44 protein-coding genes and 4 pseudogenes (1 of these 48 running past the window's edge) are annotated in these 57,671 nt (G+C 40.0%); 40 read left to right on the top strand and 8 right to left on the bottom strand.

Features of this window, described 5'->3' with window-relative positions:
- From LI091_RS10715 to LI091_RS10690, 6 genes are all read left to right on the top strand, one after another.
- Nucleotides 1-3,870 carry the 3' portion of an MSCRAMM family protein gene (locus tag LI091_RS10715; protein ID WP_173733848.1) on the top strand. The gene continues 1,053 nt to the left of window position 1, outside the view, so only the last 3,870 of its 4,923 coding nucleotides appear in the window; the start codon falls outside the window, past its left edge; its stop codon occupies nt 3,868-3,870.
- A gap of 14 nt (nt 3,871-3,884) precedes the next feature.
- A complete protein-coding gene (locus LI091_RS10710) occupies nt 3,885-6,584 on the top strand; it encodes a Cna B-type domain-containing protein (RefSeq protein ID WP_173733847.1) in 2,700 nt (899 codons plus the stop codon).
- Between the two features lie 523 nt (nt 6,585-7,107).
- Nucleotides 7,108-8,400 (top strand): DUF7601 domain-containing protein, encoded by a 1,293-nt coding sequence (locus tag LI091_RS10705; protein ID WP_173733846.1) that lies wholly within the window; start codon nt 7,108-7,110, stop codon nt 8,398-8,400.
- A gap of 83 nt (nt 8,401-8,483) precedes the next feature.
- A complete protein-coding gene (gene lepB / locus LI091_RS10700; RefSeq protein ID WP_173733845.1) occupies nt 8,484-9,053 on the top strand; it encodes a signal peptidase I in 570 nt (189 codons plus the stop codon).
- Nucleotides 9,053-9,772 carry a class B sortase gene (gene srtB, locus LI091_RS10695; RefSeq protein WP_173733844.1) on the top strand — a complete coding sequence of 240 codons (720 nt, stop codon included), beginning with the start codon at nt 9,053-9,055 and terminating at the stop codon, nt 9,770-9,772. Before lepB ends, srtB begins: the two co-directional genes overlap by 1 nt.
- 65 nt (nt 9,773-9,837) lie before the next feature.
- Complete coding sequence (locus tag LI091_RS10690; protein ID WP_173733843.1) at nt 9,838-10,464, top strand: Spy0128 family protein; 627 nt, start codon at nt 9,838-9,840, stop codon at nt 10,462-10,464.
- A gap of 497 nt (nt 10,465-10,961) precedes the next feature.
- Here the strand turns inward: LI091_RS10690 and LI091_RS10685 are convergent, their stop codons facing one another.
- The gene (locus tag LI091_RS10685) at nt 10,962-12,434 is read right to left on the bottom strand and encodes a hypothetical protein (RefSeq protein WP_173733842.1); all 1,473 of its coding nucleotides are present in this window, start codon (nt 12,432-12,434) and stop codon (nt 10,962-10,964) included.
- A gap of 125 nt (nt 12,435-12,559) precedes the next feature.
- On the opposite strand from LI091_RS10685, the gene LI091_RS10680 reads away from it, so the two are divergent.
- From LI091_RS10680 to LI091_RS10665, 4 genes are all read left to right on the top strand, one after another.
- Nucleotides 12,560-13,147 carry a hypothetical protein gene (locus LI091_RS10680; RefSeq protein ID WP_173733841.1) on the top strand — a complete coding sequence of 196 codons (588 nt, stop codon included), beginning with the start codon at nt 12,560-12,562 and terminating at the stop codon, nt 13,145-13,147.
- A gap of 14 nt (nt 13,148-13,161) precedes the next feature.
- Nucleotides 13,162-13,662 (top strand): hypothetical protein, encoded by a 501-nt coding sequence (locus LI091_RS10675; RefSeq protein WP_173733840.1) that lies wholly within the window; start codon nt 13,162-13,164, stop codon nt 13,660-13,662.
- A 167-nt stretch (nt 13,663-13,829) separates the two neighbouring features.
- Nucleotides 13,830-16,217: a preprotein translocase subunit SecA gene (gene secA, locus LI091_RS10670; RefSeq protein WP_265191159.1), complete on the top strand. Its 2,388-nt coding sequence runs from the start codon at nt 13,830-13,832 to the stop codon at nt 16,215-16,217.
- A gap of 133 nt (nt 16,218-16,350) precedes the next feature.
- Entirely contained in the window at nt 16,351-17,298 is a 948-nt protein-coding gene (locus tag LI091_RS10665; RefSeq protein WP_173733838.1) for a DNA/RNA non-specific endonuclease, read from the top strand.
- 63 nt (nt 17,299-17,361) lie between these two features.
- On the opposite strand, the gene LI091_RS10660 is transcribed toward LI091_RS10665, so the two are convergent.
- Nucleotides 17,362-17,994 carry a hypothetical protein gene (locus LI091_RS10660; protein ID WP_173733837.1) on the bottom strand — a complete coding sequence of 211 codons (633 nt, stop codon included), beginning with the start codon at nt 17,992-17,994 and terminating at the stop codon, nt 17,362-17,364.
- A gap of 242 nt (nt 17,995-18,236) precedes the next feature.
- Here LI091_RS10660 and LI091_RS10655 point away from each other — a divergent pair, with 242 nt between their 5' ends.
- Nucleotides 18,237-18,407 (top strand): hypothetical protein, encoded by a 171-nt coding sequence (locus LI091_RS10655; protein ID WP_158526450.1) that lies wholly within the window; start codon nt 18,237-18,239, stop codon nt 18,405-18,407.
- Nucleotides 18,408-18,483: 76 nt separating this feature from the next.
- On the opposite strand, the gene LI091_RS10650 is transcribed toward LI091_RS10655, so the two are convergent.
- Nucleotides 18,484-19,071, bottom strand: coding sequence for a GTP pyrophosphokinase (locus tag LI091_RS10650; RefSeq protein ID WP_173733836.1), 588 nt, complete (start codon nt 19,069-19,071; stop codon nt 18,484-18,486).
- Nucleotides 19,072-19,221: 150 nt separating this feature from the next.
- On the opposite strand from LI091_RS10650, the gene LI091_RS10645 reads away from it, so the two are divergent.
- Complete coding sequence (locus LI091_RS10645; protein WP_173733835.1) at nt 19,222-19,890, top strand: hypothetical protein; 669 nt, start codon at nt 19,222-19,224, stop codon at nt 19,888-19,890.
- 49 nt (nt 19,891-19,939) lie between these two features.
- Here LI091_RS10645 and LI091_RS10640 read toward each other — a convergent pair whose 3' ends face one another.
- The 3 genes from LI091_RS10640 to LI091_RS10630 all read right to left on the bottom strand — a co-directional run bounded on the left by LI091_RS10640 (nt 19,940) and on the right by LI091_RS10630 (nt 21,637).
- The gene (locus LI091_RS10640) at nt 19,940-20,668 is read right to left on the bottom strand and encodes a glycosyltransferase family 2 protein (RefSeq protein ID WP_173733834.1); all 729 of its coding nucleotides are present in this window, start codon (nt 20,666-20,668) and stop codon (nt 19,940-19,942) included.
- A gap of 134 nt (nt 20,669-20,802) precedes the next feature.
- Nucleotides 20,803-21,378 carry a hypothetical protein gene (locus LI091_RS10635; protein ID WP_173733833.1) on the bottom strand — a complete coding sequence of 192 codons (576 nt, stop codon included), beginning with the start codon at nt 21,376-21,378 and terminating at the stop codon, nt 20,803-20,805.
- A gap of 16 nt (nt 21,379-21,394) precedes the next feature.
- Nucleotides 21,395-21,637, bottom strand: a complete 243-nt coding sequence (locus LI091_RS10630; RefSeq protein ID WP_173733832.1) for a hypothetical protein — start codon at nt 21,635-21,637, stop codon at nt 21,395-21,397.
- Between the two features lie 293 nt (nt 21,638-21,930).
- On the opposite strand from LI091_RS10630, the gene LI091_RS10625 reads away from it, so the two are divergent.
- From LI091_RS10625 to LI091_RS10590, 8 genes are all read left to right on the top strand, one after another.
- Nucleotides 21,931-23,073 (top strand): FKBP-type peptidyl-prolyl cis-trans isomerase, encoded by a 1,143-nt coding sequence (locus tag LI091_RS10625; RefSeq protein WP_173733831.1) that lies wholly within the window; start codon nt 21,931-21,933, stop codon nt 23,071-23,073.
- Nucleotides 23,045-23,857 (top strand): hypothetical protein, encoded by an 813-nt coding sequence (locus LI091_RS10620; protein ID WP_173733830.1) that lies wholly within the window; start codon nt 23,045-23,047, stop codon nt 23,855-23,857. The genes LI091_RS10625 and LI091_RS10620 overlap by 29 nt, the downstream gene beginning before the upstream one ends.
- 24 nt (nt 23,858-23,881) lie before the next feature.
- The gene (gene secY, locus LI091_RS10615) at nt 23,882-25,207 is read left to right on the top strand and encodes a preprotein translocase subunit SecY (RefSeq protein WP_173733829.1); all 1,326 of its coding nucleotides are present in this window, start codon (nt 23,882-23,884) and stop codon (nt 25,205-25,207) included.
- A 19-nt stretch (nt 25,208-25,226) separates the two neighbouring features.
- On the top strand, nt 25,227-25,466 hold the full coding sequence (locus LI091_RS10610; RefSeq protein WP_110103350.1) for a hypothetical protein: 240 nt from the start codon (nt 25,227-25,229) through the stop codon (nt 25,464-25,466).
- A 123-nt stretch (nt 25,467-25,589) separates the two neighbouring features.
- A complete protein-coding gene (locus tag LI091_RS10605) occupies nt 25,590-26,438 on the top strand; it encodes a hypothetical protein (RefSeq protein ID WP_173733828.1) in 849 nt (282 codons plus the stop codon).
- Between the two features lie 872 nt (nt 26,439-27,310).
- On the top strand, nt 27,311-35,320 hold the full coding sequence (locus tag LI091_RS10600) for a SpaA isopeptide-forming pilin-related protein (RefSeq protein WP_265191158.1): 8,010 nt from the start codon (nt 27,311-27,313) through the stop codon (nt 35,318-35,320).
- A 521-nt stretch (nt 35,321-35,841) separates the two neighbouring features.
- Nucleotides 35,842-36,222: a hypothetical protein gene (locus LI091_RS10595; protein ID WP_173733826.1), complete on the top strand. Its 381-nt coding sequence runs from the start codon at nt 35,842-35,844 to the stop codon at nt 36,220-36,222.
- A complete protein-coding gene (locus tag LI091_RS10590; RefSeq protein WP_173733825.1) occupies nt 36,219-37,256 on the top strand; it encodes a type II TA system antitoxin MqsA family protein in 1,038 nt (345 codons plus the stop codon). The genes LI091_RS10595 and LI091_RS10590 overlap by 4 nt, the downstream gene beginning before the upstream one ends.
- 1,136 nt (nt 37,257-38,392) lie before the next feature.
- Here LI091_RS10590 and LI091_RS10585 read toward each other — a convergent pair.
- A complete protein-coding gene (locus tag LI091_RS10585) occupies nt 38,393-39,913 on the bottom strand; it encodes a CAP domain-containing protein (RefSeq protein WP_173733824.1) in 1,521 nt (506 codons plus the stop codon).
- A 921-nt stretch (nt 39,914-40,834) separates the two neighbouring features.
- Here LI091_RS10585 and LI091_RS10580 point away from each other — a divergent pair.
- The 3 genes from LI091_RS10580 (at nt 40,835) to LI091_RS10570 (ending at nt 44,559) form a co-directional block, all read left to right on the top strand.
- On the top strand, nt 40,835-41,854 hold the full coding sequence (locus LI091_RS10580) for an Ig-like domain-containing protein (RefSeq protein ID WP_173733823.1): 1,020 nt from the start codon (nt 40,835-40,837) through the stop codon (nt 41,852-41,854).
- Between the two features lie 451 nt (nt 41,855-42,305).
- Complete coding sequence (locus tag LI091_RS10575; RefSeq protein ID WP_265191157.1) at nt 42,306-43,298, top strand: anthrax toxin lethal factor-related metalloendopeptidase; 993 nt, start codon at nt 42,306-42,308, stop codon at nt 43,296-43,298.
- Nucleotides 43,299-43,575: 277 nt separating this feature from the next.
- Nucleotides 43,576-44,559 (top strand): 3'-5' exoribonuclease YhaM family protein, encoded by a 984-nt coding sequence (locus tag LI091_RS10570; protein WP_173733822.1) that lies wholly within the window; start codon nt 43,576-43,578, stop codon nt 44,557-44,559.
- A gap of 314 nt (nt 44,560-44,873) precedes the next feature.
- Here the strand turns inward: LI091_RS10570 and LI091_RS10565 are convergent, their stop codons facing one another.
- Nucleotides 44,874-45,713 carry a hypothetical protein gene (locus LI091_RS10565; RefSeq protein WP_173733821.1) on the bottom strand — a complete coding sequence of 280 codons (840 nt, stop codon included), beginning with the start codon at nt 45,711-45,713 and terminating at the stop codon, nt 44,874-44,876.
- 168 nt (nt 45,714-45,881) lie between these two features.
- Here LI091_RS10565 and LI091_RS10560 point away from each other — a divergent pair, with 168 nt between their 5' ends.
- From LI091_RS10560 to LI091_RS10480, 17 genes and pseudogenes are all read left to right on the top strand, one after another.
- On the top strand, nt 45,882-46,196 hold the full coding sequence (locus LI091_RS10560; RefSeq protein WP_202885296.1) for a S24 family peptidase: 315 nt from the start codon (nt 45,882-45,884) through the stop codon (nt 46,194-46,196).
- A gap of 326 nt (nt 46,197-46,522) precedes the next feature.
- Nucleotides 46,523-46,984: a hypothetical protein gene (locus LI091_RS10555; RefSeq protein WP_173733820.1), complete on the top strand. Its 462-nt coding sequence runs from the start codon at nt 46,523-46,525 to the stop codon at nt 46,982-46,984.
- A 99-nt stretch (nt 46,985-47,083) separates the two neighbouring features.
- On the top strand, nt 47,084-47,749 hold the full coding sequence (locus LI091_RS10550) for a DNA-processing protein DprA (protein WP_173733819.1): 666 nt from the start codon (nt 47,084-47,086) through the stop codon (nt 47,747-47,749).
- 206 nt (nt 47,750-47,955) lie between these two features.
- Entirely contained in the window at nt 47,956-48,516 is a 561-nt protein-coding gene (gene nrdG, locus LI091_RS10545) for an anaerobic ribonucleoside-triphosphate reductase activating protein (protein ID WP_265191156.1), read from the top strand.
- 238 nt (nt 48,517-48,754) lie between these two features.
- Nucleotides 48,755-48,895 (top strand): hypothetical protein, encoded by a 141-nt coding sequence (locus LI091_RS10540; RefSeq protein ID WP_173733818.1) that lies wholly within the window; start codon nt 48,755-48,757, stop codon nt 48,893-48,895.
- A 70-nt stretch (nt 48,896-48,965) separates the two neighbouring features.
- A pseudogene (gene nrdD / locus LI091_RS10535) lies at nt 48,966-49,619 on the top strand (anaerobic ribonucleoside-triphosphate reductase); the annotation flags it as partial.
- 253 nt (nt 49,620-49,872) lie between these two features.
- The gene (locus LI091_RS10530) at nt 49,873-50,457 is read left to right on the top strand and encodes an NUMOD4 domain-containing protein (protein ID WP_173733816.1); all 585 of its coding nucleotides are present in this window, start codon (nt 49,873-49,875) and stop codon (nt 50,455-50,457) included.
- A gap of 130 nt (nt 50,458-50,587) precedes the next feature.
- The gene (gene nrdD / locus LI091_RS10525) at nt 50,588-51,202 is read left to right on the top strand and encodes an anaerobic ribonucleoside-triphosphate reductase (protein WP_173733815.1); all 615 of its coding nucleotides are present in this window, start codon (nt 50,588-50,590) and stop codon (nt 51,200-51,202) included.
- 221 nt (nt 51,203-51,423) lie between these two features.
- Nucleotides 51,424-51,927 (top strand): annotated as a pseudogene (nrdD, locus tag LI091_RS10520) (anaerobic ribonucleoside-triphosphate reductase); the annotation flags it as partial.
- A gap of 398 nt (nt 51,928-52,325) precedes the next feature.
- A pseudogene (nrdD, locus tag LI091_RS10515) lies at nt 52,326-52,793 on the top strand (anaerobic ribonucleoside-triphosphate reductase); the annotation flags it as partial.
- Nucleotides 52,794-53,012: 219 nt separating this feature from the next.
- Nucleotides 53,013-53,813: an HNH endonuclease gene (locus LI091_RS10510; protein WP_173733812.1), complete on the top strand. Its 801-nt coding sequence runs from the start codon at nt 53,013-53,015 to the stop codon at nt 53,811-53,813.
- Between the two features lie 382 nt (nt 53,814-54,195).
- The gene (locus tag LI091_RS10505) at nt 54,196-55,383 is read left to right on the top strand and encodes an RtcB family protein (RefSeq protein ID WP_173733811.1); all 1,188 of its coding nucleotides are present in this window, start codon (nt 54,196-54,198) and stop codon (nt 55,381-55,383) included.
- Between the two features lie 123 nt (nt 55,384-55,506).
- Complete coding sequence (locus LI091_RS10500; protein ID WP_173733810.1) at nt 55,507-55,689, top strand: hypothetical protein; 183 nt, start codon at nt 55,507-55,509, stop codon at nt 55,687-55,689.
- Nucleotides 55,690-55,778: 89 nt separating this feature from the next.
- The gene (locus tag LI091_RS10495; protein WP_173733809.1) at nt 55,779-56,012 is read left to right on the top strand and encodes a hypothetical protein; all 234 of its coding nucleotides are present in this window, start codon (nt 55,779-55,781) and stop codon (nt 56,010-56,012) included.
- Nucleotides 56,013-56,017: 5 nt separating this feature from the next.
- Nucleotides 56,018-56,413, top strand: coding sequence for a hypothetical protein (locus LI091_RS10490; protein ID WP_173733808.1), 396 nt, complete (start codon nt 56,018-56,020; stop codon nt 56,411-56,413).
- A 426-nt stretch (nt 56,414-56,839) separates the two neighbouring features.
- Nucleotides 56,840-57,328 carry a hypothetical protein gene (locus tag LI091_RS10485; RefSeq protein ID WP_173733807.1) on the top strand — a complete coding sequence of 163 codons (489 nt, stop codon included), beginning with the start codon at nt 56,840-56,842 and terminating at the stop codon, nt 57,326-57,328.
- 101 nt (nt 57,329-57,429) lie between these two features.
- Nucleotides 57,430-57,671 (top strand): annotated as a pseudogene (locus tag LI091_RS10480) (RNA-guided endonuclease InsQ/TnpB family protein); the annotation flags it as partial.

Here is a 57,671-nt window from a genome sequence, read left to right as displayed (position 1 = left end):
ACACCGGTAAGTATTGATGAGTTTCATGTTTCGTTTGTAAGCGGTGCGAATAGCATAGATGGAAAAAATGTATGGAACCCATCAGACCCTGTTTCCGGCCATGCGTTCATTTATCGTGTAGATTATACGATGTCTGGAGTCTTTTCTACGGATATTGGCGCATTCAAGATTGAATTGCCTTTACATATATTGAAGGATAAAGACGGGAATTGGGCTGATACTTTTAATTGCCCTTACAGAATAAGAACCGACAATATGGGGGATGATGCCCCAGACTTTGTATATGAAGTAGATGAGGAAAGTAATAAAGTTACAATATATAATTATAAGCCATATCCAACGGGAGAAGCCGGATATGTTGAAGTGTCTTACGAAACAGCTAAAAATACAGTAAGTTATATAGACATGGGTAGTTCTACAAAGGTAAAGGCTAAAGTTTATGCAACGAATGCAGCGTCAACGGTAACGGCTGAGTCGGAAGCAGACGAAGTATATATAGATACTCATGCAACTATTGTTTATACACAGAAGAAAAAACCTAAATTATATAAAACCTGGGATGGCACTTGGGGGGAAGAACCATCTGATTCTAAAGAGTATTATTATCTGGTGTGGCCAATAAGGTCATATATAAACAAGAATACATCATCGTATGATTTTTATTTAAATGACACAATTGCAGATATGGGGAGTGAGGTTGTAGGATATAGGTTTTCAGGAGAATCTGGATTCAGCAAGAAGAATCATACAGATAATATCCTAAGTTACGGAGACCGATATGATTATGTTTTAACAAGATACAGCAAAAAGAAGGCTGATGAAGCAACCAAATCAAATAAAAGGTATGACATACATAATGATATCGAAGCGGTAGTAAGTCCATCTGACCATGTGGATGAAGATACTAACGCATTATCTTCTTATGATTGGTACTATGAAGCACCTGTATACATAGGAAAAAAAGGAGAGTTTTGGGCAGAAAAATATGGAATATATGGTGAATACAACAGAGTTGAAAGTTCAGAGGATATTTCAAATTACACACTTGGCGAATTTGAATCGGGTGAAAATGATACTTTATCATATCTGAAGTATCATGCCATTGGTGATGGCTCGCCGTATACATTCTCTCTGGCAGATGGAGCCACAGGCACAGTGGAAGATGCCTTAAACGGGTTGTATTGGAGGAAAAATGTTGATTATAATCTTATAGATGATGGTATCTATATAGAAGGAACCAAATTAAATGATGATGATTATGACATTGCACAGGCTGAACTAAACCCTGTAGTGAAAGAAGCAGATTTTGATGAAACAACGTATACATTCAAATCACGTAAAAAAACAACTGGATTTACGGAAGAAAATAATATTACTGTTATGATAAGAACTTCAACGGGAGGTTGGAAGGAAGCTGCGGTATACAACTTAAACAGCAAGAAATATGAAAATATTAATATTGCGTATGTAAAAAAAGCGAACAAAAGGATACTGCAATTCAATGCAGGAGTTAAAGCCTTACAATATAAATGTTCACAGTCATATTACTACACGGAACTAAATATTTACCCCGAAATATCTTTATTCAGGACGGAGCATATACAGGAGATATTAAAGAATAATCCGGAAAAAATTGCGGTTTCAAACGAAATTAATTTTGTAGTTTCACAAAACAAAAAAACGATTTTGGACAGAACAACAAGGGGAACAGACTATGTACAAAAAGTAACAAGAGAATCAGAGATAAAAAAAGATGTTATAAAAACTCAAAATATAAAAAAAGAGGCGAGGTTTGAAGTTACTTGGAACGCACATTTCAAAGAGAAATATATAGATGACAATGGAATTCGCTATATTTACCAAAATAATGGTAAATTTTATGATTTACTCCCATTGGGGTGTGATTTTGACACAGAATCCTTAGTGGTTTCAGAATCAGGGATTGCTATGACAAATGGTGAATACCAATACAGTCTAAAAGAAAATTACAAAAACACCGGAAGAACTCTCTTGACAGTTGATATATTTATTCCGACAAAGAATGAATATACAATACAATACAATACTTCTCACGACTATAACTCTATCAATGATTATGGAAGGAGCCTGCTAAATTCAATCGTATATGAATCAGGCAACGATAAGATAGGAGAAGGTCTTCCGGACAATGGAGGAAATATAACAGATAAGGATATCTTGAAGGACATTGACCCTGATACAAATGCAAAGAAATTCGCTTATGCAGAAGCCAGGTATGAAGTTAATTTTCCGGTTGCTGCTGTTACTGGCCTAAAAAAACAGATTAAAAACTCTGTATCTAGAAAGTATTCTTATGATGAAGTGATACATAAAAACGAAAAATATAGTTATAAAATAAGGCTCACAAATGATTCTATAACGAAAGCAAAAGATATTGTGTTTTTTGATTCGCTGGAAAATTTTTATCAAAACCAAGGACAAAATACTCCGACGATATCATCAGACTGGAAAGGTACACTGAGGGGAGTTGATGTGTCACAGATGGCTTACAAAGGCGCTGCACCTGTGATTTATCTTTCAAAAGTGAGTGGGTTAAATCCTCAGGACCATAACGATTTAAAAGAAAAGGATGGTAACGGAAATTCGATATGGTTAGAATACGAAAAATTTTCTAAGGAATACGGATTAGAAAAAGCAACTGCGATTGCTATTGATGCGACAAGAAATGAAGATGGCTCAGAATTTATGTTAGACGAAAAAGAATCAATATCGGCCATTATTTATATGCAGGCCCCATCGGAAGATAAAAGTAATAATCAGGACCCAATTGCTTATAACAATATTTTCGTGCAAAGAACTGCAATAAAGGAAATTGGAAATGAAATTACAGAAATTCCTCAGTTTTACCATCAGGATTACACGCAGGCTCACTACCGCATATCCAGCGACATAGGATTTAAAAAAGTAGACGCAACAGAAACAACAGTTGGAATCAAAGGAATAACGTATAAATTAACTGGTACGTCAGATTATGGAACAGTTTACAACGAAGAGAGAGTTTCTGACAAGAATGGTCAAATGATGTTTTCTAACATTGAAAAGGGCAAATACGAGATAAGTGAAATAAAATGTTCTGATGATTGGCAATTAAATAAAGAAGCCTATGTGATTACAGTGAACGGGAAGGGCGAAGTTGAAATCAATGGATTGAATGTGAATGATGAAGGTTTGTACATTCTTCAGGATGAGCCAAGATACCATGCTGATGTAGCTTTTCAAAAAATCAATAATGTAACGGGTGGGGCCGTTGAAGGAGTGGTTTTTAAATTATCGGGGACTTCTGAGTATGACAGTGAATATACGCTTTATGTAAAGTCAAATAAGATTGGACGAGTTTCATTTAAAAACATTGAGCTTGGTACATACGAATTAAAGGAAGTTGAAGCTCCAGAGGGTTATATAAAAAGCAAAAAGACATTTACGGTAAAGGTTGATGAAGCAGGAAAATCAACGATTTATGATGGAGACAAAGAATTGAGTGTGAATGGTAATGGATATTATCAGATTGAAAATGAACCGTATCATACTATCAGATTCTTAAAAAGTAGCACATATGGTGACAACATTTATCTTGAAGGAGCAGAGTTTAGCCTTACTGGAATCTCAGATTATGGCACTAGCGTAAATCAAACAGCAACATCTGGAAAAGCAGAAGATGGTGGACTGGTTGTATTTAGCAATCTTGAGCCAGGAACTTATACCTTAAGGGAAACAAAAGCGCCATCCGGACATTACCTTGATGAAAAACCATATAAAGTAGTGATAAAAAAGGATGGTACCTTTACGATTGACGGATTAGACAAAATTCATTTTGGAAAATCCAAAAAATGATGGAAGGTGAGAAAATGATAAAAAAGAAAAGTAATATGCAGCCAGGGAAAAATTCCCTGGCAAAATTTAAAAAACAACAATTTTTTTATTTACCGATGCTATTATTTGGAATCATTCTATTTATAATGTCTGTTAGCCGTGTTTATGCAGCAGATAATGCGGTATATTCCACAGTTGGAGGAACGTGGAAAAAGGTTAGTGATACAACTTGGACCATGGACAAAGACGGAGACGGAAACACAGATGTGACACTTGTAAAAGACGGAGATGAATGGAAGTATATCTTCAATGTTGCTGATGATTCGGCGATGTACTATGGATGGGAAACTAATATTCCAGACGGATATGAGGTTGAAAATGGTTATGGAACGAAGGAGAATCCGGCTATCAGTAGCCAGTATGCGCATACATCAAATATTGACAAAGATGGAGTACAGGATGGAGTCTATGAAGGTGGCGTAGATGAGACGAAAGTGTATACTGTTCCTGGTGCGTCGTATGTTCTGGCGTCAGGAAAATATGACCTGGCAGATGGCGATTTTTTAGTGTTATGGCATGGCAATCATCCGGAATATACGGCTGTAAAGGATTGTGAAAAAGGAACAAAACTGTCTGGCAAAGGGAGTATTACTGCTGCATCATATGATAATGGCACTATAACAGTTGGCTTTCATTCAGAAAAAGCCGGTAAAAAAGGCTACGGATACTATGCTACAATAAAAGGAAATACAAACATGGAAGGTTTGATGGCAACAAACATGTCTACAGAAGAAACACCATTACGCACAGGAAGTATAAAGCTGACGAAAAAAGTAGAAGATAAATATGGAAACAGTATTAATACGGATGAAGTATTTAAATTTAATATTGAATTTATGACCGAAGACGAGGAAGTGAAAAAAGCATTAAGCGGAACGAAGGTTTATGGTGATGTTACTTTAACAGATGGAAAGGGGTCGTTTTACATATCGAAAGACCAAACTATGAACATTTATGGTGTTCCCACAAAGAATGATAAAGATGGAAAATCATTGGTCAGGTTTAAGATATCGGAAGAGAGTGTTTCTGATAAATATAGCTGTGTATATTCCGGAGATATCGATTCGCAGGGAGAGGGTGATTTTTATGCAAATAATTGCTATCTGGTCTCTGCAACAAATATCAAAATTGCAGAGCCAACACAAAAAACACAAATTTTAGTTATAAAAAAACAGGTCAAAAAAAGCAACAGACAGGATTCGTTTAGGTTTTTTGTATCTTTCGAAAACTTAAATAGCGGAACAGAATATAAATATAAGAAGGGTGAAGAAGAAAAAAGCTTCAAAGCAGGTGAAGATGGAACTGCAGATATAGCATTTGACCTTTCCGATAAGGAAGAAATGGTCTTTGAAAGTCTGCCTGTAAATTGTGTTTATCAAATAACAGAAGACGCAAGTGACTATTATGCATCATATGAAATCTCAGATTCCGTGAATGTGGTGCAGCAGAAACAGGACAACGCTCAGGCTAATCAGTCTTTATCAACTGGAAAAGAAACGGTTGATGCGGATGAAAATGCTACAGTGACATTTACCAATACTGGAAAAGAAGAGTCAGAACCGGAAGCAGAAACAACAAAAATAGCTGTAAAAAAGATATGGGATGATAACGATAATTCTGCAGGAAGACGTCCAGATAGTATTACGGTATATCTGATGCAGGATGAAAATGTAATGAAGAATATTACTTTAAATGGAGATAATGGATGGCAGGCGGAGTTTGATAATCTTGATGTATACCAAGAAGACGGAAAGACAAAATATACGTATTCTGTTCAGGAAGAAAAAGTTGATGGCTATATTTCAAAAGTTGCAGAAAGTACTGCTGAAGAAAACGGCGAAAGCATAAAACTTTTCACTGTTACAAATACTGCAGTGTCAACCGGAGCGATTAAGGTCACAAAAACAGTTGAAGGTGATAAGGCTGAGGCAGGCAAGGCATTTAAATTTAACATCACCCTCCAGAAAGATGGCCAGCCGGTGACAGGTGTTTACAATCTTGACAGCAAAGCCGGAACAAAGACCGGAACAATCGTATTTGACGAAAATGGAAAGGCTTCGTTTGAATTAAAACATAACGAATCAATCGTAATCTCAGGTCTTCCAATCGGTGCTTCATATGAAATCGCAGAGAACCCATATAAGTACTATACCGCATCAGATGAAGGTAAATATTCCGGAGTAATCCCTGAGGGAACTGCAGAAGTCAATGTGGTAAATACGCATAAAGAAATGTACAGCATCTCTGTTACTAAAACAGTCAAAGGAAACCAGGGAGACAAAACGAAAGAATTTGATTTTGTCCTGAAACTTACGGCAGGAGATGGAATTGACCTTCCGGCAACGGTAGAATATAAAAAAGGAGAGGAAAGCGGAAAGATAGACTTAACAAATGGAGAAGCAGTATTTAAACTTGCACACGGAGAAGAAATCACATTTAAAGACCTTCCGGCGGGTATTGGCTATGAGGTAACAGAAAGTGGTGCCGAAAATGACGGATATACCGTCAGCAGCGAAAATGCTTCAGGTGTGGTTAAGGCAGATGTGAATGTTTCTTTTGTAAATACGAAAAATGTTGGAATCCCAACGTCATCCATGACCAATACGATTGTGATGCTACTTATTGTATGCATTGCAGTTTGCGGTGTGGTGTATGGTGCAAGGAAGAGGAGATAAGAAAAATATGAAGACGTGGCTATGTAATGGCTGCGTCTTTTTTTTGTGTTGCCAAGCGCCTAAGTACGCTCCATCGCTTCGCAAAAGAAAATAAAAAATTTTTCAAAAAAACGTCACACTCTTGGAATTATTTTGCATATTAATTGTAGAGCATACAAACAGAACGTAAGAGGCATTTAAATGTAGAGCAAAAAAAAGGAGCTAAAAGCAAACAAGAAAATGCTCAACGGAGAACGGGGAATCCCCGGCCGACCAAAAGTCGTCCGCGGGTCAAAGGCTCCGGTTTTAACTTCGCACGCGGGTCTGCATCCCCGTTCGAAGTCAGGTTACGAGTCCGGCTTTGCTGGCGAGTTATCAAAACCTAAAAGGAGAAAAGCACTCCGCAAAAAAAGACGGCAAAAAAAATAAAACCAAATCAGTCGTCAGTCGCCAGAGCGAAAGCTGTCCAGCTGGTGGCATGTAATTTCATATGGAAAGGCCAAAGGCCCCAAAAATATAATAAAGAAAAAGGAGAGAAAAACATATGAATAAGAATAGAAAGATTAGACACATTTTACCAAAGGTAGGTATGACAGCACTTATGGCTGCTACCGCATTCGCAGGCATGGGAACTCCGGTTTTCGCTGCAGCAGGTACAAACTATGGTACAACAATTGAAGGAACAAAGACAACTACATTCGATAAATTCCTGCTTATGGACAGTCAGGCAAACGTGCCGAATGCTACATTCTCTTATGCAGTAACAGCAGGTAATGCAAAAGCTTACGATGTTGCTGGAAAGAAATTCCAGGTTCTCGCTGGTGTTGATGCAGACAAAATCACAATGGCAGGTGTTGGTGAAGGCGCAGAAGCAAATAAAATCGTGTTCAAGCAGGGCGATGGCTCCGATACACACGACACAACAAAAGATAATTATGTAAAAGACCTTGCAGCTGGAAAGAAATATGCACTGAAAACTGCTACACTTGACTTTTCTAAAGTACAGTTTACAGAACCAGGTGTTTACCGCTATGTTATCACAGAGTCCGGTACAAACCAGGCTATCACAAACGACGCTGACCTTACAAGAGTCCTTGATGTGTATGTAAACGATGCTTCTTCAGATGCAGATGGTGCACTTGTAAAGAAACTGATAATCGAAGGATATGTTCTTCATTCTAATGTAGATGATGAACCAGACGTAGCAGCAGGCGAGAATTTCGGTTCCGCAGGTGCTTATGTAGCAACAAAATCCCAGGGCTTCACAAACAGCTATGATACATCTGACCTGACACTGAGAAAACAGGTTACTGGTAACCAGGCTTCCCGTGATAAGTACTTCGAGTTTACTCTGAACATTGACAAGGCTCAGCCAAATACAAAATACGATGTTGTTATTGATGATGCAGACGCTACATCTAAAACAAATGCTGCTACAATTGATGCAAATGCTGGACAGGCTAACGTTACATCTATCACAACAGACGGTGCTGGTAAAGCAACACAGAAATTCTATCTGCAGCATGGCCAGCAGATTACAGTACAGGGTCTTGCAAAAGATACAACATACGCTGTAACAGAGAATACAGAAGATTACAAATCCACAGCAAACACAGCAGCCGCTCCGGTTGTAGATGTTAAAGCAGATACAATCTCCGCAGAAGTTAACGGAACAATTGCTTCCAAAGACCTTACAACTGGTTACCTGAATACACGTGATGGTGTTATCCCAACTGGTGTTATTATGGCGGTTGCCCCGTTCGCAGTTGTAACTATTCTTGGTGGTGCCGGCGTTGTAACTATGGTAATGAAGAAAAACAAGAAAGAGGATGAGTAATCTTTTCTGATTAATTTTAACTTTACGGCTCCGGCGAGCCTTCGGCTCGCCTCCACAGCCGTACATAGCATTTAAGAAAGGCGGTGTCAAAAATTCCAAAAAAAGAACCCAAAAAAGACGAAGAAGTAACCCCGGAAAACGAAAAAAGCGAAGCTAAAAAAAAGGAGAAGCGGTTACATCCGTTAATAAAACTTCTTATAAAAATAGCAGTTCTTGGCGTGATTATCTTTTTAGTCCTTACATATGTTCTTGGATTTTATCGGATGACAGGAAATAATATGTTTCCTTTTGTAAAAGATGGGGATTTATGCATCGTCTATAAACTTGATGAGTATACAACTGGTGATGTCGTGGCGTATAAAAATAAAAACGGCAAAACCAAGATTGGAAGAATTGTTGCAGTCGGAGGTCAGGAGGTTAATTTCCCAAAAGATGGCGGATATACGGTTGATGGCTATCAGCCGGCAGAAGAAATCACTTATCAGACATTTGGTGCTGATGGAGTGAAGTATCCGACTGAAGTTGGAAAGAATGAGTTCTTTGTTATGAACGATTTCCGTTCTGATACGGATGACAGCCGCCAAATTGGCAGCATTAAGGAATCCAAGATATGCGGAAAACTCTTATTCCTTATAAGAAGGAGAGGCTTCTGATGGTAAGAAAGATAATCCGGTTTATTGACAATATGATTGATAAGACTGTTTTTCTTGTTTGCCTGGTCTTGTTCCTGCTCGGGTCTTATGGACTTTACGACAGTTATATGGTATATCAGCAGGCGACAGACGACAGTATCTTGAAGTATAAGCCGGGATATGAGACCGATGACGCAACAAATAAAAAAATAAAAGAAAATATGGTGGCCTGGCTGACCGTTGATAACACAAATATTGATTATCCGGTCATGCAGGGTAAAGATAACAATGAATATCTAAACAAAGACCCGTTCGGTGATTACTCTTTATCAGGAAGTATCTTCCTTGACAGTAGAAATAACCCGGATTTTGATGATTATTATTCGTTGGTGTATGGACACCATATGGAACAGGGTATGATGTTCGGAGCACTTGATGATTATCTTAAAGAAGGCTATCTTGATTCACACAGCAGCGGAACCCTCACGGTTGGTGAGAAAAAATATAAACTTCGTTTTTTCGCAGTGCTCGAATGTGAGGCAACGGAACCTGCAATATTTGCCCCAACAGAAAATGATAATGAAACTTTGGATTACATCAAGCAGCATGCGCTATTTCTGGACGATAGCAACTTGCCAAAAGAAAATGAAAAACTTCTTGGATTATCTACATGTAAATACCCTGATACAGTTGAAAGAACATTGATTTTTGGCGCTATGGTGCCAGAAAAAAGAAAATAAGAAGCCAAAAAGCAAGGCGTCCTGTGAAAGACCAGGGCGCCTTTTTTAAAGGAGGAGACAAAAGGATGAGAAAATATATCTTGCCGTTGATTTTTGCATCTATGTGGGTAATGACGACTCCGGTCTACGCAGCAGAGCCAGTTGATGCAATCGTACCAGTATCATGCACTGCAGAAGGTAGCGCGGAAAGTTTTGCCGTATCGATTCAAGGAGATAGCGGGTTTAAGGCTTCTCCGGAAAGATTAGAACTAAAAAATGGAGAGAGCAAAGACTTTACCATATCCATCAACCTCCCTGGAGATTATAAATATAAAATCTATCAGGAAAAAGGAACAGAAAAGAATACAGAATATGACAGTAATATATATTATGCAGAGGTTTTTGTCACGGAAGGTGAAGATGGGAAGTTAAACGCAGATACGGTTGTTTTTACAAACGGAAGCAGCGAGAAGTCAGCGGAATGTGAATTTATAAACAAAATCACAAAAGAGACAGAACAAAAAGAAAATGGGAATCCAAGCGGTGGTTCATCATCAAATGGAGGTTTAGCAACGCAGAAAGGTAGTAGCTCTGACGCACCAACGGTAAAAACTGGTGTTGAAACAAATGAACTCATGTATGTTGAAATTGGTCTGATTGGCATGGTTGTGGCAGCGATAGCCGTAAGAAAAAGAAATAAGAAAAGACGGTAAGGTGAGGGAAGGTGATAAAAATAAAGAAGCAAAAAGTAATAGCGATGCATCAAACAACAGTACTATTCGGTCCAAGACGCTGACAATATTCAAGAATCCATATATAAAGATTTGTATAACAACGCCAAAACTATGTCAGAAAGACCTGATGGATATCGCTACCATGATACCGCGAGCTACGCTCGTGTGTATAAAGCCCGCAAAGGCTGACAAACGACGACGAAGTCGGGGTGTAGAACACGGGCGGGGTTTATATCAACGGAGAACGGAAAGTCCCCGGCCGACGAAAAGTCGTCCGCGGGTCAAATGTTTCGGTTCTAACTTCGCACGTGGGGCAGAATCCCCGTTCGAAGTCTGGTTACGAGCCGAAACGGCGAGTTATCAATATGCAGAATAAGTGTGCAAAAACAACACAAAAAAAAGAAGCAAAAATGAATTCCGCTTCTTTTTTTTGAACATCGATTGTGAGCCGCCATGAACATGTTCAACGTTCCTCGTCAAATATTCGAATCATCCCAATTATCACTGTCACTGTTAAATAAATCATCAAAGATATTTCCGCTGCCGCTATTGATATCCGGCAAATCGGAAGGCAACGGCTCTTCGGGCTCCATGACAATTCCAAAGTCATCAGGCAGGTCAATATCCAGCTCTGCAGATTCTGTAAAATCTGGCTCTGAGAGCGGTTTCTCCTGTCCTGGATTTGCAACTGTATTATTGTTTTCCGTTTTTGCAGCAGATTGTGCTTCTGGATTTTGTGTATTCTTTTTCTGCTTCCTTCGGTCCTTTCTGGATTTTTTCTTTCCGTTTTTGTCAACGACAGTGGCGGTGGTAGTAACAGCGGAGGAACCCTTGACCTGTTCGTCTGTTTCTGCCTGTTTTACATCAGGCTGTTTTTCCTGCTGTGTCGGCTTTGAACCTTTTTCCTCTTTGTTTTGTGTAGATGCGTTCTTCTTATTGATTTTCGGGGTATCTGTTTTTGCCCGGCCGGGTGAAGCCGCGTCATTTTTTTCAGCTTTTTTGACGGATATTGATAACTCGCCTGCCTCGCAGGACTCGTTACCAGATTTCATCGATAGCTCGCCAGCGAAGCTGGACTCGTTGCCTGACTTCGAACGGGGATTCAGACCCGCGTTCTTCGTTGAAGTCTGAGGTTTAGGAGTCTTCTCTTTAGGCGCATCCTTCGCGTCGACAACGGCTTTTGTCTGACTAAGCGCAGTCGTTGTGACTGTGGTTTTTCTTTCGGAAACCTGATTATCTTTTTCTTTTTTTTCGGTTTTTTCTGGTTTCTTTATTTCTTTTAAAACGGGTTCGGGTCTGGGCTCTGTTTTTGGAAGTTCCTTTTCGGCTTCTTCCTTATTCAATACAGGCGGTGCCTGCTCCTGGCTTTTTGGCTTTGCATCGGCTGGGACTGAATTGCCCATATTTTCAGGCTCCGTGCTGATTTGAGAAGATGGTTCTTCTTTCTCCGCGTTTGGCTCTTCGTCCGGGCTCTCTAAGCCTTCTGACGTTTTAGGCTTTGATGTCTCCGGGTAATAGTATCTAGCCAGCTGCGCTAGGTCAATCGGGCCAAAATACTCTTTGACTGCATCCTCTGCAGTCTGCGGGAAGACTGGTCCGTCCTGTGTTGGGGAGTCTGGCTCACTTTCTGGATTGTCACCGCTATTTTCATCGCTGCGGTTGCTCGTAGTGTCTGACTCGCCGAGATTGACAGCAGCAAATAATTCGGCTGATGTTTTGTTCAGTTCTTCCTCTTTCTTAGCCAGTTCTTTTTCCAGGTTTTTTATTTTTGAATCCATGTTCTTCATTCTGTCTTCACGGATAAAAAAGTCGTGTACGTTTCGCTTTACCGTGTTTTTCAAAACTGAGAACATGGATGACGGTTTTGATGCTTGTTTTAGTTCTTTTTTTAATTTTTGTATCTCTTCATTTTGTTTTTTGAGCAGTTCATCTTTATTTTCTGGCATCATGTGTCACCTTCTTTCTGGTTTTTTCTCTTTATGTTTAATATGCAAAACGGGCGGATTTTTTGACATAAAAAGGTTTTGGCATATTAAAAATGAAATTATCTTTACAAAGAAAGGTGGAAAAATATATGGGGACAATTGATAAAAAAGAAGCACATAAGGTTTTCGGCGAGGTCTGGAAGATGTTTAATACAGTCAGAAAGAATGATACCGATGACGGATGGAAAGCGTGCATGGATGAAGCAAACAGGATTCATGCTGAATATCCATCTGAATTTTATAAAACGGTCGTCCTGGCTGTTGTCGCTGAAGCGGAGAGAGAGGCACGGCTCAATCCGTCTGACCGTCAGAAAGAGTATAAGAATGCTGGAACGGTTTTTCAGGCTGCGTGGAAAATGTTTGAAACGTTTGCTGATGATATAGAGTCATTTAAGGCAAGCGGCATGAAAGCATTGAGCGATTTTAATGTAAAATTCAGCGGAAAATTTGCGGAGAAGATGGGAAGTGCTGTTTATGAAGCACTTTGCAGGGCAGCAAATGACAAAGGCTCGTTTATGACGGACGCTTTTTCGTTTTATCAGGAATTCCAGGGTGGAATTTCTGACAAGTCAGAAGCAGAGGCATATAAAAAAGCGGAAAACATCATCAATGTACATCCGGAACACATGCTGCAGATGATGAATCTGTATGCAGACCTTCGGGCGGCTGCACGATAGAAAGGAGTTTTTTTATGAAATATGACAAGACTTTATATGGAGAGTCTGACCTTTTTGAGATGATTGACGCCTCAGAGGAAAGAAGTACAAACGGCGTTAATATCTCTGTGGCACTTGAATCAAAAGCAGTCAAGGAAGAGGAGATAAAAAAATCGGCAAAAGAGCTGGAACCGTTTAGCTCTGAAGAATTGGAAGGGTATACAATGTCCGGTAACGATTTATCCCGCATACAGATTGTCTGTGGCAGGATAGCGGAAATCACGGTAGAAGATGAACAGGCGGTAATCAATGTTGAAGCCTGCGATGGGTCTGGCTCTGCAGTAATACGCGCAAAAAAAGAAGATGTGCTAGATAAGGCAAAGACCATGCAGAAGGGCGACCCTGTCACGGCAGTGATTGACAGCGAAATGGAATGTGTCAATTTAAGATTCGGACCAATCTATGGTCAGGTATGTATCAGACTCAGGAAAAAGACGAATAAAAAAGTCGGCCTGAACTGCATTGTTTCTATGTAAAAAGTAAAAATTGCAAAAAGAAATCTGGCGAAAGCCAGGTTCTTTTTTTGTGCAAAAAAGAAAAATAAAAAATTTCACTAAAAACGAAAAAACTTTTCAAATTCCGGCATATTGTATCTGACTTGGAAACGAACTTAAAAAAATGCGAAAAGGAGATTTTAAAAAGAATGTCAGAAATTAAGAGATTAAGAAAAATGGCAGATAAAATATATGCAAAGATGGAAAACATGCAGCGCCTGACAGACAGTGAACTGAAAGGCAAAACAGATGAGTTTAAATTAAGGCTGAAAAACGGCGAAACCGTGGACCAGATTATGCCTGATGCGTATGCAGCAGTGGGAGAGGCGGCTTACCGAAGCATTGGTTTAAGACCGTACAAAGTGCAGATTATGGGTGCAATTGCGCTGAATGAGGGAAAGATTGCGGAACAAAAAACCGGCGAAGGAAAGACTCTTACTGCGTCAATGCCGGCGTATCTCAACGCTCTTGAAGGCAAAGGGGTTCATATTGTAACTGTTAATGATTACCTTGCAGAACGTGATGCGGAAGATATTGGAAGAATCCATCGTTTCATGGGTCTTACCGTCGGATGTATCTTAAAGACGACATCACCGGAAGAAAAGAAAAAAGAATATGCAAAAGATATCACATACATTACGAATACAGAACTTGGTTTTGACTATCTGAGAGACAATATGGCGCAGCGGATGGAAGACAAGATGCAGCGGGGATTCCATTTCTGCATTATTGATGAGGTGGACTCTGTACTGATTGATGAAGCGAGGACTCCGCTTATTGTTTCCGGAAACAGCGGCAAGTCTACAAAACTATATATCGCATGTAATGAACTAGCAAAACAACTGGAAAAAGGAGAAGTAACAGAATTATCAAAAGTGGACCTGATGGCAGGGGAGAGGCCAGAAGAGACTGGCGATTATACGGTTGATGAAGAGCACCGCATCGTTACCCTCACGCTGCAGGGAATCAAGAAGTGCGAAAAATACTTCGGAATTGACAACCTGGCAGACAGAGAATATACAGAGTTATATCATAACATCCTGGCAGCACTGAAAGCACATAACCTGATGAAGAAAGATAAGGATTATGTTGTTAAGAATGGCGAGGTCCTGATTGTAGATTCATTCACAGGACGTATCCAGCCGGGACGCCGTTATTCTGATGGCCTGCATCAGGCACTTGAGGCAAAAGAAGGGGTTGAAGTCAAAGAGGAAACTTCTACATATGCAACCGTTACATATCAGAATTTCTTTAACAAATACGATAAGAAATGCGGAATGACGGGAACAGCGTCTACTGAAAGGAAAGAATTTAAAGACATTTATCATATGTCTGTTGTAAAGATACCGACAAACAAACCGGTACAGAGGGTTGATGAGTCCGACAAGATGTTCTTGACTAGACAGTCAAAATTTAAAGCAGTTGTTGACGAGATTAAGAAAACGCATGAGACCGGGCAGCCGATTCTTGTTGGTACATCAACTATTCAGGACTCTGAAATTCTGGATAAGATGCTGAAAGAAGAAGGTCTTCCACATACTGTACTGAACGCCAAGTTCCTAGAGAAAGAGGCCGAAATCATTGCAAAGGCTGGAACGAAAGGCTCAATCACCATTGCAACAAACATGGCCGGAAGAGGAACAGATATCAAACTTGATGATGATGCGAGAGCAGCCGGCGGCCTTAAGGTAATCGGCACACAGCGTCATGAGTCAAGAAGGATTGACAACCAGTTGAAAGGACGTTCCGGCAGACAGGGCGACCCTGGCGAATCTATCTTCTTCCTTTCTCTTGATGATGAGGTGCTCAGGCTTTACGGTTCAGAGCGTATGAAAAATATGTTAAGTCTGGCAGGTATGAAAAATGAAGAGAGCCTTGAAAATGGAACTGTAAATAAATTTGTCAAGAAAGCGCAGACTGTGATTGAGGATAATAACTTCGGAGCAAGAAAGAATGTCCTGAAATTTGATAAGGTAAACAATGAGCAGCGTGAACTGATTTACGCAGAACGTGATGCTATCCTTGAAAAAGCAGATACCAGAAGTACGATGGTGACAATGATTGAAGATTCTATCAATATGGTCATTGATAAACACGCACCGGATAAGAAGGTAACAGATGCACAGTATCAGGAAATCCGTAAAGAAATTGAAGTTCTGGTCCATGGCATTAAAAGCCCGGAATATGAGCCAAATATGAAGAAGAAGAGGCTTTCTGAACTTTATATCAACGCTGCAAAAGACAAATACGTTGACAGGGAAAGAGAGTGGCCGGACGTTAATGTATTCAGAGAATTTGAACGCCAGATTATCCTGAGATGCATTGACATCAAATGGATGCAGCATATCAATGACCTGGAAATCCTGCGCCAGAACATTGCCCTTGTGGGATATGGACAGAAGGACCCAGCGATTGTATACAAACTGAAAGCATTTGACATGTTCAATAAGATGTCTGATGAAATTAAAACAGACTCCGTGTACACACTGTTTTCTTCAAGACTGAAATCTTCAGCGGCAAATAACGGCGCGGTTTAAAAAAGAAGAAGAATACATAGAGGCCCGGGATAAGGATATCTCGGGCTATTTTTTCGCAAAGAATTTTGCATCTGGATTTGTTTTGCATATTTGTGTAGTATAGGAAACATACAAAAAAGAGGAGGAAAAATAAATGTTAAAAAAGTTCAGGATGATGCTGGCCGGAGCTATCGCTGCAGTTGTGGTAATCAGTGGAAGTAATGTCGGATGGATGCAGCAAACAGAAGTTCAGGCAGCGACAGCTTTGAGCCAGGTTCCTGGCTACACAGGAAGCCCATATACTGTTGTCAATGACAATGAGCCGGATTTTGCAAAATCGGATTTCACGACAGATGCTTTTGAGGACTATGGCGATTTGGATAGTCTTGGGCGATGCGGTGTGGCTTATGCAAACATCTGCAAAGAGTTAATGCCGACAGAAAAGCGCGGAAGGATTGGTATGGTTAAGCCCTCCGGATGGCATACCGTCAAATATCCGGATATCATCAAAGACCGGTACTTATACAACCGCTGTCACCTTATTGGATTTCAGCTGGCCGGGGAGAATGCAAATGAGAAAAACCTGATAACCGGAACACGATATCTGAATGTGGAGGGAATGCTCCCGTTTGAAGATGAAGTGGCAGATTATGTTAAAGAAACCGGAAACCATGTACTCTATCGTGTAACTCCGGTTTTTGACGGAGATAATCTGGTTGCTTCCGGAGTGCAGATGGAAGCAGAGTCCGTGGAAGATTCCGGAGCAGGTGTCAAATTCAATGTGTATTGCTATAATGTGCAGCCTGGTATTGGAATTGATTATGCAACAGGCGACAGCTGGGTAGACCAGGAGTCAGTCGTGGACGGAGAGCCGGATGTGGGCGGAAACGCTGACACGAGTTCTGCAAGCGGTGTGTCTGGGAATTCTAGTGGCGCGACAGAACAGACGGAATATGTAATTAATACAAATACTGGAAAATTTCATAAACCGAGTTGTAACAGCGTAAAAAAGATGAAAACAAAAAACAAAAAAGAATATACCGGCAGCAGGGAAGAACTGATTTCAGAAGGTTATGAGCCTTGTGGAAGTTGCAAGCCGTAGGAAGAGCAATAAAAAAAAGCATGCAATAAATATGCAGTCAGAACAAAAAAAAGGCAACTGGCATTATTCCAGTTGTCTTTTTTGTTTGGATAGGTTTTTCTTTGTTTGTAAGTAAAATAATGGTTTTGAGTTGTTGATGTCGTCATTAGTGGTGTGCTCAACTTTAACTAAAAGCATTTGCTCATCTGGATTATCAACAAGGCAGTTGTATGTATAACTTTGGATGGCTACATATTCATTGCAAAACTGTGTATCGGTGCAGATGGCAGCGTAATAAGAATAGAAGTTTTCGATTGGCTCTCTCCGCATGCTCCAAACCTGACAATCTAAAACATGGATGTCGTAATCGTCTAACGCGCTAAATTGAAGTTTGTTATTCTTTTTGTATACAAGTAAAAATAAAAAAAATATACAGATAAAGATATACGTCTGCATCGTTTCCTTTTCTAAGTGTCCATCCATGACAACATGGATAGTATTCCAGACAAGAAAAAATAAAACGACGGCTAAAAATGGAAGAAAGGAAGAAATAGTTACAGCCCTTAAGATTTTCATTGATTTTTTGGCATGTATAGCCTCATCCTTGTATGGCATACGAAAATTGTAAAAATCTTCTAAATTGTCCACGCGCGTTTTTCTTTTGATTTTGTCTTCGTTTCTGTACATTTCTCCTTTTACGGTTTTTTCTTTTGGCATTGGTGATTTTCTCCTTTTGTGTATTTATATTGTTTAATATGCCAAATAAGGATTTTCCTGTACCATTTTTGTACCAGCATTTCTTATCGACGGGCGGGAAAGCCTGGTCACGGTTTTTTAATCCGCTGATAAGGATTCAGAGTATTTCTCTTAACATGTTTTTTTTGCATATTAAATATGTAAAAAATAATATTCGTCTCGTAAATATAACATAGAGACGCGCAAAGAAGGGAGAAAAAGATATGTCTAAAAAATTAAGCAAGAAAGAACTCCAGAAACTGGAACTGCAGATGGGTATCTCAAAGATTCAGCATAACCGTCCGCCGGTTGGAAGGCCAACTGTGTTTTACGGGAAGACCAATAAACAGAAACGGAGAGAAGGTCGGAGGATGGCGAAGGAGGGCTTCGTATAACGCGAAGCCGTCTTTTTTTATGCAAAAAAAAAGAATACCACATTATTTTGTGGCATTCTTCGATAAAATTAGTCGTTTAAGCATACATCGCCTGGATTTCTCTGTCTGCTGCCTGGCGGTATGTATCCAGTGTATCTAATACTTCAGGGGTCAGGCTGATAACCTGCTTGTACTGCGCCAAGTGTTCGAGGCTTGCCCAACAGTCCATAACTGAAGTACGAATCTGAACTTCTACCTTCATTTCTGGAAAGACTTCGTCGTCAGATGTGATTCCTAAAATGACGTGCAGGCTGCGATATCCACTGGGTTTTGGATTTTTGATGTAATCCTTGATATGTAAAACCTGACATTTCGTATCACCGAAATCGTGGATTTTATCAAGGTTATCTGAAATCTTATACACGTCAGAGATAGAATCTGTGATAATACGGATTCCAATGGCATCAGATTCCTCAACCAGCATAGAGTGATAATTAACTGGCAAACCGTCTGCCAGAATCTTCTTCTCCATACTTTCCGGAGACTTTATCCTGCATACAATTCTGGATGTTTTTGCTCCGGAGAATTCGGCTGCAAATTTCGCAATGATGACCGCTTTGCTTTTGACAGTTTCCATATGGGTTAAGTGTGCTCCATAAAATTTTTCTTTTTCGTTTGTTTTCATTTTTTATTGCTCCCTTTCTTTATAAAACCAAAATTTCTCAGAATTAATATGCAGAATAATAAAAAATATGAAACGCTTTATTTTTCTCTTTTTGGAAAATTTTTCATATTATCTGTATGCAAAAAAATATATGCAGCAGGAGGAAAAAATATGAGCTATAAATTGGATATTAAAGATGATGCATTACGAATCTGTGGACTGTTTGGTACATATGAAGCGGCAGACGATGGAAGCGGGGGCTTTCTGGTTTCCGTTCAGCAGGATTCGTGCGTAAATGAGATTGATGCGGATGGGGAGGAATACCTTGTTGATTTTGGGCAGGAATGGAGCGTTCCAGTAAAAAATCTGTCAGAGCTGAATGGTTTTATAAAAAGATGCGAAGAAGAGCGGTTATGGAATTACCTGCCAGGACCGGTGTTCCGGATGAAACCGGATATGGAAAACGGAATTCTTTATATAAGAGGACAAAGCCGAAATTTCGTTATAGGAGAAGGAGATAAGGGTCTGTACGTAGATGAATCCGCAAGCACGAAAAACCATAATTATAGAGATGATTTGCTTGGCATCACCAGATATATGACAGCAGAGGATAAATGGTGGCAGCGACCGGCAGAAGAGACTATAGATATCGCCAGAAATATGAGGTGCGCTGCAATGATTACTTCCGGAGGTAATCTACAGCTTGAATACAGGAATAAAAGTTTATGTATCGGGCAGAAGGACGACGGGAGTTTTTGGGTCAACGTTTCCGGGGACCAGGAAAAACATATTTTCTTTAAAGACAACTGGAAAGAAGTAATTGCATTGCTTGGAAATTGAAAATAGAGGAGAAGGCCTGAGGATAGGTCTTTCTCCTCTATTTTTTTTGCTATTTTTTGGAAATTGTTTTGTTAATTTTTCGGAAATCTTTTACGGCCTGTTTTCCGATTTTAATGATTTTCGGAATGTTGATTGAGTTTACGCCTCCCTGACGTGGCCGAAATGTGATAGGAATATATTTAACGCTGCATCCTTTTTTCGCATAAATGACTGACAGCAAAACATTGGAAAGGTTGAACCCATTTGGGATTAACTGAATATAGCGTTTTAACGTGTCAGTGTTCATTAGGCGGAATGGTGTGTTCGCGTCCTTTAGTGAAACACCGAAACATAAACGTAAGACTAACTTCAAGGTCTTTGTGACAAGCACCCTTGAAAATCCGTCCTGCCTTCCCTTTCTCCATCCAATGACCATGTCATAGTCGCTGCGGTTCTGCCAAAATCCTTCAAATTCTGAAGCCAGCGTTTGACCATCAGAATCTGTCTGAAAAACATAATCGGCATTGTTTGCGATTGCATGCTGATATCCATATAATACAGTTCCACCGTGCCCGGAGTTCGTTTTTTTAACCGGGTGAAGCAGCGGTCTTGTCTCCGCTGCGGCGGAAATAATGTTGTATGTATCGTCCTTGCTTCCATCATCAATGATAACAAGCCGGGATTTCTGGTTTCCGTTGTGCTTTTCAACAACTGGATACCAGTCATTGATAACGTTTAAGATGTTGTCTGCCTCGTTATAGGCAGGGATGATGATATATAAAATGTCTTTTTCTGACATATAAACAGCCTCCGTTCTGATTTAATATATATAGTATGCCTGATTCTCTCCGAGAAGGCAAAGGAAAGAAGGAAACTGAAAACAGAGAAGAAATAGTCCGCAAAAAAAATAAGCAGCCGCATATGTGTGACTGCTTAAAAACATTCGATAGCAAATGCATCAGTGACTTCCTGCTGCAGGAATAATTGAAAAAATTTTGCCTGCGGGTCTTTTTTTGTGTTGTATCTGACAAGAAGGAATGGACAGCTATTGTCTTTGTGCCATTTCTGAAATGTTATGCTATCGACCATGATTGGCTCCGTGCAGATTTCTGTGTCTGTTGCTGCATATGCTGCATAAGTACCTTTTTTGTACAAATCCATTTTTGACACCCGACATGTCATTGTTTCAAATATTATCTCTTTCTTACGTCTTCGTTCCCGGAAGAAAAAATCTACGAAAAAATAAGATAAAACCCAGGCTGTAAAAATAAGGGTAAAGAAACAGCATAAAGAAGCAGCGCGCATATAGCCATGATACCACTGGTAAACGGCCAGCATCGCCATAGCAATGGTTGCCCATATGATAGGAAGCAATGCATCCCATAGTATCCTGACTGTAAACGTCCTGGAGGTCTTGTTTTTGTTCTCAAGGAAGCGCTGTTCGTCATATGTAGGTTTATGGAAGCCTTTCAGTTCTTCTTTCTTAACTTCTTTTGGATTGATTATCATTTGTCATCAGCCCTCCTTACTTATTGCAAAAGGAGAGCCCGAACCAAAACTCAGCAATAGCCCAAAGAGACACGATGAAAGCGCCAATTCCGCAACAGATTGCTGATTCCGAAGAAACGAAAAGTGCATGATGTACAGCCAGATATGTCAGCCCCAATGCGGAACTGATAAGCGGAATGGATAGGAATAAAAGAGTTTTTGCGATAAACAATGCATCTTTATGTTTGGATTTTTCCGTAATGTTTTTTAATCTTTTCAAAGTTAACACCTCCTATTTTTCTTTATATTTACAATATGCAAAAAAGAGTAAAAAAAAATTGTGAAAATGCAGTGAAATTTCACAGCTAAAAAAACACAAAAAGAAATCCTCAAAAAACGAACGATACAGAGTTTTTTCAGCATATTGTATGTATACAGGATATACAGGAAGAAAAACAAAGGAGGGAAAAGATAACGAAAAGAAAAAAATATTGGTTTCCACCTGGATTTACGGTAAGCATTGTCGGTTTTTCCAGCATACTGGCTTTGACCGGATGTGGCAAACAATATGATGTGCTTGACAAAATTGCCGATTCCACGACAGTAGGAGAAAGCATTTCCGATAAAGTGCAGGATGAACTGGATGTGGAATCATCAAACGCGGAATACATCATAAAGCGTCTGGCTGCGGCTGTCAATAAAACGGATGCGGACAGTACTTCTGAAGATGAAGGTACAGAAACAAGCGAAAGGCCGGAATACGACCCATTGAAATATGTGGATGTAAGCGGCTGCAATATTGCTGAAACAGCAAAAACGCAGGATATGGATATTTCCGAAAAGGATATCGATAATGCTGTAAAAGAAGAGATGATGAATCAGAATATCTTCAGTAAAAAAGAAAAATCGGAATCCGGTGATATTGTTACGATTGACTATACCGCAACAGAAGAAGGGCAACAAAAGGCTTTTGTTGATGTGAAAGATGAGGACCGAATCGTCGGAGACAATCTGTTCCCTGACGAAGTTGATGAAAAACTCGTTGGGGTTAAGGCTGGTGATGTGATTAATGTAGAGTATTCATTCCCGAAGGACTACAAGGACAAAAATTATAGAGGAAAGACTTTTGATTATCACATCACAATTAAAAAAGTGAAAGGAATGACACTGACAGATGAAACAGCGGTAAGTCTGTCTAGCGGGGCGCAGACGACGATTAAGGAATACCGTGAGTACATAAAGTCACTTTTAGAGTATAAAAAAACGCAGGAATTAAGTGAAAACGGTGTAGACGCCCTGTGTAAAAACGCAAAAATCACAGGCTATCCGGATGATGTGCTCAGTTATGATATACAACAGGCTTTTATCCGTGTATATCAGGAATCCGGGCTTTCAGATATTAACAGTGATGCTTTTAAGTCTTATGTAAAGAGCATAGGATATGACAGCATTGATGATTTCACAAAGAATATGCAGGAATCAGTTACAGAGGCACTTGAAAAAGAAATGAAAGTCCTTGCCCTTGCAAAAACATATGGTCTTTGGCTGGATGATAAAACATTAAGCAAGGAAATTTTAAATCAGGCAACAGGCTATTCAAGTGCAGAAGACTATTATGCTGATTACTCAAAATATCATGCACAATACGTTATGGCCAGAATCAATATAGCAAAGGAAATGCAGAAAAATGTCAAACAAACAAAACGTGCCGGCTAAAACGGCGCATTATCCAAAAAGAACAAACTTATTATTAAAAAGGACCAGCCTTTTGATTGACGAACTGGATGTAAGGAGAGAAGAGGAGGAGAAGTTTCAGCTCACACCGTATGAGGCTGGACGGTATATGCAGCTGAAAGAGATTTTTAAATGCCAGCGCCCAGCCGAGCCGATTGAGAATGCACTTGAGGACGAAAGGGCCTTAAAAGAAATCCGGAAAGAATACCTGACAGCATCAAAGATAAAAAGAGAAAGGCAGGAGATTAAAGAAAATGCAGATAAAGATGGAGTGGGAGGATTGCTTTTGGCCACCGGGACGCCGGTCATTTTAGTAGGGGTTTCACTTATGGAAACATTTATGACTGCGGGAATCGGTATCATCGTAGCCGGTGCCGCGATGTACGTCCCGGCATTTATCAGAGAAGTAACAAAAAAGAGGAAGGCAAGAAAAGATTTAAAAGAAATTTCAAACTGTCTGGATTCGCTTTCCAATGAGATTGATGAGAAGACGATGAATGTGGACAAGATATGCTCACAATACGGGCTTCCGATTAATTGCCTGGAAAGAGAAAAATACATGGTTCCACTGCTGGAAGCAGCAAAAGAATATGAAATGTTAAACCAGAAAGAAACAGATTATGAACTGCTGGTCCAGATAAACGGAAGCCAGGATATCAGCCGGAAGATTTCAAAGAATCTGGAAACGATATTAGGCCTTCCGGTAAAAGACGAAAAGGAGTATAAAAAAACATTAAAAAAAATTGAAGACCAAATCAAAAATTAAATACAGAAAAGGAGACTTAAAAAAATGATTAACTCTATCAAACAGGCCCTGACAACACGAGACATCAGACGGAAACTGGAAATCATTGTCGGAATAATCTTTCTGACACGTGTGATTTCCATGATTCCGGTTCCCGGAGTGGACGCTTCTGTTTTTAAGCAGTGGATGGCATCCAATTCCAACGATGCGCTCAATCTTTTCTCAGCATTCACAGGAGGGTCATTTGAGAACTTCTCCATGTTTGCTTTAGGCATCACCCCGCTTATTACAGCACAGATTGTCATCCAGCTGATGGCAGGCGTAATCCCGTCACTGGCAAAACTACAGAAAAAGGGTGAGCATGGACAGAAAGTCACAAAGTTCATCACTAACATCGTTGGTATCGTACTTGCAGCAATCCAGAGCCTTTGTATGGCAATCGGGTTCAATAAGAGCGGTATGATTACCGGAAACGCTGTCTTCTCTGCTATTGCTATCACAGTATTTATGACGGCAGGCACAGGAATCATGATGTATCTTGCACACATCATTACAGAAAAAGCAATCGGAAATGGTGTATCTGTACTATTGATGGCGAACATCGTATCCAGGATGCCAGGTCAGTTCGCGTCTATGGCGAAAAGCGTGGTTGACGGAAAGAGTAAAATTGTGGCGGTGCTCTCTATCACCGGGTTTATCGTTTTACTGCTGCTGATGATTATCGTAATCATTTATATGACAGAAGGATATCATCCGCTGCATGTACAGTATAGCCAGAAAATGAGCCAGTCCGGAGAGGATGCCGAAACAGGACAGATTCCGGTAAAGGTAGGAATTTCTGGCGTTATGCCAATCATCTTTGCTTCATCACTCATGGCTATCCCTCAGCTGATTGCAACGATTGCCGGAAAAGGATATGGCAGCGGATACAGCAAAATCTTCCTGAACATGATGACACAGAAGAACTGGTTCGATAACGACCATCCGATTTATGCGGTTGGCCTGCTGATTTATCTGGCACTGATTGTATTTTTCGCGTTCTTCTACCTGCCGGTGACATTTAATGCGGCAGAAATCTCTGACAATATCAGGAAGGCCGGGGGCTTTATTCCGGGAGTAAGAGCAGGAGAGGATACAGAGAACTACATCCAGAGTATTTCCCGCCGCCTTACTTCTATCGGCGTAGTGATGCTGATTTGCGTAACGGTAATTCCAATGGCTATTTGCGGTTCCCTCGGAATCACAACAACCATCAGCGGAACCTCATTAATCATCGTCATCGGTGTTGTGGCAGAAACGATGCAGCAGATTCAGCTTGAAATGGCAGGAAGGAATTATTGCGGAATCCTTTGCCAGGATACAGAAAAATAAAAAAAAGAAGGAGTTAAAAATGGAGATAAGAAAAGGAGAAAATATCGGTGAGCCAGGCGATATCGAATTTAAGAAAGAAGAACTTGACGAGTCTAAAAAAATGACTCCGGATATGAAATATATCAAATGGCCAGGCAACGTAACGGTTATGAAAGAGCTTATGTCAGTTGTGGTGGCATCCGCTGTACTGGCTATGCTGATTGCAGCAGGTGACCAGCTGGGAATGGCAATCGTCAACCTGGTGTTGAAATTTATCTGATATATACGGCGGCTGTATCTTGGACGATACAGCCGTTTTTTTTGTATCCTCAACATTTTTGCATATTGAAACCGTAAAAGAGAAACAATATCTCAAATAAATCAAAGAAAGGAAAATGCAAAAATGGCGAGCATTAATTTATATGAAGAGCCAGTCTATTATTCGGAATTGGCAGATAAAGAAATCACAAAGGAAGGGGTGAAAGAGGACTGTAGCCGAATACTGAATGTCTGCACATATAAAGTACAGAAATATATCAACAGCCACTACGGAAAAAGTTTCCTCAACGAAGATAGCCTGAAAGACATGGTCCAGAATACTGCTGTAAGTATTATGGGAAGCATCAGTGATTACATCCTCACAGACAAAGCAGTCCCGTTTTGGGCATATATCAATGTCTGCATCCGGTCAGCGGCGAAGGAAGCATACCGGAAAGAGACCGGAGCAATGGGCGCATCTGCGCATGTAATGCGCGAGGCATCAAAGACAGTCGAAAAGATGCATAGCGAGCATCTATCAGAAGACGAAGTCGCGAAAAGTATGCATATGAAAAAAAGCACAGTACAGAGCTATGTACGGTTGAAGTGCCATACACTCAGTATGGATGAACCGGTTGCGCTAGCAGCAGTTGACAGTTTTAATGAAGGAGACACCCTTGCCGACAGGATTGGTGAAAAGAAGCAAGATATCTTAAGACGCGACAGTGTCGACGAGGTTTTGAAAGAAGAGCCGGGCGAGGTGCATGAGATTGTTGAAAAAATGCTGGTCTCCATGAACGAAGAGGCCAGGTTCGTTATTGATAACTACCTGAAATATGCGCCGGAAGATAATTGGAGAGAATTGACCATGAAAGCATGCCGGCAAAAGAATATTTCCGAATCAAGGACAATGGACATCATCTACCGGTTCAGGAGAAGAGCAAAACATGAACTGAAGGACTGGGAGAAGAATGGCAGGATTGGCTCAGAGTAGAATTCAGGGCGGAATATCGCCTGTTAAGTATAAATGATGCTGAAGATAAGATTGCAAAGATAAAAGAAAATAAAAGCAAAAATAAAACAGCCTGGCGAAGCCAGGCTGTTTGTTTAACGGAGAGAGGAATGTCCCCGGCCGACGAAAAGTCGTCCGCGGGTCAAATATTTTGGTTTTAACTTCGCACGTTGGTCAGAATCCCCGTTCGTGCACTGCACTCAGCCTTATCGACGGGCGGGAAACCCGCCCTCGTCTGGTACACGCGAGCATAGCTCGCGGTATCACGGCTTCGCTTGTCAGCCTCTGCGAAGCTTGGGTACGAGCCGGAACGGCGAATTATCAACATAAGCGTTTTGTAATTGTTTCTGGTCTCCTGTTTTGCGTCATGATACCGAGAGCTACGCTCGCTTGTCAGCGGCAAAAACCGCTTGATTACCTTCAGACAGACGGCAAACAGGTTTGATAACTCAGTCTTCGGCTTCGTTACCAGATTCGCTTTGCTCAATGACCGCGGTCTCCCGTCCGTCGATGATACCGGATGATACCGCGAGTAAAACAATTAGTATGCTGAAAAAAATGTTCTAATTTTTTTTTGATTTGTCATATTAAAAAAGAAAGAAAAAAATGCCAGGAACGGTTTTTCATAGAGACAAAAAAAGGCAGGAAATATAAAGAAAATAACGGGAGGATAAAAAATGAGAGAATACAAACCGTAGCGTATAGTTGACAAAGAAGAAAGGAGATTAAAATGATGAAGCTTAAAAAGATAAAACATCTTAAGCAAGGAGGAAAAGATATGAAAAAACAATATTTTAACCCGCCAGACCGGAGAAAAAAAAAAAATAACAATAAAAACGGTGAAAGCAGGTATCATGTCAAGCGTGATGGCAGCAGTAACAGCTGCAACAACCGTGGCTGCGCCTATTTTAAGTTATGCTGCAGACCTGACAGAAACAGACTCTTCAGCACAGACGCAGACTATTACGAATGATGACGGTACTCAGACCATCCTGAATACAAGCGAGGGGAACGAGACTGCTGATAGTACGGAAGTTTCAAGTGAAGATGAAGCAGAAGAAACAAGGTTTTTGTTTCTGAAGCTGAAAAACACTGGCGGAAAAATCGTCATAGACAAAGGCGAGGATGAAGAACATACGGTCAGACTCGTAAAACATAAATCCGAAGACGGAAAGACGGATGAAGAAAAGATTGATGTTTACGATAAGGATGACGTACTGGTCTCAAGTGAGGATGCTGCTAAAAATAATTATACATACGCTTACGAAGTAAAATCTGACAGCGTGGCTAATGTGAAAGCAGAGGCTGATGAAGGGTATGTACTGAAAAAGTATGAGGTGAAGGCTGGAGATGCAAATAAAAAGGCTGACCTTAACGCTGATGATGTTTCAGACAGTCATGAGCAGGCAATTTTTATGGATGAAAACAAAACTGTAGACGTGGAGTTTGAGAAGTCCAGCGAAGACGATGCTGGTGTTACTGATGAGACAACGCAAACAGCAGATGAAGATGTCAGCGATGATTGTGCTGATGATACGACTGCGGACAATAATACAAATGAAGATGCGGATGTAAATGATGACAAAGAGAAAGACGAGGATATCAGCGTTGATGATTCGGTGCGCAAAGGAGCTGATGCAGAGACAGAAGATGTTGAATCCAAAGCGGATGCTGCGAGTGTGGATGATGACTTATCAGTTGTAGACCCTGAAGAGGACAAGGCTGAAAGCGAGGCCGAAACAGCAGTAGATGAAAATGACACTGATGACGTTACTGAGGCTGGCGATGAAGAGTTGACTACAGACGCGGAAGCTGCGGATGACAGCGAGACAACGGATACAGGAGAGAGTGCGGATGAAACAGTGGAAGAACATTTTTTGGAAAAAGCAGACGGCGTGGATGAACTGAACGCTGATGAATTTGCTTCTGCAAGACTGATTGTTATGACTGATACTGAATCTGGAATCGTTGACAAAGAACATTTGATTGGCGCTTACGGCAGCATTTACCTGCTGCAGTATAAAGATGCTGCGCAGGCAATGAATGCTTATATGTATTACAAAGAGAATGCAGAGGCGGTGGAACCGGATGCAAAGATTACTGCAGCAAGTGAAACCGATGAGGTAGATGTTACGGATGAAACGAAGGCTATGACAAAAGATGATAACGCAGTTGCTGTGCTGAACAATGAGGAAAGTTCTTCTAAGGTTTCAGTTTATAGCGGTAACAGCAGAGGCAAAGTCATTGCCCTGATTGATACTGGTGCTTCCGAGAGCAAAAATGTGATTGACCGTGTGTCCCTTATTGATGATGTATTAAACGGTGGAACGCATGGTGATGACATGGTAAGCAATATCGTATCACAGGACAGCGATGCGAAGATTTTATCAATCCGTGCGCTCGGAAATGATGGATATGGTACTTATTCCGCTGTTGTTTCGGCAGTTGAGTACGCTATCAATTCAGGAGTAGGCATTATCAACCTTTCCATGTATTCTCCAAAGACGCTGGCAACAAGTGTACTTGAAGCAGAAATCCAAAAAGCGATTGATGACGGGATTACTGTTGTAGGTGCAGCAGGAAACGATGGAAAAGATGCCGCAGGATATGTCCCTGGCGCAATCGATGACGCTTATATCATTGGTGCAGCAACGACAGATGGTATCCGTGTGGCAAAGTCCAACTACGGACAGGCTGTTGATTATTATGTAGCAGCAGATACTACTTCTGAAGCAGCAGCCCAGTTCACTGGTTATGTTTCGAAGAACGGACTTGATGCCGCAAAAGATGGCGAGGACGGGCTTATTTTCACATCTGTTGCAAATTGTACTACAGACGTAGACCCGAAAGATGACAATATATCTGAAAATAAGGACGACAGTACTATCTACGACCCGGTGATTGAGAATTATATAAAGAGCCATGTGGATAAGAATTATGTTGGCGAAGGAAAATTAACTCTTGTAAACGCCATTGATGTAGACGCGACGATAGCTTCTGCAGATGAGCTGAACGAGGGAGAAACGATTGACAGCCTTATGTCTTCTGATGATTTCCGGTTCCTGACACAGCAGACAGGACGCGTGCCGGTCTATCAGCTGAATAATGACAGCGAATACTTTGTTGCATTTGTGGATGTTATGCATAATGACAAGCAGGCAACGGCACTGGACTATGAGATTGCAAGAAACGATGTAACCGGAACTTCTATTGAAGGAACACATTACGATAAGGATTCCGGTTTGTTGTATATCCCTAAAAAGGCTTATTATGGAGAAGATGGAAAATACTATTTCCAGTACCTGCAGGTGCAGATTCTTTACTCTATCACAAACTATGATATAAATACCACATGGAATTCTGCAGTCATTTCTACTACAGAAAGGAAGGACGGAGTAAAAGAGTCAAACATCAGCGGTTCAAATATCATAGACATGAGGATGGCTGTGCAGGTAGGACGTAACATGAACGTCAACAGTATGCTCGTCAATGTAAATGGCCTGCCGATTGAAGGAAAATACTATTCTTATAATCCTAAGACTGGTATCCTAATAATTGGCTTTTCATCAGCTGTTGTGCAGTCTATCTGGGTAGAAGCAGAAAAAGATAAGGACGCACCGGATGTAGAACCTGGTATGGTTTCTGCAAAAACAGATTTTGAGGGGATGATATGTGTAGCAAGTGGAACAGTCAGTGTAGACTACGACAAGGTAAGAAAAGGATATGCATTTGAATCTACGATAGATATGATATATCCAGAAGCAGATGGAAGTAACTGGGAGGGCGTAAAAAGCTCTGACGTTATTGCTTACCGCTGCCAGACTGGAAGTGATGACACACTGCATAACGCTTTGATTAATTACATATTCTCAAAGACAGACAGCTTAGGCTTTCTCCAGGATGGATGTGTTTATCAGCCGGTGCCCGGAATGTTTTATCCGTTTGTGCTCAGACTTAATACTATACATTGCAATGATATCAGGTTTTCAGATGTGATTGCTGGAACTAATCACGCAAAGCTTGATATAGCACTGGAATGTACACATACGGACATGGATGGCTACAAAGATTCTGTCGCAACAAGTGCTTGGAAAAAAGCAAAATTACGTGGACGTGTCATTGAGATAAATAAAACAGCATCTAAACCATATGCCGTCTTCGGAGTCTATACAAGTAAGTGTGCTGGACAGCATGGATTTGGTATGTTTAAGGTATATATTAAACCAAGATACGCAAAATTGTCTATTTATAAGCGAATTGTAAAATACGATTTGGCTAAAGCAAGCGGACGCTATGGAAAAATGAATGCAAAGTTTACTATCTATAGTGACAAAACATGTAAAAAGGCTGTTAAATCCGTTTATGCTACCGCAAAAGATAGCAAAGGAAATATCATCAAAGCAGAAAAGGCCAATGTAAAAGTAACATTAAACCCTGGAACTTATTATCTAAAAGAGACAGGGCGATTGGGAGGAACTACACAAAATAGAAATGTGTATGGACCTATTACTCTTAAGGCTGGAGATGATAAAGCACTAAAAATGTTTGTAAAAACAGACACATCTAAAAACTTTACATCCGATGGATACATCATCAATAGACCATTTTATTTTACGGGAGACCTTTTCACTAAAGTCGCAAAAGGAACAAACAATACGCCATTAAGACATTCTGTATTCAAAGTAGAATATAGCGAATGGGGTTCCGGGGACACAAATGCAGATGCTGGTCAGACAGGATGGAAAACAAAAAGAACCTGGTATCTTGTTTCTGGAGTAAAAGGTGAAGTAAAATACGACAGTACACACTTAGCGGATAATGTAGAAGAATTTAAAGGAAAATACAAGAGTAGTCCTTTGTTTACATTTATGTCTGGTGGTAAAAAATATACGGGACTTCCACTATGCGCATTAAGAATCACAGAAGTACACGCTCCAACTGGATATGCAAAGATGAAAGGCTCTGTAGAATTAAAAATAACACCGCAGAAAAAAATGAAATCCAATGGCGATTACGCCCTTACATCAAATGGGGCTAAACAAGTAGATTACACCGTTGAAAAGGCCGTTGTGGAGGTGTACAAAGACCCATATAAAAATGCTACTGTGCAGAAAGATAGCTCCAATGTTAAGTTAAGACATGTGTACATACAAAATGATACAACAGACAAATCCTGGAAACTTCGGGCAAGAGTCAAAAAAGTTGATGCAAGTGGGAAACCGCTGGCCGGAGCCATGTTTGGTATTTATGAGAGCCAGACGGATGCAAATAACCCAACAGCGCAACCACTTGCACGTTTAACAACCGGTACGAATGGATATACCAGTATTTATAAGGAAGATGATATAGAAGAAACGACTAAGACTCGAACTTTGTGGTGTAAAGAGTTAAAGGCTCCAGATGGTCATGTTATGGCATCTCCAAACAATCCATACAAACTGACATTTACGTTAGCATCATATAACAAATTGTATGCGACAAATCCTAAAACAGAGGGAGAGCTTCAAACATTTGGCGGAACTGGTGTTGTGAATCCAGACGGAGACTGGTTTATGTCAATGAAGGTCAAGAAGGTTGACCAGTATGGAAATCCGGTTAAAGGCGTCAAATTCAGTATCTATTCTACAAAAGAAGATGCGGAAGAATCGGACAATGGAAGTATCCCTCTGAAAACTTTAACAACAGGTAGTGATGGATACACCCCAGTATATACATACACAGCACTTTCTACGCAGACAAAGAAAGTAACATTATATTGTAAGGAAACGGATGCCCCTGACGACTGCGAGATGACAGATGATATCTTTGAGCAGACCTGGACGTACGATGAGTACAATAGCATCGCAGATAAAACAAAGGGTGTAGAAAAACTGTTTGGCGATGAAAATGGCGTAGTAGTAAACAAAGTAACAAAGCCTTGGGAAATTGGTACTTATATCAAGAAGGTAGACGAAGATGGAAGACCGCTTGCGGGTGCTGAATTCACAGTTTACTCGGATGATGGGCTGACTGACGATGATGTTGTAGGAAAGCTCGTAACAGGAGATGACGGTATTTCAAATACGTTATACGTAGATGTTCCAGCGAATGCGGATAATATCACTTTGTATTGTAAAGAAACAAAATCCCCAAATGGATATAAATTAGTAAAAACTGTTTACAGCCAGGACTGGAGCGTAGAAGACGCAACGGCAGACGGGGAAGTGAAGCAGATGGGCCCTGTTGATGGTGTTGTCAATGGCGACGGATGGAGCCTGAGATACAAAATCCGAAAGATAGACAGGAACGGAAATGGACTTCCTGACGCAGAATTTACTATCTATACAGATAAAGAACTAACAAATAGTATTGCGACTTTGACAACTGATGATGAAGGCTGGACGGATACCAACACCCTTATGAGAATGAGCAAGGTTAAATCTCAGACACTGTATTGTGTAGAGACACAGTCGCCAGAAGGATATTATGGAACTGATGAGGTTTACGAGCAGACCTGGACGCATGATGAATACAAATCATATGTTCAGGGCGGAGGAGATGAAGCCGGAGTAGAGAAAACCTTTAACGGTGGAGGCGTAGTCAACGATAAGGCCTGGTCTATCAGGGCTAATGTAAAAAAGGTTGACGAGACAGGATGGAAGCTTGGTGGTGCGGAGTTTGGAATCTATACAAACCAGTCCTGCAGCGAAGATTCAAAGATTGGAAGCCTTGTAACGGACGACATTGGAAGCAATGGACATGCAAAAGAACCATTTGCGTATGAACTGCCGGAATCTACAAACGAAATCACTTTGTATTGCAAAGAAACGAAAGCACCGAATGGATATGAATTGAACAAAACGATATATTCACAGAAATGGACTTATGAGGACTATAAAAATCTTTCAGATGCTGAAAAAGAAGCGGGAGGAAAAGTTGAAGATTTTGGACCGGAAGGCGGAGTCCCAAATAAAAAGATATGGGAAGTTGCATTCTGGGCTAAAAAGGTAGATGAGAATGGAGTCCCATTGGCTGGAGCGGTATTCAGTATATACACAGACAAGTCATGTAAGAGTAACTCCTGTATAGAGACTTTGACAACAAAGGCAGATGGAACAACCAGCTACGGAGAATTCATTGTCGACGCTGAAACAGAACAGATAACGCTATATTGTAAAGAAACGAAAGCCCCAAGTGGATACGTTCTGGATGATAAGGTCTATGAACAGACATGGACAAAAAAGGGATATCTTGAGGATATGGATTCTGAGATAAAACAATTTGGTCCAGAAACAGGTATAGTCAATCATGAAGGCTGGAGAGTACGTGTCAATATCAAGAAGATTGATGAGAGACAGGACCCACTGGCTGGAGCGGTATTTGGTGTTTATACCGACAAGAGCTGTACGGATGCTTCAAAAGTAGGAGAACTGAAGTCTGGAAAAGACGGTATGTCAAACATCCTTACTTATGAAGCAGCCTGGAATAAGGAATCTGTAACGCTGTATTGCAAAGAGATTTCTGCTCCGGAAGGCTATGATAAAGCGGAAGACATCTTTTCCTTAGACTTTAATAAATCCGCTTACCTGACACTGAAAAAGACCAAGAATGACACGACAGGAGAACTTAAGCCATTTGGACCAAAAGATGGAGTCATTAACCTTGACAGCAAACCGGTGACCGTGAAGATACACAAAACTTCTACGGCTGCTTCTGAAATCCTTGGGCTAAGCGGATACAGCCTTGAAGGTGCAGAGTTCAAGGTCACAGGAAATGGAATCACCGGAATATTGAAGACCGATGCAAAAGGCGAAAGCAACACTCTGGAGCTTCCAAATAAGACTGCAGAATACACCATCACGGAGACGAAGGCGCCAAAAGGACACAAACTTGACAGCACGCCGAAGACCCTGAAGGTAACAATGCCGGATGACAGAGGGAAAGATTTTGTCATTGACTTTAAAGACGAGCCAATCTTTACAACAAATACTTTCCAAATCACTAAGAAGAGTGAAAAGGGCAATGTAATCAAAGGCGTACTGTTTAAAGTCGAGTTTTTGGATAATAATGCAACCAAAAAAACATGGTATCTTGTTTCTGATGAAAAAGGACTTGTGAAGATGGATATGTCTTATACGTCCAAAGAGGCTGCTTATAAGAGTGATGCATTCTACACACATAACAATAAAGTAGTTGTCCCGATTAGTGGAAAACTCAAGGTGACAGAAATCAAAGCACCTGCGCAGTATGCTGTTGACAATACTCCTAAATATCTGACAACCAGTCAGAATGATAAACTGGAGGTTGAAATGGTCAACACTTTAAAACCGTGTAAGATTAATATCCGAAAGTTTGATGCTGATGGAAAGACGCCTCTGAAAGGAGTAAGTTTTGAATTGAAGTTTGTGAAAGAGACTGAAAAACTGACTGCTACAAAGAACGGATTTACGAGGCTGCTCAAGGTCGGAGGCGCCATTACAAAAGATACCGATGCAAATGGAAATATTGTATTTGATAACCTTGACCAGGGTGAATATCAGTTAACCGAGATAAGGACAACTGCAGGACATACACTCCTGAAGGACCCTATCTCCATAACGCTTCCAATCACTATGAGCCAGGACGAAGCGAAGAAGAATAACGCAGATACATCCAAAGCAACACTGGATGCAGGATATACAGACAACTGGTTTTTCTACGACTGCAAATACGAAGTAACAAATACAGCCGTATTCAAATTGCCAATGACTGGTTCTGATGGAGACTGGAAGTATGGTATTATCGGATTTGGCACACTTGCGGTTCTTGGAACTGGATTAATCCTGATGGATACCAGAAAGAAGAGGATTATGAATCCCAGAAAGCAGAAGAGACGCAGGAAGTAACTGAAAATGGATAACCACGAAAAATATGAAGTAGTGAGAGAAAAAAGAAATAAAAGATAAGAAGAGAAGCGCACGGAAACGTGCGCTTCTTGTGTAAATGTGATAAGGAGGAGATGTGATATGAAATTAAAAGTGTATGTGACAAAGGTCCATTCAGTAGAAAGATTACTTTCGCTAGAATTTCCGAGTCTTTAATGCTTCCAAGTTCGCGATAATAAAAACTGATGGTTTTATCGATTCGTAAACCTCTCGACAGTTTATCGGAGCCCGATAAAAGCTCCGAAGTGGACTTTATCGGCTGTTGAGAAGCTCATCTTCGTTTTTTCCACTGAAAAACAAGTAGTTCACCACGCATCCAAGGATAAAAATGGAAAATACCTATCAGCAAAACCATCAATTGATATATTTCGATTGACAATCAATCAATTGATGTATATAATATGTGTAAAGATAAAAAGAAATGAGGCGAAATAGCCATAGATTTAACACTAATCTCAAAAGAAAAAGAAGTGCAGATATTTTTGGATAAATTAAAATCATTCATAACAAGAAAGGATTTCAATATTGATAAAGACTTTTTTCTTAATCTCAATGGAGATATAAAAAGAGAACGTAAGTATTCTACGAGATATGCGATGGACGTACTCGAATATGATAAACATGATATTGTAGAAATATTAAGCATACTGTCCGCAGAGAACTATTCAGAAACAAAAATAGATACTGACGATACAAATCCGCCATTGCTTTTTGTATTTGGAAAAATAATAGACAACAAAGAAACATATATTAAAATTAAGTTAAAAGAGACAAATCGGTCATATATAGCATGTATTTCGTTTCATTTTTCAAAATACAAGATGGAATATCCATATCGCAAAAATAGGAGGGAGAAAAAATGAAAAATTTAATCAGAGAATTTGAGATGGACTGCCCTATTTGCGATAAAGTCCATTTAATAAAAGAATATGAAGCAACGTCAACAGCCATCGTAAAAGGTGAAGATGTTGAATATATAGAAAAATACTTCTACTGCGAAAATGCGAAAGAAGACGAAAGAATTTTCGTTAACGGAAAATTGCTGGGAGAGAATTTATTAAATGGAAGGAATGCATATCGCAAAAAACATGGACTTTTGACTTCATATGAAATTGCAGACATCCGAAAAAAATATGGCCTGACACAGGTTGAATTTGCAAGGCTTCTTGGCTGGGGCGATGTAACTATACAAAGATATGAAACAAAGGCAATCCAGGACGAAACATATGATTCTATATTAAAAAGATTTCGTGAGGACATCTCTTTTGTATCTGAGTTACTGCAGAAAAATAGAAATACATTATCTTCTGAAAAAGTCAAAAAAATAAGTGAAAAAATAAAGTCAAAGGAAGTAGAGGCAGAGGAGTTTGACCGAAGAACCGTATTAAAAAAGGATTACGTCAATTTCATAACCGCATCAGCTATGAACGGATTCAAAAATACGTTGGATTTTGATAAGATTGAGGCGGTAGTATCATATATTGCAAAAAAGATTCCAAGTCTGTTTAAAGTCAAATTAATGAAAATGCTTTGGTATACGGATATGCTAGAATATCGTAAGAACCATATATCCATGACAGGAATCGTATATACGCACGAAGCTATGGGTGCGCTTCCAATTGGCCACCGTGATTTGATGATGCTGCCAGGAATCAATGTAGTAGAAGAAATGAGCCCAGATTTCAATTCCATGTTTCATATCTTTCCAAATCCAGATGTGGATATGTCTGTTCTAACAGAAGACAATAAAGAAATACTGAACATGGTGGTTAAAAAATTCAAGGATTTTTCAACAAAAGAAATCGTAGAATATATGCACAAAGAAAAAGCATATATGGAAACTACACTTGGCGATGTAATATCGTATGAATACGCAAGGGAATTAAATGAATTTTAAATTTTTTCAAGAAGGCCTTAAGGCCAATGTCATTAAGATAAGTATTTCATAGCAAAATGGACTATACATAAAAAGTGTATGGTCTGTTTTTTTTGTAACAATTAACTGAGAGCGGGAAATCACCGGCCGACAAGAAGTCGTCCGCGGGCCAAATGTTCCGGTCTTAACTTCGCATGTGGGTCTGAATCCCCGCCCCACCCGTTCGTGCACTACACTCAGCCTTGCGGCTTCGTTCGTCAGCGGCAAAAGCCGTACCGCGCTCAGCTTAACGGCTTCGCTTGACATTTGCTGCGCAAATTGGCAACGACTCCGGCAAAGCCGGGGAGTTATCAATTACAATAAACCCAGCAAACGACATTATAACATTTTTGCTGTAATATTATTTTTTTGTTGGCTTTTGCGAGCAGTCGACGGTCAATCACACACAAAGACTAAATTATAATATTTCTCAAAATATTAGTTGACAAAATAGAGTTTTTGATATATTATATACTAAAGCTATGGGCTCTGAGGGCGCAAGATATTCACGGGATGTGGTATCGTTGGCATTTGTCAAAAGTGACTCTATCGAGCCTGTATTTTAGTTTATTAGCACATCAAATTACCGACGGGCGGGAAAACTGCAACCATGCTTGCCGTCAGGAAGAAGACCAAGTAATTCATCTGTACGGTGCACGAGGGTGTAAGGCGGCTGTAATGTCGTCCACCAAGGTGTTTTGGTAGAAAAGCATTCCAGATATGGGATGTTTTTTCGTTTAAAAATATATGCATGTAAAAAATAAGAGTGCACAATATGTGCACTCTTATTTGCTTCATGATACCGCGAGCTATGCTTGTTTGCACCAAGCCCGTAAAGACTGACAAACGACGACGGAGTCGGAGTGCAGGGTTTCCGATTCTCCGTACATACCCGACAACCTCCGAACTGACGAGCAACCTGACCGCTCGGGGTCGGGCTGCTTGTAGCAATCCTTCTCCAACGGCAAGCCTGGCCGCTGTCTCCCGTTCGTCGATGAAGTATGGTATCTTTAAATTCTTATTTTCATATTTTCTTCACAGCCAAAATTCTTAAAAAATGCAAAAATATACTCACCACCGCTCGGTGGTGAGTATATGCGTATTTATGGCAAATTGAATTAGTTGGAAGAATCTGTCCAATTGGCTTTATATAATTTGTTTTCATTCATATGATTCTTTCCTTCACTAATAGAAGGTATTTCGTAGCCGTCATCGTAAATTACAGCCCAACTTGAAAATGTATAACCATCTCGAATTGGCTTTTTGATATTTTTATCCTCAAGCGTCATCCCTGCCGGCACCTGTATTGTGTATTTTTCAGCGTTGCCTTTATCCGGAAAATATCCCCCATTGGCATCAACTGTAAGGGTAAATTTCTGGTCTGGATTTTCAGCAAATACTTGCACCCAAAACCCTTTATAATAGCCAACTCCTATATGAGTAGCACGTTTGTCTATCAGTGTAACTAGATGTCCTTTGCTTTCTTCCCATAATTCAACTGCTCTTTCAGGACTGCTTCCAGTTGTAATATTTTCACCTAAAATATTACCTGCGCCAGCCGCATGGTAAGCTGTGGCATTATTTGTTCCATCTGGTCTTTGATGACTAAATTTTATGTAAATTTCTTTCGCTCTTACAGCTGCACCAGCATTCAAAGCTGCATTTTCTTTTACTGTCGAACTTCCATATTTTTTTCTTACTTTATTCGTTAACCGAATAACTTCTTTTATGTCTTTTTTTACCTGTTCCGGGCTTTCCGTGTCCGGAGTAGCAGTAGGTTTTGGAGTAGCCGTCGGCTTTGGTTTCTGTGTCGGTTTTGGAGTAGGTTTTTTCGTCGGCTGCGGTGTGGCGGTAGGCTTTTTCGTTGGTGTTGGTGTTACCGTGACAGGAGGCTGAGACGGAGTTACAGTAGGATTTAAAACTGTCTTTTTAGGGACTTTAACTTTAGCTCCGTCTTTATAATATCCACCATAAGTTTTGAATGTTTTATTATAACCTTTTACGATATAATAATAAGTTTTGCCTGCCTTAATCGGATATTTACTACTGGATTTGTGAACGTATTTCAGGGCCTTTGAACTGACGTTCGCAATCCTGGTCCACTTTGTGGTGTCAGCGGAGCGGTAATAAACCAGGTAGTTCGTAGCATTGATGGATTTTGTCCAAGTAACAGTAGTCTGCTTATAGTTGTTCGCTTTCACGCGGGTTTTTACAATAGACGGCACGGCCGGGATAGTTACGGTCTTACCTTTCCTGTCGTAAGAACTCCATTTCTTTCCATACTTATTGTACGCTCTAACCGTGTAGGTGTACTTTTTGCCACCCTTGAGCGGATACTTTCTGGAAGATTTATGAGTGTACTTCAGATTTTTACTGCTGATAGTTACCAGCGTGGTCCACTTCTTCGCACCGGTTTGTTTGTAATAAATCCGGTAGGAAGTGGCATACTTGGACTTCTTCCAGGTGACCGTTGCGGAATTCTTGGTCGCGGTCACTTTCGTAATCGCCGGTCTTGCGGGCGTTTTTTTGGAAGCGGCTTCGGCTGGACTCTGAATCATCATGGGCACGATTAATAAGATAGCCATGATGAGAGTCAGAAAGCTATAAAACAGCTTCCGTTTGTCTATTTTTCTTGTCATAAATACTTATCCCTCCTTGATGATTTTTTCTTTATTTGCTTATATTTTACTATAGGAATTAGTGGTTTGCAAATGTTTTATGACATGTATAATATGCTGAAAAATAAGCCGCAAAAAAAATAAAAGGAAATTAAAAAGATGGTTGCTTCTGATTTTTATTTTTAAATAAAATTGCATTTTTGGTATAAATATGTTATATTTTGCATAAGGAAAGTCATAACAGAAAAGGCGGCAAGCCCCTCCTTTACAGGAGGGCAGAAAATGCCCTCTAAGTTTTTACACAAGGAGGGTTTTAAAATGTCATATCAAGATTTCTTACAAACATTACAATTTATGCTTGATTTTTTAAAGACAATATATGATGTAAATAAAGACAAAGAAAGGTAGCCGCCCCTATCCCCATAGTTGGCGGCTATACGTCACAGATAAAGGGGTTTGCCGCTGTCGTGGCTTTCCCTTTTCTTTATTATAACATATTCTTTAAGAAGTTTCAAGATGTTACTATTTCGTAAAAGCCATCTAATAGCTTAATCTTCGAGTTGTCTTGCTATCCCATGTTCACCTTTCCGGCTTCTCAATATCAGGCATCAGTTCTTCTGCCATACGCAGTAAGTCTTGGTTTTTCTTAGTTTTGCGATGTTCCTTCATTTTTTCAGAACATAGTAAATTCGGGAATCTGGTGTCGTTAATATATATTTTGTTGTCTTTGAGCTGGACAAAACCAACAGGATTGTCTTGGCTCTCCAGTTTGTTACTTACAAGAGTAAGGGTCATGCTTTCCTGAATTTCGTCGTCAATGATTTCACTTATTATGATAAATATGGAGAATTACCACCAGCTATGTTACTTCTTTCTTGTTTTTTTTATTTGTCATATTGGTAATAAATAAAGAATTGCCAAGTGGCAAAGGAGATAACGAATATGAGAGTAAAAGAAAACGCAAAAAAAACTATGTTTGCTATTATGCTTTTAACTATAGTATTTTTTATGACTGTCCCAGTGCATGCTGCGAATAGGTATATTGCAAGCATTTCTAGAACGCCAATTTCTGTGTATGTAGGAAATTCGGTCACAATAGCACTTAAAAATCCAGCAAAAGGAGAAAAAGTGTCATGGGTATCAGAAAATCCGAGAATAGCATCCGTTTCTAAGACAGGAAAAGTTGCAGGAAAGCAAATTGGAAAAGTGAAAATCAAAGCAAGAAGCAAAAGCCGGTCCTATACTTATACCGTAAATGTAAAAAGTAAGCCAAAGATTAATTACACATCAAAAAGAGTGGAAATTGGGGATTCTTTCAAACTGAAGCTTCTGAATACGGTAGGTGGACGGAGCTGGGTGAGTAGTAACAAAAAGATTGCGACAATAAGTTCGTCAGGGAATGTTACTGGTTGTAACGTAGGAGTCGTAAAAATATCTACAAAATATGAAGGTATTACATATGCTTGTAAAGTGACCGTAAAAAAGAGCTCGAAAAGTCTTGTAAGAAAGGCTGCGCCGATGGCGAATGAATGTGTACTAAAGGCATTTGAAGACTTGGATTTTAAGTTAATATATGATGGGTCAGTTTCTTATGCGGGATATTTTTCAGCTTTAAATCAAAGTATTACGCTTCAGGGTGTAGACGATACTGTATACCATGAATTAGGGCATTTCCTCGCATGGATAGCCGGAAATGTAGATAAAAGAAGTGAATTCGCAACAATTTATAAGTCTGAAAAAGAAAAATATACAGGAGTAAGAAAAGCATATGTAACACAAAATGCTTCAGAATATTTTGCGGAGTCTTACAGGGATTATATTTTGAGTGGGTCAAACCTGAAAAAGAGCAGGCCTAAAACATATGCATATGTAAGAAATGCAGTTCAGACCATCCAAAATTCACCAGACAGAATTACAAAGATTAAAAATGTATATAAGGTGATATGGAAAAAAAATGGTTAATAACTCACGACTAAAGTGCAAGCTTATAAAAGCGAGCAATCAATTTTGGAAATGGATTAGTATCATGTTGAAAAAGTTCCATTTAATTAAGTTTGGCCGGAATTTTCCGGCCATTTTTCGTGCAAAAAAAATAAAAATATTCAGCATATTAACGAAGGGCGAAAATCCCCGGCCAAGCAATTGTCCGCGGGTAATAATTATTCTTTAACTTCGTGCGTGGGTTCGAATCCCCGTCCGAAACACGCGTCGCTAAGCACTCCGGCCTCGCTTGCCGCACTTCGTGCTGGTTATATTTATTCTGGTAACGAAGGCGTAAGTCTGAGTTACCATTTTTAATCTGGTACCGAGTCCTGTAAAGCAGGCGAGTTATCAAATGCATAAGCGGGAAGATACTTAAAACGGGCCGAAAACAATGACAAAAAAACAATCAATAATAAGGAGGAATTAAATAATGAAAAATATAATGAAAGACAAAGAAGTAAAATTATTTGCAGTTATATTTGCTGTATTTATAGCGTCAATGATGCTGTTTGCAACAACAACGCATGCTGCAACAGTAACAACAAAAAATATGCCTTCAACAAGCGTTTTTGTCAGAAGTTCAAAGACATTGACAAAGCCAAGCGTGAGCGGATTCAAATGGAAGGCAGTAAATAATACATATTATACTCTGACTACTGCCGGAAAACTTACAGGAAAGAAAGCAGGAACCGCAAGCTTTTCAGTCACATGTAAAAATGTAAAATATGTATATAGAGTAACTGTAAGAAATAAGCCAAAATTAAATTGTACGAGTAAAACGATAATGGTAACTGAAAAGCTAAACCTGAAAGTATTAAATGCCGGAAACTCTACAGTAACGTGGAGCTACAAAAATCCTAAAGTAGTCTACGACGGTGTTGGATACGGCCCGGGAACCACAACTGCGACAACGAAATGCGCAGGCGTTACGATGACATGTAAGGTCACAGTCAAAGACTATAATGGAAGCCTGGCAAAAAAGATGGCACCAAAAGCGAATGCAAATGTTTTATCTGCTTTTGATGAACTTGGATTTAAAATAAAATATGACCCGATAGTCGACTATGGCGGACGCTTTAATGCGCATGAAAGGACTATCACACTTAGATTTGTGGGCGATGATACTATCTACCATGAGATGGGACATTTCCTTGCTTTTGTTGCCGGAAACGTAGATAGGTCAAGTGACTTTGCTGCAATTTATAATAGTGAAAAGTCCAAATTTACAGGTATCAATAGAAGTTATGCAACACAGAACGCATCTGAGTATTTCGCTGAGTCCTATCATGATTATATTTTACAGCCAACAGAAACAAAGAAGAAGCTGCCTAAAACCTGCAGTGCTATATCAGATGCAGTTAAAAAAGTAACGCCTACACGTGTTGCAAGAGTTAAAGAAATCTACGGACCGTTCTGGAAATAAAGATACAATTGCCGCTGAAGCTGATAGATAGAAAACCGCGGCCAATCTTTTTGTCATCTTATATTTCGCGCTCAATGTCCGACGCTTATGCTACTAAGTAAATTCAAAAAATATGAGAGCAGCACGACTTTGCTATTCTATGCCTGGCCCAGACCTCGCTTTGTTGTCCAGACTACCCAAATCGGCAGAAATGCCGGTTTCTTTGTTTCAGCCGTTAAATTTTTCAGCATATTAAAAAGGTAAAAAAATTATTAAAAACAAGAAGGGAGAATTTTTTATGAAACTTAAAGAAATCAAACCAAATGGAATCGGGACTGTTGAATGTGTGATTGTTACCATCGAAGAAAAGACAAACCGAAATAATGGTACATTTCTGAACATCGGAGTCAGCGACGGTGAATCTCAGGTCATTGCCAAAAAATGGAATGAAAAAGCAGAGACATTTATGTTTAAGCCAGGACAGGCAGTTTTGATTGAAGTAAAGATGGAAGAATATAAAGGTGAGCCGAGTTATATCATCCGTGAAATTACGGAATCTTCGGCAGACCCGTCTTTGTTCGTTTGCGGTGCACCGCTGAAGTCTGAATATATGTATAACTTCTTATACAAGACAGCCGGAAGATGCGGCGTGTACGCCTCAACGGTTAAAAGAATCCTTGCGGAGAATAAGGATAAGCTTATGATTTGGGGTGCCGGCAGGTCTATCCATCATAATATCCGTGGAGGTCTTTTGTATCATACATACCGTATGACCAAAATGGCAGCATATACAACTTCTGTATATAACAAGGAGCCTTCAATGCTGAAGGATTGCCGTGACATCAACACAGAACTGTTAGTAGCCGGGACTATCCTTCATGACATTGGAAAGCTTTTTGAGCTGGATACAAATGAGTTTGGTGCCTCAGAATATACAGTTAAAGGCACATTGATGGGGCATGCTTTCCTTGGTGCTGAACTGGCAGGCAGAGTAGCAAGAGAGGAGGGCCTGAACGAAGAGGATATCATGCTCTTACAGCACTTGATTCTTTCTCATCATGGCAAGCATGAGTATGAAGCAGTAACGGTTCCGGCGATTCCGGAAGCATTGGTACTTCATCACATTGACATGATTGATTCTTATATGTATCAGTTTGAGACACAGGCGGAAGGACTGAAACCCGGCGAAATGTCAGGCAAGGTATTCGGGCTTGACCAGAGGGTATACAGACCGACTTGGAGAGTGCCTCAGAAGAAAGAGGAAGGCGAAGAAAAAAAATAAGTTTTATGGAGATTGCCCGCAGCGGATGCTGCGGGTTTTTGCTTGCTTGGAATTGCATTTGTCGTCGTATTTGTATTGCATCTATCGTTGAGGAACGTGGAGAGTTGAGGCCAGGCACGCCGAAATAGTCCGGGGCGTCGGTTCGGAGGTTGCTAGACGTGTACGGGAAGCCGATTTACCTACTGTACTCAGCCTTACGGCTTCGTTTGTCAGCCTCTACGAGGCTTGGTGCACGCGAGCATAACTCGCGCGTACCAAGATAAAAGAGCAGGAAATCTTTCCTGCTCTTTTTGTCTTGCGTTAACGATGTTTTTTTAATTTGACTCTTTTTTGGAATCGATTTCGGATTTAAGGGCTTTTATATAGTTATTATCCCAACCCATTTTATATGCGATTTCCTCTGGAGAAAATCTTTCAAGCATAACTGACACGAAATTGATTCTATCTTCATGCTGTGCTTCTTCCCATTTTGTATACATTTCATGCACCCCTTTCGGACTAGATTTGTAGTATCTTAATGCCTCGGCAAGAACAGGATTTTTAATATCGTCAGGATTTGAGTTAGTCCAGTCTCTGATAAACTGTCCAAGTTCTGAGTCATTGGTCGCGGCGGCAAGATTTACGATGATTTCTTCTTCGCCGGAATTGATGACATTTCCAGACATTAAGTCTACTTTTTTAATATGCTGAATCATCGGGTCGTTGGAACTAAAATCTTTTTCAGTTAAGACTATTATACAACGATTTGGCAATTCTGAAAAGTCCTGACCGCTTTTTAAGATACTGGCGTCAAGCATTGCACCATAGTATCGGTCTCTGTGGTAGATTCCATTTTGCTTGTAGCATTGTGGCTCAATTCCGTATATGGTATTCTCTTCAGGGCAAAAGCCTTTAAAATCTCCGATGACATTGCGTCCACGGTTCCAATTCTTGAGAGAATATTGGGTTTCAGATGTGCTTAACTTAATATCTGAAGATTTTGTTTTGTCTTTATCTGTTGCGTTTCTCACAACATTGATAATTACCTCTGCGATTTTCTTATCCTGTAATACCATGCTAGATATTGCGTCCGTATTCAAAGAGGCCTTCGCTAATTTTTCTTGAAATTTTTGAGGATACTTTCCTCCTTTCTCATAATCTAAATTATTTTGCATATTATTTACATCTCCATTAAATTAGTTTATTTGTAGAAAACTAAAGGAGAGGAATATTAAACAAATAAAACGCAAGACAAATATGTTTGGTTTCCTCTTCTTGATTTTCTACATATATAAAAAATGATGAATTAAAAAATTTATTAAAACTACGGCAGGAGGAAAAATATGTATAAAGGAAAAGAAAATTACGAAACCGCAAAACACTTGATGGCAGGAGAAGAATGTATTGTAACCGGATATGGACAATCTATGACACCGATTTTAAAATCTGGGCAGGCTGTGAGATGTGTGCCAGTAGCGGAAGAAACAATATTAAAGAAGAACGATATTGTATTATGTAAAGTTGCAGGACATTTCTATCTGCATAAAATTTCTGCAATCAAGGGAGGAAGAACATTTCAGATTTCTAACAATCATGGTCATGTAAATGGATGGATTGGAAAGAAGTGTATATATGGTTTGGTAGTAGAAAAGTTTTGAGGTATGACAGAGCGAGGGCTCTGTTTTTTATTGTATATTTTTTTTGTCATAATATAATTGAATAACTTAAAGTTTGACTAAGAGAGGAACTGATTGCTGGAGTTTTCTCTCTTTATTCCCCTAAGCGCAAAAATGGGGGCGCTATTAAATAGATTTACTTTCTTTGTACTCGTCATATGTCTTGCCGCATATGACGATAGAGATAAATTTCCTCCTAAGCAAAGACATCACCTTTGTGTGATGTCTTTTTTTTGCGGCAAAAAAAATCCGCAAAATTTGACATTTTTGTTGGCTGTGATATATTACAAAAAAAGGAGGCAAAGAGTATGAGTAAGATAGTAGATTCTCACAATGCGAATGTTTGCTGCCAGAAGTTGTATTCAGTGTGGTCCTCAGAAAAAATCGCGACACCGATACGAAGAGAAATGAAAAACAGCCATTTGACGATTCGTGCTTTGCAGTTGAAAATTGCAAGAAATATAGATAGACAGAGAATACCTAAGGATTCAAAGATAGTTCCGTTTGCAGGGAAAAATGAAACAGAGATAATAAAGGCCATGCAGCAGTCATACGCTGACCGGGACCTGGTTTTGCAAGTAAGAAAAAAGAAAACTAGTAAAGAAGATATAAAAAAACTGCGTTCAGGGCTGGAGAATCTACTGATGAATGCAGACTGTGACCGTGATTTGTATTTGACTTCTTATAATGCTGGATATATGCTGAAAACATTGGAAAAAAAATTATACGAAAAAGAAGAAGAAATGGAAGAGGAGCCGTTTGACTTGTAGGAAATGCAGCGCAGAAATGCGCTGCGTTTTTGTCTGTGAAGAATCTGGCATACTGTAAATGAAAAATATAAAAAAAGAAAGGAATAAATAGGAATAAATATGGAAATTAAATGTACAAAAAAGTGCGAAAAAGAGTATCCGAAAAGGCTTCTGAAAATGGAATATGCACCGGATAAGTTGTATTATCTTGGAGATATTTTGTTGCTGGACAAAAATATCGTTGCGCTGATTGGAAAACGTGACGTGTCGGAAAAAGTAATGAAAACGACGAAAAGATGTGGTGAGATTCTGGCTGAGTGTGGCACAGTAGTTCTGAATGGGCTTGCGATTGGATGCGATACAGCGGGCTTGGAAGGTGCATTAACAGCAGGCGGGAAGTGCATTGCTGTCATGCCGTGTGGTTTGGACTATGTATATCCAAAATGCAACGAAGCATTGTTAAAAAAGATTTTGCAAAATGGCGGATGCATTGTCAGCGAATACGAAGCGGGCACGAGACCGGAAAGATGGCGGTTCGTGGCACGCGACAGAATCCAGGCAATGCTGTCTGATAAGATTGTTGTGGTGGAATGCGAAGAAAAGAGCGGGACTATGCACACCGTGAAAGCGGGTATGGAATATGGAAAATCGTTGGCTTGCATTGTTCGTGCGAAGGAGCCAGTACTGCCGTCAGGGAACATATGGATGCTAAAAAACGGAGTAACAGGCCTGAAAGGCGAAAATGCGTTAAGGAAATTTGTAAACGGTGCGACTGAAATGATGTAAAAAAAATAGAATGTTCTGTCGTTTTTTTTAAAACAGAAAATTCTGCATATTGTAAAAGTAAAGAAGGCAACCGAAGAGAGAACTTCCGGGACCTTCTTTTTTTTGGCCTAAAACGAGAACAAAGAGGAGACTATATTGGAGTTTCATTTTTAGAAGTTTCAGGCATATTAAAAATGCAACATAAAAAAAGAAAGGAGATGTTTTGTATGATGAATAATGAAAATTGCTCAGATATCTCTTTAAGATATCACGATATTACAACCGAAGATATGAAAAACGGTGATGGGCTTAGAACAGTCCTTTGGTTGGCTGGCTGTGAGCATCATTGTCCGGAATGCCAGAATCCGATAACATGGGACCGGTTTGGAGGTATTCCATTTGATAAGGCTGCAGAAGACGAATTAATGGAATCACTGAAACCGAATTATGTTTCGGGAATCACTTTCAGTGGAGGCGACCCGTTGGCGACTTACAATCGTCCAGGTGTAGCAAAACTTATTGCCAAGATTAAAAATTCAAAAGAACTGGCAAAAAAATCCATTTGGATTTATACAGGCTACACATGGGAACAGCTGCTGCACCAGTTAAAAACAGGGCAAGACCATGACCTGATGTTTATTATTCTGAAAGCGGATGTCATTGTGGAAGGACGGTACGAAAAAGATAAGCGCGATGTTACGCTAAAATGGCGCGGAAGCGCAAATCAGCGTGTAATTGACGTACAGAAATCTTTTCATTCAGGGAAAGTTATTCTGCATTGCAATTGATGTTGGTTGAAGGTGAAGAAAAATGACATTAACGAAGAACGGAAAATCCCCGGCCGACAAAAAGTCGTCCGCGGGTCAAATGCTCCGGTTTTAACTTCGCATGTGGGGCTGAATCCCCGTTCGAAACACGCTTCGCTCAGCCTTTCGGCTTCGCTTGCCGCACTTCGTGCTGGTAACGAGCGCAAAGCGCGAGTTATCAAGAGAGAGAGTAGTCCTCGTTAAAAAGCCTTTGGGTGATATGCAACAGAAAGAATTTAACCAAATGCTTGAAAAGAACGGACATCAGCGGATAAAAGAAGCAGAAGATACTATATTTTGCAAAGTATTTTTTGAAAAAATGCCTGATGACTGTTCAAATAATGAAAATAGTGATACTTAAGGAGGTAAAAATTATGAGTAAAAAAATTATCAGCCAGAAAGATGCAAAAGAAATTGCACGTAAAAACAATCTGGCAAACGTAATCATCGTTAAAAAGGACGGAACCCGTGAACCATTTGACGGAAACAAAATTATCATTGCGGTTGGCAAGAGTGCATCCCGTATCCTTGTGAAGTTCACAAAAGAGGAAGAGCGGGCAATCGTTGACCATGTTGAAAGCGAAATCAAAAAAAGAGGACTTAAAGAAGTTCCGATTGCTATGATGCACAGCATGGTGGAAGCAGCGCTTGTGTCTATTAATGAAGAGGTTGCAAAAAGCTACCGCGATTACCGTAACTACAAACAGTCATTTGTCCATATGATGGATGATGTATACACAAAGAGTCAGTCAATCAGATATATTGGTGACAAGGAAAACGCCAATACTGACAGCGCACTGGTGGCAACAAAGCGAAGCCTTATCTTCAACGAACTGAATAAGAATCTTTACAGAAAGTTCTTTATGAATCGTGAAGAATTACAGGCTTGCAAGCAGGGCTATATTTATGTGCATGACCAGAGTGCAAGACTTGATACTATCAACTGTTGCCTTTGCAATGTCGGAGCCGTTATGAAAGGCGGATTCGAGATGGGCAATGTTTGGTATAACGAGCCCAAGACTCTTGATACAGCGTTTGATGTTATGGGAGATGTAATTTTATCAACTGCCGCACAGCAGTACGGTTACCTTTTAGCCGTAGTAAAACTTGCCTAACAACTAAATCAGTTGGTGTGGCTGCCTGAAGGTGGCTGCTAACGGTATCAGCGAAATAAGACTTCTCATTGAGAGGAAACCGATAATGAGACAAATTGAAGCCTGCAAAAACCGGGTAAATATGACCAGAGACGAATAAGCTGACTAAGAGAGCCTAAGCCTGAAATATGGTGAGATAAAGGTGATACCGTGCTAAATGTATTGCCAGAAATAAAAAAAACAGATGAAAGAAATATGGAAGGATATAAATAATTATGAGGGGATATATCAGTGTTCTAATCTTGGAAGGATAAGGAGTCTCGATAGATACGTATATGAACATTCAGGAAAGAAGCAATTTCGAAAAGGACAAATCATGAAGCTAAGATTAAATCCAAATGGATATTTTCAAGTTCCTCTTAATAAAAATGGAAAAAGAAAGATGTGTTCTGTTCATATTCTTGTTGCCAAAACATTTCTGAAACAAAGATGTAAAACAGACATTGTAAATCATAAAGACGGAAATAAACAAAACAACAATTTAGAGAACCTTGAATGGATTAGTTATTCAGAAAACAATAAACATTCTTATAATACTTTAAATAGAAAGATAGCAAGAATTGGCGGTAGACCAAAACCGATAATTGTTGAAAATATATTAAGCGGAGAAGTACAAAGATATATTTCTATTGCAGACGCATCAAGAAATATAAATTTATCACACACGCAAATTAATAGATATATAGATAGTAAAAAAATATGGAAAGGAAGATATAGAATTTCATCTGACAATACTAAATGTGTAGAGGACAGCAAAATGGTATCGTAATACGAAGGCTTGTATTACGAAAGTAACAGAGTAGGGTAGGCGTGATTTGATTACACGCTGAAAGAGCAAGCAGACTTAGCAAGTCTGAATATATGTTCCGGCGGGATAAAACGTAAGAATATTGAAAGATATGCACCCGTTGGGTTTTACTGTGCCAGAAGTAGATAAAATCATGGGGCCTTATGCCGAAAAGTCCTTTGAAAAATATAAGAAAGAATATCTTGATTTAATGTCAGATGTTCTGAATCCGGCATTCGCAGAATCTCTGATTGATAAAGCAGAGGCATATGCAATGGAAAAAGTACAGCGTGAAATGGAGCAGGGATATCAGGGAATTGAATATAAACTGAACACAGTTGGCTCTTCCCGAGGCGATTATCCATTTGTTACATTTTCATTTGGACTTGGAACAGGAAAATTTGAAAAAATGTGTGCAAAAACAATTTTAAATGTACACAGAGAAGGACAGGGTAAGAAAGGTTTTAAACGTCCTGTATTATTCCCGAAGCTTGTGTTCTTATATGATAAGAATATTCACGGTGAAGGAAAAGAATGTAATGATGTTTTTGAAGCAGGTATCCAGTGTTCTGCATCTACGATGTATCCGGATTGGCTCTCAATGAGTGGAGAAGGATATATTTCTACAATGTATCAGAAATATGGAACTGCGATTAGTCCTATGGGTAAGTGCATATTAGCCCATGTAAAACGGTATTCAACCGCTTGCTTAGCGGGTGTGGCGTAACAAATACGCTGCTAACAGATAGGTCTGTGGGAGGAGAGGTCCGATTGGACCACAGATGAAGCTGTGCTCTTAAAAATAAGAGTTAATCGACTATCGGTGATGAGTGTAACCGAGTAGAAATGGGATAAGCTCCATTTCCAAAGATGCCGCCTGATGACAAGGAAGAGGACGCCTCCGAGGGAAAAGCTAGTCAGTATGTATGGTGACATACAGTAAATACGTGTCGTGCATTTTTAAGTCCGTGGTATGAACGCGGAGGAATGGAACCAGCAGACGAGAATGACAAGCCAATTTTTGTTGGTCGTTGCAATCTTGGTGTTGTTTCTTTACATCTGCCGATGATTCTTGCAAAAGCAAGACGTGAAAGCAGAGACTTCTATGATGTTCTGGATTATTACCTTGAAATGATTCGTGGACTTCATAAAAGAACATATGATTATCTTGGAGAACTGAGAGCATCAGTCAATCCAATTATGTTCTGCGAAGGTGGACTTTATGGTGGTCACCTGAAACCAAATGAAAAAATCCGAAAAATCCTTCCGCCGATGACAATGTCTTATGGCATTACGGCGCTGAATGAGCTGCAGGAATTATATAACGGAAGGAGCCTGGTTGAAGACAATCAGTTTACGCTGGAAGTTATGAAACATATTAACGAAAAATTAGCGGAGTATAAGAAGGAAGACCACATTCTTTACGCCGTATATGGAACCCCTGGGAGTTCTGCGGGGGCACATGCAGTGATGCATGTTGAAAAAATTGCCTAACCTGTTTGAGGGAACAGGGTGTACGGTTTGCGATTCAGCAGTTGGAGGAAATGCCAATAAAAAACCGTGCTAACAGGGAATTCGCCAAGAATCCTGTGCTAAATATCGCTGGTTTTGTCAGCGGTTAAATGTGAACAGACTGTCGAAATCCTAGAAGGAAAGTAGAGTAGCGAAAAGCGAAAGAGCAAAACCATTTGTGAAAAATGGACAAAGTATAGTCGACAAAAAGGGTGATATAGACAATTGATATAATATTGATTTTATGATAATATAATATAAAAGAAGAACGGAGAATCTCCGTTCGCAGTCCGGTAGCGAGCCAAAACGGAGAGCTATCAAAGAAACCCCTTTTAATGGCAGAAAATCTCTGTGGTCTTCAGGTGAAACAGTTCCGCAAGGAATATGGAATCATCAAAAATGTATCTGACCGTGATTATGTAAGCAACAGCTTCCATTGTCATGTGACAGAGGACATTACACCGATTGCAAAACAGAATCGTGAATATGATTTCTGGGAATTATTTAACGGTGGAAAAATTCAGTATGTTAGATATCCGATTGATTACAATATTGATGCAATCAGAACACTTGTCTTAAGAGCCATGGAAATGGGATATTACGAAGGTGTAAACCTGGCATTATCTTATTGTGATGACTGTGGATATCAGGCAGCAGACATTGGGGACGAATGTCCGATTTGCGGTTCAAAGAATCTCACCAAGATTGACCGAATGAACGGATATTTAGCTTATTCACGGAGACATGGTGAGTCCAGAATGAATAACGCAAAAATGGCTGAAATAGCTGATAGGAAGTCTATGTGAAAATTTTAACAAAATATCAATTTATGATGCTAACGAAGGCGTAAGCCTGGGTTATAAAAAATCATACATGCCGCTCGGAGAAATCCGGGCGGTTTTTTTGCCTGTCGAATATGTCTCTACTTTTGTGACCGACATTTATGTCGGCCGCAAAATTGCTGTCAGCTAGAGAGACCCGGCAAGCTTTTATTTTTTTTGTTATTTTTTCAGCATATTAAATGTATGAAAGAACAAAATTTAAAAAAATACAACAAAAAAAATACAGAACTACAACTTCCAAAAACGGCGCTGCCAATCGCTGGCGCAATAGAACATTGGGTTGATATTGACGGCTCGGTCTATGCAATAGACCGCAGAAACAATCGAAAGCCGAGACTAATAAAGAAATCTCAGTCTGAGGTTAACGGATACAAATACTGCGGGATTAAATATAAAAACGGTAAAATAATTTCAAAAAGAGTCCACAGGTTGGTGGCTGAAGCGTTTATTCCAAATCCGAATGGGTATCGTATTGTTGGTCATAAAAATAATATCAAAAATGATAATCGTGTTGAGAATCTGTATTGGACAACAACAAAAGAAAATACACAAAAAGCATTTGACGATGGATTTGCTGTAAACGATAAAGAAGGAAAAGACAGCCAGTCTAAACCGGTCATCATGTATGACACATACACCAATCAGGAACTTGGAAGATACGGCAGTTGCAAAGAAGCAGAACGTGAGACAGGATTAAGCCTTACGACAATCTGCCGGCAGGTAAAATATCACAGGCCGACCAGAAAACCATATTACTTCAGATATGAAGACGATGAGGATACCTGCCAGGATGTGATTGGAATGTTCGATTTTGATTCGGACAAGTTAATCAAAACTTTTCTGAATTCTGGCGACGCAGCAAGGAGTACCGAGATAAGTGAGCGAACAATTTGCCAGCAGGTTCAGAATGGAGTGAAGCCTGAAAGGAAGAGGAGCGAGGTGTATTTTTTAAGCGTAAAGAGCAAGAAAAAAAATAAAAATTAAATTTTTCTTCATATTGTAAGAAAGTGGTGCGTCTCCACCATTAAGCGAGAACCGAAAAAAGCGGCGCGTCCCTACCAGCTGTGAAGCGAAACGGGAACCGAAAAAAGCGGTGCTCCTCTACCCAAAAACGAGGCCGAAGAAATAACGGAGAGATGCCGGCAGAAATGCGAAGTAAGGGTGAACGGGGCGACTCATTCTTCCTATTGGGGAGCGTAATAAGTACCATACAAAATCCAGATTCAGTCATACTCTGGGCGTTGCTCAAAATAAGAAGCCAGTGGGAAAGCCTGCTGGCTTCTGTTTTTTTTCGTATGGAAAATATAGCATATTAAACTTGTAAACAATAAAAAATAAAATAAGAAATAAGAAAGGAGCAAAAAATATGCTTGAATTAAAAGGAAAATACAACACCGCAAAGGTTTTTACTGACAATGTTGACAATGAGACCATCAGCCAGGTAATAGAATTGCTGAACCAGGATTACATTAAAGACGCGAAAATCAGAATCATGCCTGACTGTCATGCAGGCGCCGGATGTGTTATCGGTACGACAATGACAATTTCTGATAAGGTATGCCCGAATCTGGTTGGGGTAGATATTGGCTGCGGTATGCTGGCTGTCAGGATTGCAGAAAAGGATGTTGACCTTCCAAAACTGGATGATGTAATTAATACATATGTTCCGGCCGGGTTTAATGTAAACGATGAGCCGCTTGGTAATTTCAGCCATTTGAATGACTTGGTCGCTCCGGCTGATATATCGCTGGCTTATCGCAGCATTGGAAGTCTTGGAGGCGGCAATCATTTTATCGAACTTGATAAAGATGATGACGGAAACTTGTGGCTTGTAATCCATACTGGTTCCAGACATCTCGGACTGGAAGTTGCGAAGCACTACCAAGAGCTCGCATACAAACAGCTGAAGGATTTAGATGTTGGCGGCAAAATCAAGGCTATAATTGCAGACCTGAAAGCAAAAGGAAGGGAAAAAGAAATTGAAAAAACAATCAAAGCGTTAAAGATGCAGGAGCCGCATATTCCGAAATCCTTATGCTATGTTTCCGGCCAGGCGTTCAAAGACTACATTCATGATATGGAAATTGTCCAGAAGCATGCAGAATTAAACAGAAAATATATTGCCGATACGGTCATTGAAAAAATGGGCTGGCATGTTTGCGAGGAGTTTCAGACAATACACAATTACATTGATACAAAAAACCTGATTCTCCGCAAAGGCTCTGTGTCTGCACGAGATGGCGAAAAATTGATAATCCCGATAAATATGCGTGACGGGTCTTTGATTTGTGTTGGAAAAGACAATCCTGATTGGAATTATTCTGCGCCGCATGGTGCCGGAAGAATTTTGTCAAGAAGCGAAGCAAAAGATGCTGTCGGGATTGATGAGTTTCGTGAGTCCATGAAGGGGATATATTCTTCTTCTGTAATGGAGTCTACAATTGACGAGTCGCCGATGGCGTATAAGCCGATGGAGGAAATTATGGGAAATATCAAAGATACTGTTGATATTGTGAAAGTAATTAAACCGGTATACAATTTTAAAGCACATTAAGATACGCCGCCTGGAGGAATCCAGGCGGTTTTTTGTCTAGTAATGCAGGATGCATTTTCTTTTTTTAAAATCCGGCATATTGAGAAAAGAAGAAAACAAAAAAAGGAGACTTAAAATTAAAAAATGATAAAACGAGTACGGCTGGATTACAAACCGGTAGCAAAGAGGACAAGCGAAGAGGTGGCATTTGTGGTATCAGCTGAGCATGTGGCAGCGGTAAATAGAAGCATAGAAAAGAAATTGAAAAAAAATAAGAGAGAACGAAGAGAGAGCGAAAAAGAGGCGGAAAAATATATTGTAAGATGAATTGATGCCTGTGCTTGTAGGCGTTTTTTTTGCCTCCAAAAATCCCGCATATTAACTATACAACAAAAACAAGAAAAGGAGCAAAAACAATGATTGAAAATCCAAAAATCGGCCAGGAAGTCTGGTTTGCAGAAGCTTGTAATCAGCGCATCCATAGTGCAAAACTTATTGCGCTTGATGAAGTTGAGGTTTCAACCCGAAAATATCTATATGCAAAAATCGAAATGGATGATGGTTGCAGGCTGGGATGGCCGCTGAAAAATTTGTATGCTTCGCGAGAAGAACTTCAAAAAGAATTAGAAAAAAAAGAAGAAAGGAAGTAATAACAATGATTGAAAATCCAAAAATTGGTCAGAAAGTTTGGTTCTTGGAACCTTGGGGACAGTGTATCCACAGCGCAAAAATTACAGCCCTTGGCGAGACTGAGGTTTCAGTCCGAAATCCTGAGAAATATCCATATGCAGATGTTGAGTGGGATGATGGCGGAAACAGCGGATGCCTTCTGAAAAACTTGTATGCTTCGCGTGAAGAACTTCAAAAAGAATTGAAAAAAGAAGAAGAAAATAAGATTGCCGAAATCAAGGCTAAAATCAAGGATGCGGGTGACCTGGTGACGTTTATGTATGACCACTGCGTGGCCTGTGCGGAGGAGTATACTGATTGGACGGCGAGAAGAGCAGTGAAAGAGATTGCGAAGGAAATGCTTGGACTAAATTTGGACTAGATTCGGGATTACGAAAAAAAGAGATGGAAATCGGCTTTGCCGGTTTCCTTTTTTGTGTGGAGTAGAGTGGAATGGAAGAAAAAGAGAGAAAGAATGAGAGCGGGAATATACTGGCCGGTCAAGCCGGAATGAAGGTTACGGGCTAGCGGGAGGTTGTGTGGGCTGGTATGAAAAGATATGCGGCGAAAGGCTGTTGCCAGCTGGCGCCGGGAGAGAAGTAGTAAACGACCGGAAAGTGTGGTGCTCTGTAAAGAATCAAGCCGGAAAGGTGTTGGCCGGCTGTGACCGGAAAGGTGTTGGCCGGCTGGCGCGGAAGCCTGGCGTGGGGTGTTTGCGGGGCGCGAAGCTCCGCATATATTCCTGGTTTCAATGCTGACGAATTTCGGCATATTGGATATATAAAAAAATAAGAAAGGAGACAAAAATATGTCTTGTACGATTTGTGGGTATGGTTTTCCAATTGCTGATGGGGATGCGGTAACGCTGGACTTTGAAAAAGCAAAAGAGTTTTTAAAAAAGCATGTTGGGTCATTCGGTCAGACGGATGAGGAGATGCAGATTCTGGATGACTTAGAGCATGCTGAAAGTGATGATGCCGAAGAGGATGAACTGGAAGATGTCATGTATGACATTGAAGATTCATTTGAAGACGAAGAAACTGGTGATACTGGCTTTGGCGCTGTCTTGGCTGTAATAATGCGACGCGAGACCGGGATTAACTTTAAGTTCTACGCTGCAGAGAATGACCTCGGGACGCCGCCGGCGATTCTGTGGGTTCCGATGTATCCGTGGATGCTGAACGAAAAAGAAAAAGGAATTACGGAAAGCGATTTGTATGATTTCTGCAGGAAGTATATGGATGAGTTGGAAATCTACTGTGACCCGGAAGAGATGGAGTTGGAATATTATTCTTAAAACAAAGCATTGTGCCCGAGAAATTCTCGGGCGTTTTTCTTTGCTGGCATAAATTTGGCATATTAAATATAAATAAGAAATTCAAGGAAGGAGGAATCTATATGCTGCTATCACAAAAAACAACTATCAAGTTAAATAACGCAGAATCTAATATCATTGGGCATATGTGCTATGCAGCATATAAACTTTGGAATGTCTGTAACTATGAGCGACAGAATTACAAAGGCTTATCACTGCCAGTAAAATATCCTGACTGGTATTATCAGAAGTCTGCGCACAAGGATGGTTTGTGGTTTAAACAGCTTCCGTCGCAAACAGCACAGGAAATATGCAAGCAACTGGA

The organism is Blautia sp. MSK20_18 (assembly GCF_020553125.1).
Lineage (GTDB): Bacteria > Bacillota > Clostridia > Lachnospirales > Lachnospiraceae > Blautia_A > Blautia_A fusiformis.
Note: the sequence above shows the minus strand (reverse complement) of the source record. Positions and strands in the feature narration are given on the sequence as shown.

What these genes read in the sequence shown, in the direction of transcription:
- LI091_RS10685 (WP_173733842.1), bottom strand. Translation starts at nt 12,434, where the DNA reads ATGATGCCAGAAAATAAAGATGAACTGCTCAAAAAACAAAATGAAGAG.
- LI091_RS10660 (WP_173733837.1), bottom strand. Translation starts at nt 17,994, where the DNA reads ATGCCAAAAGAAAAAACCGTAAAAGGAGAAATGTACAGAAACGAAGAC.
- LI091_RS10610 (WP_110103350.1), top strand. Translation starts at nt 25,227, where the DNA reads ATGGAGATAAGAAAAGGAGAAAATATCGGTGAGCCAGGCGATATCGAA.
- LI091_RS10580 (WP_173733823.1), top strand. Translation starts at nt 40,835, where the DNA reads ATGAGAGTAAAAGAAAACGCAAAAAAAACTATGTTTGCTATTATGCTT.
- nrdG (WP_265191156.1), top strand. Translation starts at nt 47,956, where the DNA reads ATGATGAATAATGAAAATTGCTCAGATATCTCTTTAAGATATCACGAT.
- LI091_RS10605 (WP_173733828.1), top strand. Translation starts at nt 25,590, where the DNA reads ATGGCGAGCATTAATTTATATGAAGAGCCAGTCTATTATTCGGAATTG.
- LI091_RS10510 (WP_173733812.1), top strand. Translation starts at nt 53,013, where the DNA reads ATGAAAGAACAAAATTTAAAAAAATACAACAAAAAAAATACAGAACTA.
- LI091_RS10540 (WP_173733818.1), top strand. Translation starts at nt 48,755, where the DNA reads ATGCAACAGAAAGAATTTAACCAAATGCTTGAAAAGAACGGACATCAG.
- LI091_RS10680 (WP_173733841.1), top strand. Translation starts at nt 12,560, where the DNA reads ATGGGGACAATTGATAAAAAAGAAGCACATAAGGTTTTCGGCGAGGTC.
- LI091_RS10600 (WP_265191158.1), top strand. Translation starts at nt 27,311, where the DNA reads ATGTCAAGCGTGATGGCAGCAGTAACAGCTGCAACAACCGTGGCTGCG.
- LI091_RS10635 (WP_173733833.1), bottom strand. Translation starts at nt 21,378, where the DNA reads ATGATAATCAATCCAAAAGAAGTTAAGAAAGAAGAACTGAAAGGCTTC.
- LI091_RS10665 (WP_173733838.1), top strand. Translation starts at nt 16,351, where the DNA reads ATGTTAAAAAAGTTCAGGATGATGCTGGCCGGAGCTATCGCTGCAGTT.
- LI091_RS10650 (WP_173733836.1), bottom strand. Translation starts at nt 19,071, where the DNA reads ATGAAAACAAACGAAAAAGAAAAATTTTATGGAGCACACTTAACCCAT.
- nrdD (WP_173733815.1), top strand. Translation starts at nt 50,588, where the DNA reads ATGCACCCGTTGGGTTTTACTGTGCCAGAAGTAGATAAAATCATGGGG.
- LI091_RS10500 (WP_173733810.1), top strand. Translation starts at nt 55,507, where the DNA reads ATGATAAAACGAGTACGGCTGGATTACAAACCGGTAGCAAAGAGGACA.
- LI091_RS10655 (WP_158526450.1), top strand. Translation starts at nt 18,237, where the DNA reads ATGTCTAAAAAATTAAGCAAGAAAGAACTCCAGAAACTGGAACTGCAG.
- LI091_RS10590 (WP_173733825.1), top strand. Translation starts at nt 36,219, where the DNA reads ATGAAAAATTTAATCAGAGAATTTGAGATGGACTGCCCTATTTGCGAT.
- LI091_RS10550 (WP_173733819.1), top strand. Translation starts at nt 47,084, where the DNA reads ATGGAAATTAAATGTACAAAAAAGTGCGAAAAAGAGTATCCGAAAAGG.
- LI091_RS10640 (WP_173733834.1), bottom strand. Translation starts at nt 20,668, where the DNA reads ATGTCAGAAAAAGACATTTTATATATCATCATCCCTGCCTATAACGAG.
- LI091_RS10570 (WP_173733822.1), top strand. Translation starts at nt 43,576, where the DNA reads ATGAAACTTAAAGAAATCAAACCAAATGGAATCGGGACTGTTGAATGT.
- LI091_RS10705 (WP_173733846.1), top strand. Translation starts at nt 7,108, where the DNA reads ATGAATAAGAATAGAAAGATTAGACACATTTTACCAAAGGTAGGTATG.
- LI091_RS10690 (WP_173733843.1), top strand. Translation starts at nt 9,838, where the DNA reads ATGAGAAAATATATCTTGCCGTTGATTTTTGCATCTATGTGGGTAATG.
- LI091_RS10675 (WP_173733840.1), top strand. Translation starts at nt 13,162, where the DNA reads ATGAAATATGACAAGACTTTATATGGAGAGTCTGACCTTTTTGAGATG.
- LI091_RS10560 (WP_202885296.1), top strand. Translation starts at nt 45,882, where the DNA reads ATGTATAAAGGAAAAGAAAATTACGAAACCGCAAAACACTTGATGGCA.
- LI091_RS10575 (WP_265191157.1), top strand. Translation starts at nt 42,306, where the DNA reads ATGAAAAATATAATGAAAGACAAAGAAGTAAAATTATTTGCAGTTATA.
- LI091_RS10530 (WP_173733816.1), top strand. Translation starts at nt 49,873, where the DNA reads ATGAAAGAAATATGGAAGGATATAAATAATTATGAGGGGATATATCAG.
- secY (WP_173733829.1), top strand. Translation starts at nt 23,882, where the DNA reads ATGATTAACTCTATCAAACAGGCCCTGACAACACGAGACATCAGACGG.
- LI091_RS10485 (WP_173733807.1), top strand. Translation starts at nt 56,840, where the DNA reads ATGTCTTGTACGATTTGTGGGTATGGTTTTCCAATTGCTGATGGGGAT.
- LI091_RS10565 (WP_173733821.1), bottom strand. Translation starts at nt 45,713, where the DNA reads ATGCAAAATAATTTAGATTATGAGAAAGGAGGAAAGTATCCTCAAAAA.
- LI091_RS10555 (WP_173733820.1), top strand. Translation starts at nt 46,523, where the DNA reads ATGAGTAAGATAGTAGATTCTCACAATGCGAATGTTTGCTGCCAGAAG.
- LI091_RS10585 (WP_173733824.1), bottom strand. Translation starts at nt 39,913, where the DNA reads ATGACAAGAAAAATAGACAAACGGAAGCTGTTTTATAGCTTTCTGACT.
- LI091_RS10495 (WP_173733809.1), top strand. Translation starts at nt 55,779, where the DNA reads ATGATTGAAAATCCAAAAATCGGCCAGGAAGTCTGGTTTGCAGAAGCT.
- LI091_RS10505 (WP_173733811.1), top strand. Translation starts at nt 54,196, where the DNA reads ATGCTTGAATTAAAAGGAAAATACAACACCGCAAAGGTTTTTACTGAC.
- LI091_RS10620 (WP_173733830.1), top strand. Translation starts at nt 23,045, where the DNA reads ATGTCAAACAAACAAAACGTGCCGGCTAAAACGGCGCATTATCCAAAA.
- secA (WP_265191159.1), top strand. Translation starts at nt 13,830, where the DNA reads ATGTCAGAAATTAAGAGATTAAGAAAAATGGCAGATAAAATATATGCA.
- LI091_RS10490 (WP_173733808.1), top strand. Translation starts at nt 56,018, where the DNA reads ATGATTGAAAATCCAAAAATTGGTCAGAAAGTTTGGTTCTTGGAACCT.
- LI091_RS10645 (WP_173733835.1), top strand. Translation starts at nt 19,222, where the DNA reads ATGAGCTATAAATTGGATATTAAAGATGATGCATTACGAATCTGTGGA.
- srtB (WP_173733844.1), top strand. Translation starts at nt 9,053, where the DNA reads ATGGTAAGAAAGATAATCCGGTTTATTGACAATATGATTGATAAGACT.
- LI091_RS10710 (WP_173733847.1), top strand. Translation starts at nt 3,885, where the DNA reads ATGATAAAAAAGAAAAGTAATATGCAGCCAGGGAAAAATTCCCTGGCA.